The sequence below is a fragment of the Tepidisphaeraceae bacterium genome (assembly GCA_035998445.1).
GTDB lineage: Bacteria > Planctomycetota > Phycisphaerae > Tepidisphaerales > Tepidisphaeraceae > DASYHQ01.
In genome coordinates, this window is the sequence record DASYHQ010000059.1 from 1 (window position 1) to 57,437 (window position 57,437).

Sequence of the window (57,437 nt, forward strand, 5' to 3'; positions counted from 1 at the left end):
GTGAGCATGCTCAAGCGGAACCTGGGCCCATTCGTCGCCGCCCGAACCGACCGCACCCGCTCGGCCGACGTAATGCTCCGCGTGCTGACCCACAATCTGGCCTTGCTGATGCGCTTACTCAGAGAGCTTTTCTACGGAGCCAATCAAGTCTCTCATTCCAATCCAAAAGCATGGGCGAGACGCCCATGCCACGACAAGGCCCCACGTACGCTACCCTCCCGTTCCCATGCGTCGCGCCAGTTCGCGTTGGTACGCGTTGATCGTCGACCGGCGCGGCGTCAGGTACATGCACTGCCCTTCCTTGCGTCCCTCGATCAGCCCCGCGTTGGTCAGTTCCTTCAGGTGATGGGAAATTGTCGCAGCCGTCAGGTCGAAGTCCTGCCGCAGCGCCTTGCACGACAGCTCGTCCCGCTGCCGGGTGATCTGCTGGAGCATCGCGAAGCGTTGCGGGTCGGCCAGCGCTTTGGAAATCCTGGTGAACTCATCGGTATCCATTGCCATTGATTAGATAGGCATCGAACGGCCTGCAGTCAAATGGCTGAGGTTGATTGCGTCCGCCTTGGGGTCGAACGACTTAGCGGCGGTTCCTACGAACCGGCCGTCGCGCGATCGTCCACGCCCACCCAATCAACGGAAGTTGCAGCGCCACGCGGAGCCAGAGCAGCCAGGGCCAATCCATCCCGCCGAGCGGCACGCGGTGGATGGCCATGTGGATGTTCGCTGGCGAGACGGCGATGAAGAACGCCACCAGCCCCCACGCCGCAGGCCGGCGCAGGCGGCGCGTCATCAAACCGGCAGCGGCCAGCAGTTCGAGGACGCCGGTGACGTGGATGATCAACAGGTGATGCTGCGGCAACAGCCAGGGCGGCATGGCGGGCAGGTAGGCGCGCGGCCAGAGCAAATGGGCGACGCCGGCGATCAGCATCATCGCGGCCAGCACGACCGGGGAGAGCGCTTCCCACCGCGAACGTCTGGGTGGACGGTGGGCAATAGCGGTTGAGGACGACGTGTTCATAGCCCGCGGTACGACTCGCGGCGGTGGGCGACGATGGTCACCTCGACCCGCTCGGCCGCATCGTCCACGTCGTACACCACGCGGTAATCGCCCACGCGGATGCGCCACAGCGTCGCGTGACCGGCGAGCTTCGTGCAGCCGGGTGGGCGGGGGTCGTCGGCCAATGCCAATACGCGCGGTTTGATGCGTGCCAGGATCGAGCGATCGAGCTTACCGAGCGACCGCTCTGCCGTGTTCGAAAAAGCGACGTCGTACGGCATCAGCTATACCCCAAGTTTGCGAAACACCTCGGCTGCGCTCACGCGCCGCCCCGGCTCGGCCAATCGTCGGATCGACTCGGCGACGTCGCCTTCCTCCTGGCTGACGACGCGCTTCGTCGCCCGCGCAGGTTTGGCTGGCCGCTTTGCGGCGGGCTTGGGCTTTGCTGACTTCTTCAAAGCCTGGTACTCGCGGTACTCCTTCTCGGGGATGACGACGAACCGCTGGCCGTTGAGATTCAGCATTGCTGGGGGCATAAGACACCTCGTTGAAGTCAGTATATCGTCCTGCCACGTTCCTCACACGGTTTCCCGTGGGCCCGCACGGTCCAGGTGGATCGCAAGCACCGTTACGTCCGATGGCGTGATGCCGCTGATGCGCAACGCCTGGCCGAGGCTGCGCGGCGTGAAGGTCATCAGCTTCTGCCTCGCCTCGTTGCGCAGGCCGACGACGGCGGTGTAGTCGATCGACGGCGGGATGAGCTTCGTCTCCATCTTCGCGAAGCGTTCCAGCGCGCGATCCTGCCGGGCGATGTAGCCCTCGTATTTCGCCGCGATCTCGATCGCCCGGCCGGCGTCGGGCGTGATGGCGCGCAGCACGTCCGGCAAGCTACCGACGCGCTGCAGGCTGGCCCAGTCGTTCTCCGACCGCCGCAGCCATTCGAAGGCGAGCACGCCTTCAACGCGCGTCGTCTTCATCAGTTCTAACCCCACCTCGATCGCATCACGGCGGGCGGTGAAGCGGGTCCAGCGATCATCATCCACCAGCCCCGCGGCCCGGCCGATCGGCGTGAGGCGCGTATCAGCGTTGTCCGCCCGCAAGTGCAGGCGATGCTCGGCCCGGCTGGTGAACATGCGATACGGTTCGGTCGGCGGCTTGGTGACGAGATCGTCGACCAACACGCCGATGTACGCCTGATCGCGCTTCAGCACGAAATCCGCGACGCCCGTCGCGGCGTAGCGGGCGGCGTTCAAGCCTGCCACCAACCCCTGCGCCGCGGCCTCTTCGTAGCCGCTGGTGCCGTTGATCTGGCCCGCCAAGAACAGGCCGCTGACCTTCTTCGTCTCCAGCGTCGATCGGATCTGCGTCGGCCAGACCATGTCGTATTCGACGGCGTACCCGTGCCGCAGGATCTGGGCGTGGGCCAGCCCGGGAATCAGCCGGACGATCTGTTCCTGCACCTCGGCGGGCAAACTGGTGCTGATGCCGTTGCAGTAGATCTCGTCCGTCTCCAGCCCCTCGGGCTCTAGGAAGATGTGGTGCGACAGCTTATCGGCGAACCGGACCACCTTGTCCTCAATGCTCGGACAGTACCGCGGCCCCGTCGACTGAATCTGCCCGCTGTACATTGGCGCGCGGTGCAGGTTCGCGCGGATGATCTCGTGGACCTGCTCGTTCGTGTTCGTGATCCAACACGGCACCTGCGGCAGCGGCGGGCGCCAGGGCGCACTGCCAGGCTGTCCGTACTCGTTCAAATACGAGAACGGCATCGGCTCGTCGTCGCCGGGCTGCAATTCGAACAACGAGAAGTCGATCGTCTCCTTCTTCAGCCGTGGCGGCGTGCCGGTCTTCAGACGGCCCAGTTCCAGGCCGAGTTTGACCAGCGATGCGCTCAGCCCCTTCGCCGCCGCCTCACCCACGCGGCCGCCTTCGGTCTGGCGTTCGCCGGTGTGCATGAGGGCCCGCAGGAACGTGCCGGTGGTGACGATCGCGGCACGGCAAGGCAGCGCACGGCCGTCGGCGAGTTGCACGCCAGCGACGCGCGTACCCGTGGCATCGGCGAGAATCTCCGCCACTTCCCCTTGCACGATGTCCAGGTTCGGGCACGTAGCCAGCAGCCGTTGGACTTCGATCGCGTACTTGTACTTGTCCGCCTGCGCACGCGGTCCCCAGACGGCCGGGCCCTTGCTGCGGTTCAGCATGCGGAACTGGATGCCGGTGGCGTCGGTCGCCAGGCCCATCAGGCCGCCGAGCGCGTCGATCTCGCGGACCATCTGCCCCTTGGCCAGGCCGCCGATGGCGGGGTTGCAGCTCATCGCGCCGACGCGGTTCGGGTCGAACGTGACGAGCGCGACCGTTGCCCCCGTGCGCGACGCCGCCCACGCGGCCTCCGCGCCGGCGTGGCCGCCACCAATCACCACAATGTCGTACGAACGTGCCATCGATGTTACTGCCCTACTCGGCGTCCTCGCTCAACCGCCGGTGCCGCTCGCGTAATCCTGCCAAGCCCAGCCCTGCGCTCACAGCGGCCGCGACGGTCAGCAGACGCTGCTGCACGACCGGATGGTTGCCGCGGTAGGCCTCCCAGCCGCACGCGCCGGCGATGACGAGGAACGAAAAGGCCAGCCGGGCGATCCAGAAGCGCATGCGCGGCATTCTAGCACGTTCCCGGCGTTTCCGGCGTTCCGCGGGCTCGGCATTTTTGGGACGATGGGCAGCCATCATTGGAGTTGCATTATGCGTATCGCGTCCATCCTTATCGTGCTTTGCCTTACTGCGTCCCTGTCGGCCCAGACGATCTATCGGGATCGCGTGGATCAGCCGCGTGATCAGAGCGACCGGGCCGGTGCGGTCATGCGGGCCCAGCAGAACCAGGCGAAGTCGCAGATGGAGTCGGCCCGGTTGCGCGTGGTCAAAACCTTCGAAGCGTCGGAGGACTGGCAGAAGGCGCAGCAGGAACTGCAACAGGCCCAGGCCGCCTACGACGAGGCCAGCAAGCCCGTCTTGGACGCGCTGAAGGAGAAGCCCGAGTACAAGGAATCCAAGAAGGCCGAGGAAGAGGCCCGCGCCGCGGTGCAGGCGGCCCATAAGGAAGGCGATCCCTCGCCCGCCGAGGTCACCGCCCCCGCGACTGAAGCGCTGGAGGCCGGCAGCGAGGTGACGAAGATGGAGCAGGCCGCGCTCGATGCCGACCCGAAGGTGGCTGAGCTGAAGGCCAAGCGCGACGAGATCGCCGCCCGCCTGCAGGCCCTTCAACAGCAGCGCGACGCCGCCATCCTCGCCGACCCCGAATGGCAGGCCGCCAAGAAGCTTCACGACGAGGCGGCGGTGAACGCGGCGCAGAGCTATTGATGCGGGGACCTCAATCGTGGCATGGGCGTCTCGCCCATGCATGTGGTAAGGCCGAGGGATCTGATCTGCTGGTAACCGTTCTGTCGAAGCGGACCAGCCCCAATAAGATTACTCGTTCTCTCCAAGCGCATGGGCGGAACGCCCATGCCACGGTCAGAGCCCGTTAGGCGCCTCCCCTCGTCTGCGAACGTTCCTTCCGCTAGCATCCTGCTGCGATGGCGAATCCAAGTTTTGACATGACGGGTAGAGTGGCGCTTCTGACCGGCGCGGGGCGTGGCATTGGTCTGGCGATCGCCAAGGCGTTCGCCGCGGCCGGTTGCGCGGTGGCGATTCAGGACGTTGACGCTGCCGTCGCCGACGACGCCGCGGGCCAGATCGAGCGCGCCGGTGGCCGGGCGATCGGTTTGGCCGGTGACGCGACCGATCACGCCTACGCCGCGGTCTGCGTCGCCGAGGTCGAGCGGCAACTCGGCGGGTTGCACGTGCTGGTGAACAACGCCGCCATTCAGGACCGCGTGGACTGGCTCGAGCAACCGCCGACCGACCTTGTGAAGATTCTGTCGGCCAACGTCGTCGCGCCGATCATGTTCTGCCGGGCGGCCGTGCCGATCTTCCTGAAGCAGCACTGGGGCCGCATCGTCAACATCGGGTCCATCCAGGGACGCGGCGGCAACCTTGGCATGCTCCCCTACTCGCTCAGCAAGGCGACGATCCCGAAGCTCACCAAGGCCCTCGCCCGCGAGTACGGCCGCGAGGGCATCACCGTCAACTGCATTGCGCCCGGCTGGATCGCCAGCACCTTCCGCAACCGCAACGACTTCGCCAACGACGAGGAAAAGGGCCAACGCGGCAAGCGCATTACCGTTGGCCGCGTTGGCGAACCGCATGACCTCGGCGGCACCGCGCTGCTGCTCTGCACCGCTGCGGGGGAGTACATCACCGGGCAGACGATCTTCGTGGATGGCGGGATCAGCGCGTGAGAGCAACCGGCTGGAGCCGCGTTTACCGTGGCATGGGCGTCTCGCCCATGCCTGTGGACTGGAATAGGAAATGCAATTCTTTAGCTACTGCGCGGACCAGGCCGCAGCCATGAATTCGGTCTTCCGGCCTCACTACACGCATGGGCGAGACGCCCATGCCACGGTGAAGACAGCAGCCCTCATCACAAACGCATCATAGGCCCTCATGACCCCTCTCCCTCCCCAATCCGAACCGCGCAATCCGCACTCGGCGATCCCCCTCTTCCCCTTCGTGAAGCTGGCGGATCCCGCAACCTACGTCGCCTGCTCATGGGACCTGGTGGCGGACGCCGAGGCGCGGGTCTACTGGTGCGAGTTCTTCAAACGACACGTCCGCACGATCATGAAGCTCGGCATCGAAGCCGTCGAGTCGCGCGGCGGGCATCGGGACGACGCCGAGCGCCGGGCGGCGGCGCTGCTCACCGAGTTCGACGCCTTCTACGACCACGTCATCAGCCAGCCGACCGATTATGGCCGGGTGACGATCCTGCAGCTGGACCTCTGGCGCGACGCGATGCTGCGCAAGCACGGCTTCGTCGACGCGTTCATCGACCTGAAAAACCGCGAGAACGAGAAGATGCTTCCCCTGCTGCCCGCCGCCTGCGCGCAGCTGGATGCGCTAGGCGGGCTGGAACAGGTGAAGGCCATCATCGAAGGGGTGTTCGCGGGCAACATCTTCGACATGGGGGCCGAGGCCACGGCCAAGGCGTTCGTGAACGGCAGCCCCGACTTCTTCGCGATCCGCGCGACGCTCTCGCCCCGCCCCTGGCTGATCGACGATTTTGATGCGCTCGCCGACCGCCTGCTGAACGGCCCGCGGCACCGCAAGGCCGTCTTCTTCATCGACAACGCCGGCAGCGATTTTCTGCTTGGCGCGATCCCGATGATCCGCTGGCTGGCCATGCGCGGCACGCGCGTCGTCATCACCGCCAACGAGCGGCCCACGCTCAACGACATGACGATTCACGACGTGAACGCCTGGTGGCCGCGCATCCTCGCGACGGAACCCTCCTTGGCCGCACTGCCCATCGAACGCGTCACCAGCGGCACGGGTGAACCGCTGATCGATTTGCTCGGCGTGTCGGCCGAGCTGAACGCCGCCGCCGCCGATGCGGACCTGGTGATCCTGGAAGGCATGGGGCGTGGCGTCGAGAGCAACCTGGACGCCGCGTTCAACTGCGATGCGATCAACCTGGCGATGATCAAGGACCTCGCCGTCGCCAAACGCCACGCCGGCAAGGTGTACGACTGCGTCTGCCGGTTCCGATAAGCATGACCGCTCGGCCAACACGTCCGATTTCGCCGCGAACGCCGCAGCCCGATAATATTCCTGTTTGCGGGCCTGGGTCGGCGCGTCACGTCGCGCAGCGCACGCTCGCCAGATCGTAACCAATTGGTTGCGCCGCATAACCAATTGCTCGAGCCGCGCAACCAATTGGTTGCGTCGCGCAACCAATTGCTCGAGCCCCGTAACCAATTGGTTGCGCCGCGCAACCAATTGCTCGAGCCGCGCAACCAATTGCTCGAGCCCCGCAACCAATTGGTTGCGCCGCGCAACCAATTGCTCGAGCACCGTAACCAATTGGTTGCGCCGCGCAACCAATTGCTCGCGACCCGTAACCAATTGGTTGCGCCGCGTAATCAATTGCTCGCGACCCGCGGCCGGTTCGCTGAGCACCGCCGCCAAGCGGCGGCGGCATTCGGCGGGCTCGCCCGACGTCGCAACAAACTGCCATCGCGGCGTGGCCCATCTGCAAAGCGATGCGGACCACTGGGCGCGATTCGCTACGAAGTCGCTTCCACGCCAGTTCGATGCGCCGGAGCGATCGACCGCCGTACCCCGGGCGGCCCACCCATGTCCGCCGCGAAGGAAACGGGCGGGCCGCCCGTTGTACGGTCGCGCGATCGGCGTTCGCTCCAACCGTGGCATGGGCGTCTCGCCCATGCACTCGGGAAGCACGAGCGGTCCAATTAAAGCCAGTTCGCTTCGATAGAACGCTGCCCAACCAACATCATTTTCCGGCCTTCACACGCATGGGCGAGACGCCCATGCCACGGTGAAGACGCCGCTGGCCGTCGCCGCTGCGCCCCCTTCGGTGCAATTCCTTCGCGTCTTCGGGGCTTCGCGGTTAATTTTCTCTTCCGATGCCGCTCGCCGAGAAAATCATTCGCGACCCCGTTCATGATGTGATCGCGTTCCGCGTCGATCGCCCGCTGGATGCGCTGCTGTTTCGCCTGATCAACGCGATCGAGTTCCAACGCCTTCGCCGCATTCGCCAGTTGGGGCTGGCCAGCCTGGCCTATCCCGGGGCCGACCACTCGCGCTACAGCCATAGCCTGGGCGTGATGGAGACGGCGCGGAAGATCATCGACCAGCTTCGCCGATCGTTCACGATCGACGAGGAAGGCGAGGCCGTCTGCATCGTGTCGGCGCTGCTGCACGATCTTGGCCATGGGCCGTTCAGCCACGTCTTCGAGCGCGTGAGCGGCATCCATCACGAACTGCTGACGCAGCGGGTGATCAGCGACCCCGACAGCGAGGTGCACCGCATCCTGTTCGGGTTCGACCGCCTGATGCCCGAGAAGGTGATCGACTTCCTCAACTGCCGGCCCAAACGCACGTTCTTCTGCGACATCATCTCCAGCCAGCTGGACGCCGACCGCTTCGACTACCTGCTGCGCGACAACCTGATGACCGGCAGCCGCTACGGCGGGTTCGACCTCCGCTGGCTGCTGCACGCGCTGACGATCGACGAGGCCAGCGACCGGCTGGCGGTGACGTGGAAGGGCATCAGCGCCGTCGAGGCCTATTTGCAATCGCGCTTCCACATGTACCGCAACGTCTACTTCCATAAGGTCGTCCGCAGCGCCGAGGGCATGGTGAAGCTCGCGCTGCAACGCGCCCGCCTGCTGGCGGCGCAAGACCGCCTGCCGAATTTGCGCGAGACGAACGTCTACAAGGCCCTGCTGGGCCAGCGCATGACGATGCAGGAGTTCGCCGAACTGGACGACGTGTCGGTGCTGTCTGGCTTCAAGGAATGGGCCCGCTCGACCGACCCGCTGCTGGCGATGCTCTGCAAGGGCCTGCTGTATCGCCGGGTGTTCAAGACGATCGAGCTGTCGCACGTGGACGCACCCACCGCCGCCGATGCGTTCGCCCGCGCCAGCGACGCCGTCAAACGTGCCGGTGGCGAGCCGGCGTACGAACTCTTCTACGACGAGCCCGCCAGCACACCCTACGAAATGTTCGACCCCAAGGAGGCCGCCGCGGGGAAGGAGATTCTGGTGCAGGACATGAGCGGCAAGCTCACCCCCTTCGGCCAAGTCTCCCCCATGACGCAGGCCCTGAACCGCCAACTGATGTTCCGGCGGTTGCACGTCGCGCCGGCGCACAAGGCGATCGTGACCGACGCGCTGGCGGGAACCTGAGACGCTCTTCTGTAGGACAGGCATTCCTGCCTGTCTCTCCCCCCCCGTCTTCTCTCCCCCCGTATTCTGTCTCTCTCGCTCTTCTGTGGCACAGGCATTCTTGCCTGTGTCTCTTCGTCTTTGCATTGGTGGGACGGACATTCTCGTCTGCCTCTCTTGTGTTGCGCTTTCATGAAATCAAAAGAGACGCGAAGTCGCGAAGGCGCGAAGCAGGCGCGAAGGAAGACGCAGGAAATCCTGACCCCCGCGGCTCTCGACGGCGGTTTGGGTAAGGCGAAACGCGAATCCGTGCACCATTGTGCAACATCGGGTGAGGACGATGGAGGTTCATGCGCGAAGCGCGTCGGCTATTCAGTTGTCAAAGAACACGCTATCCATCTCTACGCCCGCGCTGCGCAGTAGAGGCGATTCTGGCGCAACGCCGATTCGTTTTCTTCGCGTCCTCCTTCGCGTTCTTCGCGCCTTCGCGTCTCTGCCTCTTCGCAATGGACAAGATGTCCGCCTCACCAAAGACAGAAGTCGAAAGACGAATGGCAGAAGAGACACAGGCAAGAATGCCTGTGCCACAGAAGAGAGGCAGAGAGAATACGGGGAGAGTAAGACGGGGGGGAGAGACAGGCAGGAATGCCTGTCCTACAGAAGAGGTGTTCCGGCCATGACGCCATCATGTAAGCCGACTAGCGTGCCGGCTGCGTCGCCGCCGGCGCAGTCGTCGCAGCGGTGGTGGGACGGATTGCGCGTGATGGGGCCGGCTTTGTGGCCGGGGCAGTGGTGGGCTTGGTCGCCGGAGCGGGCGCGGGTTTGGTCGACAGAACAGCCGCGGGCTTGGTTGCCGGGCTAAGCACTGGATTGGTGGCCGGGGCAACCGCGGGTTTTGCGGGCGGTGTGGCGGGCGGTGACTTCTTCACGGGCGCCGTCGCGGGTGGCGGGGGCGGCGCGACTGGCTTCCTCGTGATCTCGACCACCTGCCACATCTGCACGCGGTCGGCCACGCGGGGCCGGGCGCGCGGGGGGCTGACGCGGATCGGGCGGTTGTCGCTGAGGACGACCGAGGGCTCCGACCATGTCGCAATCACCTTGGTGTCGTAGATTTTTTCGGGTGCGAAGCGCCGACGGCCACTGGTGACTTCGCTCTTCGTCGCGATGAAAAAGACGCGTTGGCCGGCGTTCAGCGCCGCGTCCATCAGGTCGTTCTGGCGCTTCACCAACTGCGCGGTATTGTCGTCCTTCAGCAAATCGTAGAGCGCCTTGGCGCGGTGCGGCTGGAAGGGCTGGGCCTTGTCGAGGTCTTCGCTCAGGTCCGCCAGCCGTCGCACCGCCACTTCGTTGAAGAGGTCGGTCGGGTAGAACTGCCAGTCGCCCACCAGTTGCAGGTGGTGCATCAGGTTGTCCTTCGAGAAGACCACCGACCCCGCCGGCACGTTGGCGGCCACCACGTCGCCACCATCGCGCACGACGGTTTGGCCGCGCTGGTCCGATTCGACGTTGGCGATCGACGTGTTGAACGCCAGCGCGCAGCCGGCCAGCACGACCGTCGCGCCCGGCCGCAGGTAGAGCACGGGGCCGAGCACCAATCCCAGTATCGCGCCTGCCCCGGCGCTGGGCAGCGTGTTCCAGCCATCGTCGATGCGCGACAGCATCGCGCCGATCATCGCCCCGGCGACGGCGCAGAGCCCGGCGATCTCCAGGATGCGGCGCGGTGGCGCGTGGGAGACGTCCAGCAACCGCATCGCGACCATCGCCGCCGCCGCCATCGCCGGGAAGACCGTCAGAAAGAACCGCGAGTACCCGATCGCCAGGCTGTCGGGCGCCCAGTAGTAGACCGTGTAGATGAACACGCACGGCAGCGCCCACGCCGTCATCACCAGCGCCGGCCGCACGTCGTGCCGGAACCAGACCGCCAGGCCGATCATGGCGATCGGGAAGAGGAACATCAGCCCGGTCATGTAGAACTGTCGCAGCATCGTGTCCCAGTTCTCGGCGAAGTGCGCCCAGAGAAAGCCGGTGCTCTCGTTCGTGGGGTCGTACCCCGTGGGGCTGCCGAAGTAGGACATGTTGACCGCGAGCAGTGCGCCGACCGGAATCGCCCAGGCGATGAAGAGCGCGATCGCCTGCAGCAACGGCTCGCGCTTCCACGACCAACGTGCGGTCGCGGACGCGTCTGGCGGTGCGTCGGCATTGGCAGGATCGCCGGTCTGCTGATTACGCTTCCACCGTAGCCGCCCCGCGTGCGCGTCGTAGCATGCGAACAGCGCGACCGACGCGATCGGCAGCAACAGCAGCCCTTCGGTATAGCGGATGGTGACGGCCGTCCCCAGCAGCAGACCGGCGGCGATCACCCGGGCCCAGGGTGCCCAGCCGATCTTGGGCGATTGCCACCACGAAAGCAGCAGCGCCATGCCCCACGCCACGGTGCAGAGCGCGGTCGCGTGGCTGTTGGGGTTGTTGGTCAGCCCCATGGTGACGGGGCTGGTCGCCACCACCAGCAGGGCCAGCAGGCCATAGAACGCGCCGACCCATCGGCTGACGATGTGGTACGTCGCAAGTAGTGCCAGGCTCATGGCGATCGGGTTGACGAGGTAGACGAGCTTCACGCCCCCGATCGCCAGCGCCACGGCGTAGATCGCCGGCAGGCCGATGGGGTACTTGGGGTAATACACGCCCGGCTCGGCGCCCGTCACCCACATTCGCCCGACGAACGCGTACGGGTCGACTGGCTTCACCGCCATCGAGCCGGTCTCCAGCAGTCGTTTGGCGCCGTACAGGTAGCCGTTCTGGTCGACGCCGCCGTGGGCCGGCACCCAGTACTGCATCGCCACCCAGAAGTAAGCCGCCGCCAACGCCAGCGCCACCAGGTGATACAGCCAGCGGCGATAGCGGGGTTCAGCGCCTGACGCCGACAAGGGCAGCACCGCGCGCGACGCACCTCCGGTGTCGGTCAGATCGATCGGACGAAAGGAGGAGGACTGAAGGATGACGAACCTCAAAGAAGTACCAAACGAACCGAGCGCGGAACCAAAAACGTCGTAGTCGCATCGACGGCGTACCGTCGACGACGGTGAGACGCATCACAGGGCGCTGCGCACCAGAACGATCTACCTCTACTACCAACGGGTTAGGCACGCGTTTGGAGAACGCGGCGCAGCGGGAAAAATTGCCGCTCCGCCCTTCCGCTGGCGAATTGACTGGCATTTTATCGAGGGCTATAGTCCGCGCGGCGACCGTGCCCATGCGAGCGCAGCGGTGTTTCGGGCCTGTTTCGCCCCTCGTGGATCGCCCTGCCGGTTCAGGCGGTGGATCGACCCGGTGTATCGACCTATCTTTTGTCCGATGTCCCGACCTCGCGCGGGGCGCCCCCAACAGGTGACTACATGAGCGCAGCTGCCGCGACTTCTCCCAAGCCCGCCGGTGGACTCGAAGGCGTCGTCGCCGCCCAGAGCGCGATCTGCTTCATCGATGGCAACGCCGGCCGGTTGGTCTACCGCGGTTACGAGATCCAAGACCTCGTGGAGAACGCCAGCTTCGAGGAGGTCGCCTACCTGCTGTGGCACAAGAAGCTGCCGAACAAGACGGAATTGGCCGCGCTGAAGCAGGAGATCGCTGCCGTGCAGGTGCCGCAGAGCGTGTTCGCGGTGCTTGGGGCGTTACCTTCGAAGACCCAGCCGATGGACGCGCTGCGCACGGCCGTCAGCGCCGCCGCCGGTGAAGATGCGGATCTGGTGGACGACGCCGCCAGTAGCAACACGCCCGGCGCGAACCTGCGCAAGTCGGTCCGATTGACGGCGATGTTCCCGATCATCGTGACGGCGTACCATCGCATTCGCGAGGGCAAGCAGCCGATCCAGCCCGATCCGTCGCTGTCGATTGCCGGCAACTTCCTGTACACGCTGACGGGCAACAAGCCGCACGACACGCTGACGCGCGTGATGGACGCCGCCCTCGTCCTGCACGCCGAGCACGGCTTCAACGCAAGCACGTTCGCCGCCCGTGTCACTGCTGCAACATTGTCCGACGTGCACGCCGCCATCACCGCCGCCTTAGCGGCGCTGAAGGGCCCGCTGCATGGCGGGGCCAATCAGGACGTGATGGAGTTCCTGCTGAAGTGTTCCGACACGCAAAACGCCGTCGCCACGGCCAGGCAGATGCTGGCCAACAAGCAGAAGATGCCGGGCTTCGGCCATCGCGTGTACAAGACCTTCGACCCCCGCGCCCACTTCCTTCGCAAGATGAGCAAACAGCTCGGCGAGGCCGCGGGGAACACGAAGTGGTACGAGATGAGCGAGGCCCTCATCCCGATCATGAAGGACACGCCCAAGACCGACGGTTCGCCGATGAACCTGAACCCGAACGTCGACTTCTTCAGCGCCAGCACGTACTACACGATGAACATCCCGCTGGATTTGTTCACCCCGATCTTCGCGATCGCCCGCGTCACCGGGTGGACCGCCCACGTGATGGAACAGCACCAGAACAACCGCATCATCCGCCCCACCGACGACTACGTCGGCCCGTTCGGCCTGAAGGTGGTGCCGATCGATCAGCGGAGCTAGTCGAACCCTTAGTTTAGAGCACCGTAGGCGTTTGAAGGTGCCGGCCGGCGAGACGGTGTCGATCGGCCCGTCCCAACGACTGCGCCGACACCTGGAGCCGGCGATGATCCGCATCGGCTGATGACGTGAACTGCCCTGCGAGCCGCCCATGCCTCGGTTGGAGCGCAGTATCCGTCCTACCTCGCCTGCAACGGCAACTGCAGCGCCTCGGCAACCGCGGCGTTGGTTACGCGGCCGGCGGTCATGTTGATGCCTTCGCCAAGGCCGGTGTCTTCCTCCGCGGCTTGGGCGTAACCCTTACCGGCGATCCGCACCGCGTACGGCAGCGTGGCGTTGCACAGCGCCGCAGTGCTCGTGCGGCCGACGGCGCCGGGCATGTTGGTGACGCAGTAGTGGACGACGCCGTCGACGACGTACGTGGGGTTCTGGTGCGTGGTCGGCCGGCTGGTTTCGATGCAGCCGCCCTGGTCGATCGCAACGTCGACGATCACGCTGCCGTTCTTCATCGTGGCGAGATCGGCCTTCGTGATGAGCCGTGGCGCCTTGGCGCCGGGAATGAGTACCGCGCCCACGACGAGGTCCGCTTTGCGCAGCCCGTCGGCGATCGTGAACGGATCGGAAAAGATCACGTCGACGTTCGGCGGCATCACGTCGTCCAGGTAGCGCAGCCGATCGAGGTTGATGTCCATCAACTGAACGTGCGCCCCAAGGCCCGCAGCGATCTTGGCGGCGTTGGTGCCGACGATGCCGGCGCCCAGCACCAGCACCTCCGCCGGCGCCACACCGGGCACGCCACCCAGCAAAATGCCGCGGCCCATCATCGGCTTTTCGAGGTACTTGGCGCCTTCCTGAATCGACAGCTTGCCGGCGATCTCGCTCATGGGCGTCAGCAACGGCAGGCGGCCCTGGCGGTCCTTGATCGTCTCGTACGCGATGGCGGTGATCTTCGCGTTCAGGCACGCCTTGGCCAGTTCCGGCTCGGCGGCGAAGTGGAAGTAGGTGAAGAGGATCTGCCCCTCGTGGAACATGCCCACTTCCTGCTTCTGCGGCTCCTTCACCTTCACGATCATGTCGGCGGCGTACACGTCCCTGGCCGATGGCACGATGGTCGCGCCGGCGGCGGCGTAGTCGTCGTTGGCGAAGCCGCTGCCCGCGCCGGCGTCGGCCTCAATCAGCACCTCGTGCCCGGCCTTCACCAGCACGCTGGCCCCCACCGGCATCATGCCCACCCGGTACTCGTCGGGCTTCACTTCTTTCGGAACGCCGATTCGCATGGTTGTGTCCGTGGTCAGGGGTCCGTTGTCAGTTGTTGTTGCGGGATCGCAACACGACCGATAATACCCGCCTCACCATGACGCAGCGAATCGGTCTCCTGGAAATGTGGATGTCGCTTACCGTCATCACGCCGCATTGCCGATGAACGTTGAACGCCACGATGTTGTGGAAACGCCTCATTGCGCAGTAGCAACGGATTACGGACAACTGACGACGGACCAGACCCATGCTTCAAGCCAACACGCCGCACAAGTCGCGACTGCTCATCCTGGATGAGGACCGCATTATCCTCCAATCGCTCTCGCAGTTCCTGCGCCGCGAGGGGTACGAGGTGAAGACGTGCGACTCGCCCGAGGCGGCCATGGCGCAGATGGAAGGCGACGCGATCGATCTGCTGCTGGTCGACGTGAACATGCCGGGCATCAAGCCCGCCGAGTTTCTGCGGCAGATCCGCAGGCGGTTCCCGAACATGGTGGTGGTCGTCATCACATCGTACGGGTCGATCGAAGGGGCCGTCGAGGCGACCAAGATGGGCGCGTTCGATTACCTGACGAAGCCGATCGTGGACGACGAGATTCGCGTGGTGATCGAGAAGGCCGTACGGCAACAGTCGCTGCTGTTCGAAAATCACACGCTGCGCCAGCAACTCGATCTGCGGTTCGGGCTCGAGAACATCGTTGGGCACGACCACAAGATGCTGAAGGTGTTCGATTTGGTCGACGCCGTCGCCAACAGCCGTACGAACGTGCTCATCAGCGGCGAGAGCGGCACCGGCAAGTCGCTGTGCGCCCGCGCGATCCACCACCGTTCCCCGCGGCGGGATAAGCCGTTCGTTGAGGTCAGCTGCGGCGCGCTGCCGGACAACCTGTTGGAGAGCGAGTTGTTCGGTCACGTGCGCGGCGCGTTCACCGGCGCGATCGCCGACAAGCAGGGCCGGTTCCTGGCGGCCGACGGGGGCACGCTGTTTCTGGACGAGATCAACTCCGCCCCGCCGGCGATGCAGGTGAAGCTGCTGCGCGTGTTGCAGGAGCGCGCGTTCGAACCGGTGGGCAGCGATCAGACGCAGACGGTGGACGTGCGCGTCGTGCTGGCCAGCAACGCCGATCTGGCGACGCTGGTGGCCGAGGGAAAGTTTCGGCAGGACTTGTACTACCGCATTAACGTGGTCAACCTGCGCCTGCCGAGCCTGCGCGAGCGGCTCGGCGACATCGCGCTGCTCGCCAACCATTTCTTGCAGACGTACAAGAAAGAGACCGGCCGCGAGATCATCGGCTTCACCGAAGCAGCCATGAGCACCATGCAGCGGTACAACTGGCCGGGCAACGTGCGTGAGCTGGAGAACGCGGTCGAGCGGGCGGTCGTGTTGTCGCGATCGCCGCAGATTGACGCGGATGATTTGCCCGAGGCGCTGCTGGACCGCCCCGCCTATGTCACCTCGACACGCGATGGCGCCGGCGACGCCGCCCCAACGTTCGGTGATCTGCCGATGGCACTGGAGGTGGCGCTGGAGGTGCCGGAGCGCACGATTATCGAGAAGGCCCTCAAGCGCAACAACTGGAGCCGCCAGGCGACGGCCGCGGAACTGGATGTGAACCGGACGACGCTTTACAAGAAGATGCGCAAATATCGATTGGACGTGGGCGAGGTGAACTGAATCTCTGGTTCCTCCGGTTCCTCTCCCATGCACTCATGGGAGAGGCACCGAAGTGCATGCTTACGGATATCGCGAATTCACAACTAATTCTTCCCGCGCGTGCCCAGTTTTTCCGAGCCACCGAAATCGCGGTCACCGCGAAGGCCACCTTCGTTCTGGCCGGTCATGTCGTCCGTTTTCGGTTGCATCTCTCCGCCATGATGTTGGGGCAGATTCCGGCGGCCAATGTCGGTCACCGTGTCGTTGTAGCCCGTCGGACGTCCCTGATCGGGCAGCTGGCTGGCCTCTAAGCCGGACTGATCCACAAAGCGGCGCTTGTTCGCCTCATCCCGTGCCTCGGCCTCGGCGGACTGCTCGTTACCACTCTTTTGCTTACGTGCCATGATGAGCTCCTTTCACTTTTCCGTTGCAGATGCAGTGCCATCCGGCCGGATTTACCTCGGATTTCGCGGCCGATTTTGCATCGGACTCCTCTCGGCGTAAATCAAACCCCCTCCGCCGAAACGGCGCTCCGACTTGACGGCCGATTCAGATCAGTCCACCATCCACGTCCATGGCGCGAATTCTCATCGTCGACGATCACCTCGAGACCTGTCGCGTGATGAGCCTGCTCGTCAAACATCTCGGGCACGAGGCGTTCGCGATCAACTCCGGCAACGACGCGATCGCCTTTCTCAAACGCAGTTCGGTCGACCTGATCATCCTAGACATCATGATGCCGGTCCTGAGCGGGATGGACGTGCTGCGCACGCTGCGCCGCAGCCAGGACACCGCCATGACCCCCGTGATCATGATGACCGCCATCACGGATCCGCTAACGCGCCAGGAGGCGATGCAGGCGGGCGCCAACGACTATTGGGTGAAGGCGACGGTCGACGTGACCGAACTGGAAAAGCGGATCAACTACCACGTGAAGCGGCGAGCAACCGACGATAACGAGCGTGTCGGCAGAGTGGTCGGCACGATATCGCCGTCGCTTGAACTGATGCAATCCTTGATGAGCGTCAGCCCGATGAATCCCCCCACGGTCGTTCAAGCGCGCGAGGCTCAACCGAACGTCACCTGGCGCGCAATGCTAATGGCGATGTTGAGCGCATTCCGCCATGCAATGACCAGCGGCGCGTTTCGCGCCTACAGCCCCAGCACGTCGGCGACGGTGTAGCGGCCCGGCTTCTTGTCGGCCAGCCACTTGGCGGCCCGCAACGCGCCGTGCGCGAACGTGTCGCGGTTGGTGGCGACGTGCGTCAGTTCCAGCCGTTCACCAAGCGCCGCGAAGTACGCAGTGTGCCGCCCCACCTCATCCCCGATGCGCAGCGCGTGCATGCCGATCTCGCCGCGGTTGCGCACGGCTTCATCACCGTGGCGATCGTAGATCAACGCGTCCTTCGTCTTACCCGTCGAAGCGAGGATGGCCTCGGCCAACCCCATCGCGGTGCCGCTGGGGGCGTCCTTCTTGAAGCGGTGATGGCCTTCGACGATCTCGATGTCGTAGTCGTCGCCGAGCATCTTGGCGACCTGCGCCGCCACCTTGAACAGCAGGTTGACGCCAAGGCTCATGTTCGGCGCCTGCAGCACCGCGATATCGGCGGCCGCCTGATCGATGATCGCGTGGTCGCTCGCCTGCAGGCCCGTCGTGCCGATGACGAGCGCGATGCCGCGGTCCCGGCACGTCTTCAACCAGTGCCGCGTCGCCGCCGGCGCAGTGAAGTCGATCATCACTTGCGGCGTCGCCCGCAGGTCGCTGGTGATCGGCACGCCGATCTTCCCGACGCCCGCAATCTCACCGGCGTCCCGATCGATGCTCGGGCTGTCACCACGATCAATCGCCGCGACGACGTCGAAGTCGCCCGACTGTTTTCCGAGGGCAATCAACCGCTGGCCCATACGGCCCGCGGCTCCGGTGATGGCAATGGTGGTCATGTGTCGTGTCTCTCTATCGTGGTTCTGCATCCGTCGCGCGCCAAAGTCGCCAAGGGGCCAAGAGCGCCAAGAAGATCTAGTTTGGTTTGCGAGCGATCACGCGACGGATGCCTTCTTTTAAGAGGGGTACGTTGAAGTTGATCAGCAGAGCTAGGGGTTCCCCGATCATGTTCATGTAGGTGACGACCTGCATGCGATGGACGGGGAGCAATGCTTCCACGGACTTGATCTCGACGATCAAGCGGTCGCCGACGAGGAGATCAATACGACCCTTGGCGACAACAACGTCTTTGTAGACGATGTCTACCCATTTCTGCCGCACGAACGGCACGCGACGCAACGTCAACTCGACGGCCATCGCGCATTCGTACGCATCTTCAGTCAAACCGGGCCCGAGCCTTCGATGCACCTCGATCGCCGCCCCGATCACCGTCCGAGCCAGTTCGTCCAGTTCGGCAGGCGGTTCGACCAGATCGTTGTAAGGAGTCGGCTCATCGTCGAACGCCATCCGCAATCCTCCACTGTCTTCCTTGGCGTCCTTGGCTACTTGGCGATCTTGGCGCGAAACGAATGACGGAGGCCCCATTAGTACTCCGCCACCGGCAACCCCGACTTCACCGCCTTCAATTCTATTCCTTCAACCAGCTTCGCGTCCCCGCCCATCGCCACAACGATGCTCGCCAGATCATCCGCCACGGCGATCGGGCGGTTGCTTAGCCGGCCGTGCGGTTCGGTCTTGGGGGCCAGGTCCTGAACGCTCTTCATGTCCAGACCCGTGTGGTACTTCACGGTGGCGTTGGGGTCTTTCAGTTCGTGGCCGGTCAGGATGCAGACGACGCTTTCGTCTTTGCCGATCACGCCTTCATCCAGCAACTGCCGCAGGCCGGCGACGCTGGCGCCGCTGGCGGGCTCGCAGCCGAAGCCGTAGCGGGCGACGAGGGCGCGGTGTTCCAGAATCTGCTCGTCGTCGGCCTGGCGGACGACGCCGTTCATCGTCTCCAGCGCCCGCAGGGCCTTGGGCAGGTTCACCGGCCGGCTGATCTCGATCGCGCTGGCGACGGTGTCGGGGTGGTAGTTCGCTTCGTCCAGCGCCGCATAGTGCTTGCCGATCGTGTCGCGGTTCACGTGGCCGGCGTTCCACTTCAAGCCGTGCTCGTTCACCAGCACGTGGAACGTGTTGGCTCCCGCGGCGCTGATGACCGCCAGCCGGGGGATTTTCTTAATCAGGCCCAGTTCCTTCAGTTCCGCGAACGCTTTGCCGAACGCGCTGCAATTGCCCAGGTTGCCGCCGGGCACGATGATCCAATCCGGCGGGTTCCAGTCGCGGGCTTCCAGAATGCGATACATGATCGACTTCTGGCCCTCCAGGCGGAAGGGGTTGACGCTGTTCATCAGGTAAATGCCCATGGCAGGCACGTCGACCGCGATCTGCCGTACGCGCCGCAGGCAGGCATCGAAATCGCCTTGTATCTGTAGCGTGAGCGCGCCGTAATCGAGCGCCTGCGACAGCTTGCCGAAGCTGATCTTCCCGCTGCCGATGAAGACGATGCCGGTCATCTCGCTCAAGGATGCGAACATCGCCAGCGACGCGCTCGTGTTGCCCGTGGACGCGCACGCCACCTTCTTGGCCCCCACCATTTTGGCGTGGGTGAAGGCCGCCGTCATGCCGTTGTCCTTAAAGCTGCCGCTGGGGTTCAAACCCTCGTACTGCAGTAGCAGGTTGCCCGGTTTCATGCCCATTTCGCGGGCCAGCAGGCGGGCGTCCTGCAGTTGCGTGCGGCCCTCACCGATCGTCACGATTTCCGATTCGTCCCGATAGAACGGCAACAGCTCGCGGAACCGCCACACGCCCGAGAAGTCGGCCCGCCCGGCCGCGTCGGTCCCCTTGGTCGCCCAACGGCCCTCGAAGTGGCTCAGCGACTTCGGCACGGGCAGTTTGGACCAGTCGTACAGGATGTCGAGCAGGCTGCCGCACGCCGTGCAGGCCACCTTCGTCTCGCCCACGTCGTAGGTCGCTCCGCAGGCCGGGTTAATGCACTTCTGATGGGCGGCGTGGTTCATGCTGTTAAGAGGGTATGAATTCAGCCGTTAAAGGTCAAAGCGGCATGGGGAAGAAGTGGGTGGTGGCCAGTGGTTAGCGAGCAGTAAGAGATGGCTGTTATGGATTGAATGTTCATCAACCGTCCGCCACAGCCCAGATCCCCATTTTTGGCCTTCACTGCCCGTATCAGCTGACCACTGCCCACCGCTTCATTTCCCTAACGACGCGCTCATCAAAGTTCCGATAACAGTCGCATGAGTGGAGGCACGGAGCAAACGATGATGTTCAGCACCGCAGCGCGTTTACGGTTGGTTCGACAGGCGCACGAGCGATTTCTGGCCATGGCGGCCCTGGATTGCATTATGGACAAGTCCGTCCGGGTGGATTTCTCGGACGATGCAGAACGTTCCGCCGAACCGGACCGTGAGGGCGCCGATCATGTCGACGAATCGCCCGACTGGACGGCGCTATTGCGCGGTGGCGTTCTGGACGATTAATACGGGGTCGTGTGACGATCAACCGCAAGGTGACGTGATATGGGCAGGGTAACGAGCAGCGTCGGGCTGGTGAGCGGGATCGATTCCAAGGCGATCATCGATCAGCTCATTGCGCTCGAGTCGCAGTCGAAGAAGAAGCTCGAAACCCGCGTCAGCACCACCAACAACCAAAAAAAGGCCTACGACACGCTACTGACGGCCGTCAAGGGCATTCGCGACCAGTCGCTATCGCTCCAACGACCCAGCACGTTTAACGCGGCGTCGGCCACCAGCAGCAACGATAGCGTGCTATCGGCCACCGCCAGCAACGGCGCGACGCTGGGCTCGTACCAGTTCCGCGTCGCGCGGTTAGTGACGGCCCAGCAGTCGGTCTCCACCGGCTTCTCCGACTTCAAGACGCAGCGCGTGGGCGCCGGCAACCTGACCGTGGAAATGGGTGGCGGTGAGGTGAATACCCAGACCCTGCTGGCCGACCTGAACGGTGGGGCGGGCGTGAGCAGGGGCACCTTCCGTATTACCGACCGCAGCGGCGCCAGCACGGTGATCGACGCGTCGGCGGCCGTCACGCTCGACGACGTCGTGCGGAAGATCAACTCCTCGACCGACATCCGCGTGAAGGCCACCATCGACGGTGACCGCCTGAAGCTGACCGACGGCACCGGCTCTTCATCGCAAAACCTGATCGTGCAGGACCAGGGCAACACCACCACCGCCGCCGGCCTGGGCATCGCCACGACCGCCGCCGGCATCGCCAGTGGCACGTTGACTGGGACCGACATCAACTCGATCAGCACCACGACCGCGCTGGCGAAGCTGAACGACGGGCTGGGCATTCGCAAGGCATCTGCCAATGCCGATGACATCACCCTCACCACGCGCGACGGCAACACGTATTCCGTCAACCTCGCCAACGCCAAGACGGTGGGCGACATCGTCAACGAGTTTGACTCGGCGACCGGTGGCAAGGTCAAGCTGACGATTAACGCCGACGGTGACGGCTTAAAGGCCACCGACACCACCGCGGGCGGCGGCACGTTCTCCATCGCCGCCGCCAATGGCTCCAACGCCGCCGCCGATTTGGGGCTGGTGGGATCGGGCGGCAGCGCGATCGACGGCAAGCCGATTCTGGGTGGGCTGAACACCGTGCTGCTGAAGACGCTGAACGGCGGTACGGGGCTGGAGTTGGGGCAGTTGAAGATCACCGACCGTTCCGGCACCGCAGCCACGATCGACCTCGGTGGCATCAAGACGCTGCAGGGCGTGCTGGACAAGATCAACTCGACCACCGCGAGCGGGTTCGCTGTGAAGGCAACCGTGAAGGACTCCGGCAACGGCATCCAGATTACCGACGCCTCGGGTGGCACGGGCGACCTCATCATCGAAGACACGACCCTCAGCACCGCGACGGCGTTGGGCCTCAACGGCACGTTCAACAACACCACGCCGACGGCTGTGGGCAAGAACCTTCAGCGGCAATGGGTGAACGAGAACTCGCTGCTGGCCGGCCTGAACGGTGGCAAGGGCGTGACGCCGGGCATCATGAAGTTCACCAGTTCCAGCGGCAATGTGGCGGCGGTCGACCTGTCGATCGCTGGCTACACCACCCTGGGGCAGGTGATGAAGGCGATCAACGACAAGACGGCCGCCATCGGCATCACCGCCGGCCTGAACGCCAACGGCGACGGCCTGCTGCTGACGGACTCGGCCGGTGGCGCTAACAAACTGAAGGTCGAAGACCAAAGCGGCACCATGGCCGCCAACCTCAACATTCGCGGCCAGGCCAGTGCCACGACGATCGACGGCTCGTACGAGAAGACGATCGCCATCACCGCGACCGATACGCTGACGGAAGTGACCAAGAAGTTCACCGAACTCGCGTACGGTCTATCGGCCAACGTCATCAACGACGGTTCGGGTGCATCCCCCTACCGCCTGTCGCTGACCGCGTTCAACTCCGGCATGAACGGCCGCGTGGTCTTCGACGCCGGCACGACCAACCTCGGCACGCGGAAGATCGTGGACGCCCAGGATGCGGCCGTGTTCGTCGGTGGGTCGGCCAACACGGAGCCGCTGCTGGTGACCGGATCGAGCAACCAGTTGTCGGGTGTGCTGCCGGGCGTGAACATTGACTTGCACTCGGCCAGCGACAGCGTGGTCTCGCTGAACGTTACGCGGTCGGCCGACAGTTTGGTGGAGACGGTGCAGAAGTACGTCGACGGGTTCAACGAGATCGTGGCTGGGATCGACGTGCTGACGAAGTTCGACACCGAGACCAACACGCGCGGTCTGCTGATGGGCGATTCGAGCGTGCAGGGCGTGGAAACCGCAATCTATGCCTCTATGAACCAGGTCGTCACCGGCGCCGGCCAATTCCGCACGTTGGCGGACGTGGGCATCACCATCGGCGAAGGCGCGGCGCTGGAGTTCGACGAGGACAAGTTCCGGAAGGCGTACGCCGACGACGCGACAGGCGTCGAGAAGCTCTTCACGGCCGTCGATCGCACGACCGTCACCAAGACTACCACCGGTGGCATCCTGACCAACGGCGTGGGGGCCGACGGCACCGTCATCAACTACGTCGTCACCGGCGGAACGACCACGACCACCACTTCCATCAACGGTCCGGTCGTGCCCAACGGCACCACCTACGACGGTGGCACCCCCACCACCGTGGGCGGCGTGACCACGGTGACCGGCGCGACCATCTTCCAGAACACCACCACCACGGTCGGCCGGGGGTTCGGTTACCTGATCGAGGGCGCGCTCACGCGGCTGACCGACCCGGTGAGCGGCCTGATCACGCAGACGAACAAGAACCTGGATTCGAAGATCGAAGGGTTCAAGTCGCGCATCGAGTCGCTCGACAAGATGCTGGAACAGAAGCGCGCCCGCCTGCAGAAGCAGTTTGCCGACATGGAATCGGTGCTGTCGAAGATGCAGGGCCAGCAGCAGGCGATCAACAGCTATCAGCCCATCTCGTACGCGCCGGCCACGTCCTAGAACGTGCGCAGCGGCTTCGGGCTCAATCTGGCCGCAGCGCTTGGCCGATACTTCGGTTGAGACGGCAAGAACAGGTCACCCTGCATGAACCCACAAGCGGCCCAACAGCAATACCTTAAGACCCGCGTGATGACGGCCACCCCCGAGCAGCTGCAGCTGATGCTGTACGACGGCGCGGTGCGCTTCGCCGAGCAAGGTCGAGCCGCACTGATCGCCAAGCAGTTCGAGCAGAGCTACAACTCGATCGGCCGGGTGCAGCGCATCTTGACCGAGCTGACCTGCAGCCTGAAGCGCGACGTGTCCCCGGAACTGTGCGACCGCCTGCGCGGGCTGTACACGTACGCCTACAAGAAGCTGATCGAGGCCAACACGGAACACACCGTTGAGCCGTTGGATGAGGTGATCGAGCTGCTGAAGTACCAGCGCGAGACCTGGGCGATGCTGCTCGAACAGCTCGGCAAGCAGAAGGCCGGCGCCAAGGCCGCTGGAATGGACATCCCCGCGCCCAACGAGCGGATGGAACAATCGATCCGGATTAGCGCGTAACCTGTGGTTGGCTGATGATCCGCTCCGGTCCCTCTCCCGGTACTCCGGGAGAGGCTAGGTGAGGGTGATTTCCGGATAGGCTGACCACGCCGTTCGGACAAGCTGTCATCTCAAAGAGAGCGGAAGCGACCTGAGGATCTCGTTCGTTCCAGCGATTCTCGGCCAACCGAGATCCCTCCAGTCGCCTTAAAGCTAGCGGATAAAATCCTCTTGCGTGACTATTCACCGTTGTCATCCCGATGGGAGCCGAAGGCGACCTGAGGGATCTCGACTGACTGACGGTGCGGGCCTTGGGAGATCCCTCGGGTCGCTACCGCTCCCCTCGGGATGACAGGTAGCGCTTTGGGCTGAGTTTCGTCCACTAGCCTTTAGGCGCGGCTCGGGATGACACTTAGAGCTGCCTCGCCATCTGGGTCGTCGTTCCGCATTCGAAATCACCCTCACCCAGCCTCTCCCGGAGTACCGGGAGAGGGGTAAGAGCCCTACCGCCAGTCGTAAAACGTTTCCGCATTCCGCGTCACGGCCGCATCCAATTCCGCGTAATCCAGCCCCTTCAGCTCCGCCACGCGCCGCGCGGTGTGTACCACCAACGACGGCTCATTCACCTTCTGACCGCGGAACGGTTCCGGCGACAGGTACGGGGCATCGGTTTCCACCAGCAGCCGCTCGAGCGGCGTCGCCAGCACGGCCCGACGTTGCTCGTCGGACTTTTTGAACGTGATGACGCCGGTATAGCCCAGCCAATACCCGGCATCGGCGATCCGCTTCGCCTCAGCCTCGGTACCCGTGAAGCAGTGGAAGACTGCCCGCAGCAACTGGAAGTCGGCCATGATGGCGAGCGTGTCGTCGACGGCCTCGCGGCAATGGATGATGACCGGCCGTTGGGCTCGCTGGGCGATCCGCAGTTGTTCGATGAAAAACCACCGCTGGCGGTCGCGCGGCGAGCCGTGGAAGTAATCCATGCCCATCTCCCCTATCGCCACGACGGCGGGATCGCTCAGCAACGGCTCCAACGCCGCGACATCCGCTTCCTGAGACTCGGCGACGTAGTTGGGATGGATGCCGACCGAGCAACGGACGTTGTCGAGCTTCTGGCACAGCGCGATCGACGCGCGGGAGTCTTCGAGGTTCGTAGCGACAGAGACCATCTTACGTACGCCATTACGCTCGGCGCGAGACAGCACGTCGTCCAGTTGAGACGAAAGCCGCTCGTCGGTCAGATGACAATGGGTGTCGATCAAAGGAGATCTCCGTGCTCCGAACCGCGGCATGGGCGTCCCGCCCATGCATGCGGTGAGGCCGGACGATTCTGTTTATTGGGTACCGCTCGGCCGGCGCGGTTTGCCTGAAACTCTGCTTCTAATTTCAGTCCACAGGCATGGGCGGGACGCCCATGCCACCGTAAAGCAAAGCCACTCGCGTTCACCGCTGCCTAAAACGTCGGCCCGAACGCGTTTTCGATGTGGTTCACCTGCGGTTCGCGACCGGTAGGCCAGACGATCGCCACCACGTCGAACCGCGCCGGGGGTTGCGGCACGCCGTAGCGGGTCAGGTAGAACTTGGCGGCCTTGGTCACCTGGTTCTGCTTGTGGCCATTCACCTGGTCTTCGGGGGCGGCCTGGGAATCGTCGGTGCGCGTCTTCACCTCGACGAAGACGAGCGTCGTGCCGTCGCGCGCGATGATGTCAATCTCGCCCATCTCGCAGCGGAAGTTGCGCACGATGATCGTGTACCCCTTGTTGCGCAACACCCGCGCCGCAATGTTCTCCCCGCGATCGCCAAGCAGGTCCTTCGCGGGCGAGGGCTTCACGAGCTTTTGAAACCATTCAAACATCGCGCGACAGCGTAACTTCAGGGGGCTGTTAACGCTATGGGAAGAGACGACGTAGACCTTTCCGTCCCTACCGCTCCACGTAAAACGACTTAAAACTCACCATGTTCCGCACGTTCTGCGGGATCCCCTTCACGTTGTCGCGGTGCAGATAAGAATTGACGTAGTAGTACATTGGCAGGATCGGGGCCTCGTCCAGCAGCAGCCGTTCGGCCTTCTCGAAGTGACGCATGCGAATGGCAGGGTCCGTTTCGTTGGCGGCGGCGTCGCAGAGGGCGTCATAGGCGGGGTTGATCCAGGCCGCGTCGTTGTTCTCGGCGACGCTGCGGTACTTGTCGGTGAAGGTCGACGGGTCGTTGTAGTCGCCGAACCAGCTGGCCCGGGCGATCGAGTAGTCCTTGTTGTGCAGCCGCTGGCGGAAGACCTTGATCTCCACGCCTTCCAGCGAAATGCTGATGCCGAGGTTGGCCTTCCACTGGTTCACGACGCTTTGGGCGATGTCGCCGTGCTGCATGCCGGAGTTGAACAGGATCGACAGCGCCGGAAATCCTCGGCCATCAGGGTAGCCCGCCTCGGCCAGCAGCTTGCGGGCACCGGCGACGTCAAACGGCGGGCCGTCGGGGCTGTTGTAGTCGGCGAACGCGCCGCGCGGGATGTACGTGTCGGCCGGTTGCTCGCCCATGCGGGTGACGTTGTCGACGATGATGCGCTTGTCCACCGCCATGCTCAGCGCCCGGCGCACGCGCGGGTCGGCCAGCGGGTTGGGCTTGCCGTCGGCGAACTTCGCGTTGCAGTTGAACGAGTAGAAGTAGGTGCCGAAGCTCGGGAAGACGCGAAGGTCGTTGCGCTCGCCCTTCAACACCTTCTCGCGCAGCTCGGAGGCGATGTCACCGGTAACCTCCGCCACCCAATCAACGCCGCCCGTCTCGTACATCAGGAACGCCGGGTGCATAGAGGCGCTCACCTGCTCGATCACGTCGCTCTTCACGTTGGCGTGATCCCAGTAGTGGACGCTCTTCTCCATCCTCAGTCGCTTCTTGAACTCCCACTTCGTCAGCATGAACGGGCCGTTGGTCACCAGCGGCAGGTCGCGCGTGAACTTGGGGTCGTACCGTGTCACGCCCCCGCTGCCCGTATCGCGCCGGACGTGCCGCTTCATCGAGGCTTCGTGCAAGGGGAACATCGGTGGGAACGCGCACAGATCGGCAAAGTAAACGACGGGCCGTTCAAGCGTCACCCGCAGGGTACGGTCATCGATGACTTTGATCCCCACGTCGTCGAAGTCGGCCGTTTGTCCGCCAACGATTGCATCACTGTACGGGCCGGCGTTCTTGATCACGCGCAGCAGGTACGAGTAATCGCCGGGATCGTCCAGCATGCGCTTCCACGCAAACACGAAATCGCGCGGAGTCACCGGGTCGCCGTTGTTCCACTTCGCGTCCGGCCGGAAGTGAAAGGTCCACTGCTTCTTGTCGGGCGACACGTCGATGGTCTCGGCCACGCCCGGCACCGCCTTCAGCGTCACCGGATCAAGCTGGTACAACCCTTCCCACAGCGCGTAGCCCACGCGGATGTCCTGCATCCACGACATGCCCTTCGGATCGAGCGTGTTGATGTCATCGCGATTGACGAACGTGAAGTCCGCCGGCCGTTCCGTCGCCGACCCGGACCAGGTCATCGCGACGATCAACGGCACCAGCAACACCAGCGGCGCGAGCAGGAGTGAACGCATGATGCATCACGATACGCGCGCCCGCGATGGAATGCGACCGAATTGATGTGGGGGCGGGTCAACGGAACGCGCTCGGATACGCCCGGATACCCAAGATGTCATCCCGAACGGGAGCGGTAGCGACCTGAGGGATCGGCACAGCAGAGGATTACCGACACTTCGAGATCCCTCAGGTCGCTACCGCTCCCGTTCGGGATGACAGACTTTACGTACCTGCGCGACCCGAAAAACAGCGCTTAACGTGAAGCCCTAGAACGCCGTCATGTCGATCCCCATCGCGTCGGCCATCAGCTCGGCGAAGTGGCGCACGCGGGCGTTGCTGCCGGTGCGGTGGCACATGCCGGCGATGTTCATCGAGCAGCCGGCGTCGTTGCAGACGACGGTCGCGGCGCCGCTCTTGTTGATGCAGTCGATTTTGTCCTGCACGATCGCCCCACTGATGGCCGGGTACTTCACCGCGAACGTCCCACCGAAGCCGCAGCACTGGTCGGTGCGTTCCAGCGGGCGGAAGTCGACGTTCCCCATCTGCCGCAGCATGCGGACGCCCTCGTCCTTCACGCCAATGCCGCGCAAGTGGCACGTGTAGTGATACGTGACGGCCTCAGCCGTGGGCAGCTTCAGGTCCGACAGGTCGACCTTCAGCACCTTGTTCAGGAACTCGACGAACTCGTACGTCTTGCCCGCCACCTTGTGCATGGCGTGGCTGTAGGCGGGGTCGTCCGTCAGCAGTTGCTCGTACTGCTCGCGCACCATCGCGCAGCACGACCCGCTGGGCGAGACGATGTAGTCGTACTCTTCGAACGTGCTGACAAACTTCCGCGCGAGCTCGGCCGCCTCGGGGTGGAAACCGTTGTTGAAGAAGGGTTGGCCACAGCAGGTCTGCGATTTCGGAAAGACGACCTCGCAGTCGAACCGCTCGAGGATCTTCGTCACCGCGACGCCGACGTGAGGGTAGAACTGATCGGTCAGGCACGTGATAAAGAGCGCAACGCGACGCGGCATGCCTTCAGTGTAGCGCCGATCGACCGCGCGTCAATATGAGCGACTTCGATCATATAATTTGTACCTGCTATCGATTGCGGTTTCGGTCGGGGGCCGTCGGGTCTGCGATACCGCAAGCGGTAGCGACGCAAAAGCCATCACGATCGTTCGCAAATTTGCCATTGCAATCACGCCACCTTGCCCACGTGATTCTTTCGACGTGCCTGCCTACCATTTCGCATGATCATTCCCACATGATTTACCCCACCCCGTTCCCCAAGTCTGTGGATGGGCTCGCCGTAACCGTCTGCCACAGATGAACCTGCGGCCATCGTTGAAATCCCCTGTCGCCCGGCCGATCCGCTCTCGACAAATTTCTTTCGTGCGACCACAATATCGCTTAATCGCTGGCCCTGTCGCAACGATGGACAGGCGTAGGATCAGGTTCGATTTGTGGCGCGTATGTTTCGAATTCGAACTGGCAGATAAACACCCGTGAACCTCAGCATTACGTTAGAACAACCTGACAAGAAGCTCGCCCTCTTCGGCTCGGCCGACAAGTACCTGCGGTTGATCCGCGATACGTTCGGCGTGCAGGTGGTGAACCGCAACGACGAGCTGCGTCTTTCCGGTGACTCCGACCAGGTCTCCCGTGCCGCAGCGGTCCTCGACCAGATGCAGCGCAAGCTGCGCCGGCAGGACTGGCTGACCCCCGAGGACGTCGGCACCGCCATCAGCCGTGCCCACGACGCCGAGCGCGAACGCACCGCCGACGAGATCGACGTCTACGCCAAAGGCCGCGGCGTAAAGCCCAAGACCGAGGGCCAGCGCAAGTACATCGAGGCCGTCCTCAATCACGACCTGACGATCTGCACCGGCCCCGCGGGCACGGGCAAAACTTATCTCGCGGTCGCGGTGGCGGCGTCGTTCCTGAAGCAGGGCAAGTGCAAGCGCATCGTGCTGGTCCGCCCTGCCGTCGAGGCGGGTGAACGGCTCGGCTTCCTGCCGGGCGACTTGCAGGCCAAGGTCAACCCGTACCTGCGCCCCCTGTTCGACGCGCTGCACGACATGATGGACGCCGAGCAGGTCAAGCGTTTCATGATGAACGACGTGATCGAGGTCGTGCCGCTCGCGTTCATGCGTGGCCGTACGCTCAACGACAGCGTCATCATCCTGGACGAGGCCCAGAACACCACAGCCAGCCAAATGCTGATGTTCCTGACACGCCTGGGTCACGACAGCCGGATGATCGTCACCGGCGACGCCAGCCAGGTCGACTTACCCGACGGCACGCGCAGCGGCCTGGCCGACGCGCTCGACAAGCTACGCGGCATCAAGGGCATCGCCCGCGTGGAACTGGACAAGTCCGACATCGTCCGCCATCGTCTCGTGCAGAACATCGTCAATGCGTACGAAAGGCAGGAGAGCCATTAGCGCGGCGTAGAAACTATCCCCTCCCCCGGTACGGGAGAGGGTTAGGGTGAGGGTGATTTCGGACTGCTGACGGTTCTCGTCGTTACGAATCAACCTCACCCAGCCTCTCCCGGAGTACCGGGAGAGGGGCCGGAGCGTCTGATCGGTTCTTACATTTATGTTCTGGTCCTCCAGCAAAACCCCCTCCCGCCGGGCCGAGATCCGCAACAAGCGGCCGGACGCCGACCGCACGTTCATCACCGTGCTGCGCGAACAAGGCGCGCTGCCCACGGTAGCGGTGGCGATCGTCTTCCTGATTGTGGCGTCGGCGATCATGACGCTGCGGCGGGACGTGGTGCAGTGGCGCCCAGGGCAGGCGGTGCCTTACGACATCGTCAGCCGGGTCGACTTCACGTTTTCCGATCCTGACGTGCTTGCACAGAAACGCCGCGAGGCCCGCGAGGCCACGCCGAGCGTCTACCGGTCGAACGGCGACGTCTGGACGCCGCTGCAGGAAATGCTGATGTCGCTGCCCGATCGGGTGGATGGCGACTCCGTTGCCGCCCTGCCGCAACCGTTGCGCGAGGCGTTGGACCCCGGTTCGATCACGGCGCTCCGGCAGATCAACACGAAGGAGCGCCGCCGGCAGTACGAGAAGAGCGTCGAGGATTACACGCGCGAGCTGGCCAATCACCCCGACACGCACGTCGGACGCGTCATTCCATTGATCGTGCTCGACAGCGCCAGTCGCAAGCAGGACGCGCTGGCCAGCCGGAGAATTGCCCTTGAAACGATCGGCCTCGTTGAGCCCGGTTGGACGTATACGGTCGAGGACCCCGAGTTCATCAGCCTGGCCACCAAAAAGGCCAACATGTTCTTCCGGTTGGACCTTGAGTCGAAGATTGCGATTCTCACCGCTGCCCTGCTGAAGCCCACACACGTGCTGGACGAGGTGGCGACCAACGAGCGACGCAACGAGGCCGAGCGCAACGTCCCCAGCACCGCCGGCGACGTGCGGTACCCCGCCAACACCATCCTGGTCGCCCGCGACAAGGGCGTGATTGAACCGAAGGACTGGCAGTTGCTGCGGGATGAGAACCGCCACTTCATCGCCAGCCTCGGTGACCGGCGGGCGGTCTTCGCACAACTCGGGACGGTTGGGTTCGTCTTGCTGCTGACGGTGATGCTGTCGGCTTACGTGGCGATCTTCCAGCCTCGCGTCGTACGCAACTACGCACGGGCCTTGGGCATCGCCGGACTGCTGAGCGCGATGCTGCTACTCGCGCAGCTGGCGGGCATCGGCAGTGGGCAGGTTTACCTGTTCGGCACGGCGCCCGCGATCCTGGCGGCCATGATCCTCACGCTCGCCTACGACCGCCGTTTCGCGTTGGGCGTGGCGTCGATGCTGGGCATGCTGATTACGTTCGGCTTGGATCAGGGCATTGAGTTCTTCCTGATCCTGGAGACCGGCGTCGTCACCAGTTGCCTGATGCTCACCGACGTGCGTAACCGTGGGAAGCTGATCGAGGTTGGTGGCGCCACCGCCTGCGCCATGATCGCCGCCACCGCCGCCGCGGGCGCGCTGAACATGGACCCGCTGCGGTTCGTGGCCTACAACTGCCTGTACACGGGCGCAGCGGGTCTGGCGGTCGGGTTCATCGTGCTGGGCATCCTGCCGTTCATCGAACGGACGTTCCGCATTACCACGAGCATGACGCTGCTGGAACTGGCCGACGCCAGCCACCCCCTGCTGCGTCGCCTGGCAGTGGAAGCCCCCGGCACCTACAGCCACAGCCTGAACGTCGCCACGCTCGCCGAAGCCGCCGCCGAAGCAATCGGTGGCAACTCGCTGCTCTGCCGCGTCGCCGCGTACTACCACGACGTCGGTAAGATCAACAAGGCCGACTACTTTGTGGAGAACCAGTCGGGCGGTGAGAACCGCCACCTGAACCTGTCGCCATCGGTGAGCCTGCTGATCATCATCGGCCACGTGAAGGACGGCATCGAACTGGCCCGTGAATACAACCTGCCCGCCAGCGTGCTGCCGTTCATCCAGCAGCATCACGGCACGACGCTGGTCGAATACTTTTACCATCGCGCCTGCACGCAAAAGGACGGCGACCAGCCTGCCATCAGCGAGACGCAGTACCGCTACCCCGGTCCCAAGCCGCGCAGCAAGGAAGTCGCGATTGTGATGATCTCCGACGCCGTGGAAAGCGCCACCCGGGCAATGAGCGAGCCAAACCACAACCGCGTGGAAATGCTCGTGCACGAGTTAACGATGAAGCGCCTGCTGGACGGCCAATTGGACGAGTGCGACCTGACGATGCGTGACTTGGAGCGGATCGAACGCGCGCTGGTCAAGACGCTGCTGGGCATCTACCACGGCCGCATTGCCTACCCCAGCACCTCGAGCCTGCAAGCGACGGCGACGCCAACGGCTGGACCGAACATGCGGACGGCATAAGTGTGCGGTCCGAGCCGTAGCATGGGCGTCTCGCCCATGCGTGTGGTAGTGCCAAGAAAAGTTTCTTAGTGGCCGCCATTCCAGTCGAAGCGGTCCGCCACTAGAAGAACGCGATTCCAATCTACAAGCATGGGCGAGACGCCCATGCTACGGTAGGCCCGACGCTCCCTAATCTGATGCCTCTCACCATCACCGCCACCCTCGGCAAAGCCTTCGTCCCGCGGTTACGAAAGTACCTGAAGAAGGCCATCCCGCTCGTCCCCAACGCTCCAGAAGAAATTTCGCTGGCGCTGGTGAACGACAAGCTTATGTCCGAGCTGCACCAGCGGCACCTGAACATACCGGGCCCAACTGACGTGCTGACCTACGAACTGGATCATGACACCACCGGCTGGTGTATTGCGGGGGAAATCGTGGTCTGCGTGCCCGAGGCGAAGCGGCAGGCGAAGGAACGGGGCACGACAGTAGATAACGAATTACTGCTTTACGCTTTACATGGTGTGTTGCACCTGGCGGGGTTCGACGATAGAACCGAGCGGTTGTTTCGTGAGATTCACACCATGGAAGACGATATCCTGACCCGTATTGGGGTTGGGCCGGTGTTCAAGCCTGCCGCCAAGGCCACTGCGCGTGTTACGGGCCGTCGTCGCAACCGCACGAGGGCCAGAGCCGACTGATGTCACCACTGCTTAACTTTGCCGCCATCGCCGTCGCAGGCGTGGGTTCGCTGTACTTTACGTCGTTAACCTACGCCCTTCGTGAGCTGTCGCGCGCGCGCTTGAGCGACTACTTCGACAAGACCGGCGACGACCGCTGGCTTGAGCCAACGATGGAGAAGCAGGACGACCTGATCCTCGTCACCGCCATTGGTCGGATGTTCTGCAACCTGTTCATCCTGCTGACGATCCTGGTCGCGTTCAGCCACACCGGTTGGGCGATGTGGCAGCAGTACCTGTCGGCCGTCATCGTGGCGGCGATCTACACGGGCATCGTCTCGGTCGCGCTGCCGCACGCGCTGGCCCGGCACATCGGCCACGCGATCGTTGGGCAGTCGGTGCGATTCCTTCACTTGATGCGCGTGCTGCTGGCGCCGTTGACCGCCCTGCTGCTGTGGGTGGACAAGGTCGTCAGCCGCATGGCCGGCGGCGACGATCCGGAAGTGGAATCCGACCAATTCGAACAGGAGATCCTCTCGGCCGTCGAGGAGGGGCAGAAGGAAGGCATCGTCGGCGAGCAGGAACGGGAGATGATCGAATCGGTCATCAGCTTCCGCGACACCACCACCGGCCAGATCATGACCGCCCGCCCGGAGGTGGTCGGCATCGACATCGGCGCCACGCTCGACCAGGTGAAGCAGATGCTGGAAGAGTCGGGCCACAGCCGCCTGCCCGTCTTCCGCGGCACGCTCGACCAGATCGTCGGCATTCTGTACGCCCGCGACCTGCTGAAGCACCTCGGCCTGCCCGCTGATAAGTTCGACATCAAGTCCGCCATGCGGCCGGCGTTCTACGTGCCGGAAACCAAGCCCCTCAGCGATTTGCTGAACGACTTCCGCCTGCAGAAGGTCCACCTTGCCGTCGTCCTCGATGAGTACGGCGGCACCGCGGGACTGATCACCATCGAAGACATTTTGGAAGAACTCGTCGGCGACATCTCCGACGAACACGAGCCGGCCGAGCCCGCGATGATGAAGCGCCTCGACGACCAGACCTGGGAGGCGGACGCCCGCGTCTACATCGACGAGCTCAACCGCGTGACCGGCACCAGCCTCCCCGAGGACGCGGGCTACGACACGCTCGGCGGCTTCGTCTCCACCACCATGGGCCGCATCCCCGAAACCGGCGCGACGTTTGAAAGCGAGAACGTGAAGTTCACGGTCTTAGACGCCGAACCGCAGAAGGTGAACCGCGTGAAGATTGAGTTCGCCCTCCAACCCGCCGAGGGGCCCACGGGGTTGTAAGCTCCGCCTTATTCTTACCCATTACTGGCCGCGCGCGATCGCGCAGACCGCAGTTCGCCATGTTCATCCCAAAAGGGGGCACGCTTGTTCAAGACGATTCGGATCGCAGTGTTGTTGCTCGCCTTGTTCGCGGCCGCCGATGGTTGCCGGCGCAATCCGGGCTATCTCGATCCGCCTGCGCCGCTGACGGAACTGGCGGTGTTGCGTGGAGTCGACCAGACGTACATCCAGGTGATCGACAACGCGAAGGTGATCAGCGGCATGTCGATGCACGCCAGCGGTGGCAATGAAGTGAAGGTGACCGGCGGCACGCACCGGCTGCGCGTCTACACGATGGCCAAAGGCATGCAGCGGGCCGCGATGCAGCACGAGTTCACGTTCGACTTTAAGGCGGGACACCGCTACCAACTCTCGCCGGCGGAAGATTCCGTGTCGGCACTGGCCGTTCGCGACCTGACGGCCGGTGTCACCGTGAACGTCAACTGATCGTCCCGCGGCATTCCCGGTGTTCAACGGAACGTGACGGCGGACTTGGTCGATCGATCGAACAGGCGCACGCCGTAGGTCGACATCGACAAGTCGTACGTTCGCCCACCCCGCAGCGTGAGCGGTACGCGTCGCCAGCCATCGGTGAAGTAGACCGTTACCTGATGATCGCCCGCCGACAGCGTCAGCGGCTCCTGCTTTGCCAGGAAGCCGGGCGCGGGCAGTCGAGCGCCATCAATGTCGCCGATCACCAATCCAACGGGCACGAGCGTCGCCATCTTGTCGACGGCGAGCGCCGGCGCGGTGTACAGTGGCCGCGGATCGGCCGGGGCGGCACAGGCGGTCAGGCCCGACATTGCGATCGCGACCAGTAGCAGTCGGAAGGTGGCGGCCGTTGGGATCATCGGGGCGGCCTCTGGATCAGAACTTCACCGACGTGTTGGTCGTTTGGTCGGTGATCTGCAACCCGCCGATGAAGCTCGACTTGCCGAAGGTGTAGCGGTGGCCAGCCTGGAAGTTATACACGACGCCCCACGTCTGGCTGCTGTTGCTGCCGATAGCCTGGATCGTCACTCGCCGCTCGCCCGGTTGCAGGACGACCGAGTTGCCACTGAACGACGACTGGAAACTGTCGACCCGCGCCCCATCGACGTCCGTGACGGCGTACCCGCCGCTCTCACTCTTCAGTTCGACCAAGGCGTTCAACTGACCCAACGGACGCATGTACTTCGGCCGGCCATCGTTGCATGCCGACAAACCGAGGCTGGCAGTCACGAGCAGGATCGAGATCAGACGGAAAAACGTCACAGGTCCACTCCCTTTTCTAAATGCGGATGAGGTTGGTCGGAGGGAGAGTAGCGATTTGTGGTAGGCGTGCAAGAAAACGGCCTCTGTCACGCAGGTGACAGAGGCCGTTGCGTTTGAATTTGAAAAGGCCCTTAAGCCGCGTCTTCCACGTCCAACGGTGGCAGGTCGCCCGGCGTCGAGGCCGTCTTGCCGTCCTTGTTCGCCGTGCCGTTCAGGTCGAGAGCATCGACGAGCTTGGCCGGCACCTCACCCGTGTTCTTGCACTTCGGGTAGCCGCTGCAGCCCAGGAAGTAGCCCCGGCGGCCGCTGCGGATGATCATCGGCTTGCCGCACTCGTCGCAGTCGATGTCCGTCGTCGTGCCGTTGTGGCTCTTGGCGGCCGCGGCGGCGGGGTTGCTGGCGATCACCTTGGCAGCCAGTTCCTGCGCCTTGGCCGACTCTTCGTTCAGCAATGGCAGCAACGCCTCGATCTGCGCCAGGTCCGCACCTGTCAGCTTCTTGGCCATCTTGGTCGAACGGCATTTCGGGAACGAGCTGCACCCCAGGAACGGCCCGCGCTTGCTGTTGCGCAGCAGCATCGGGCTGCCGCACTTCTCGCAGGCCACGGTCGTCTTGATCGGCGCCGGCTTCGGGGGCAGAGGGTTGCCCTCCTTGTCCAGGTTGATGATCATCGAGCAGCTCGGCTCGCCCTTCTCGTTCTTCACCGAATAACCGCTGCAGCCCAGGAACTCGCCGAAGCGGCCCTTGCGCTTGATCATCTCGCGATCGCAGATCGGGCACTTGTGCTCGGAAACCTCGCGCAGCGTCGGCTTGCCCTGAATGTCCACCGGCTGCGTCGTGCCGCACTCGCGCTCCGAGCAAGCCAGGAAGAACCCGCTCTTGCTGATGCGGTACAGCATCTGGCTGGCGCACTTCGGACACTTGTACTTGCTGGGCGTGCCGCCGGCATGCTCGATCTTCCCAAGCGCGCCATCCACCACCGCGTGGAACGGGCCGTAGAAGTCCTGGAGCAGCTTGATCCAGTCGGCGTGTTCCTCTTCCACCTTGTCCAGCTTCAGTTCCATGCCAGCGGTGAAGCCGACATCGAGGATCTCCGGGAAGGCCTGAATCAGCTTGTCGGTGACAATGCTGCCCAGCATCGTCGCGTAAAACCGTCGGTCCTGCTGGGCCACGTATTGGCGGTCCTGAATCGTCTGGATAATGCTCGCGTACGTACTCGGCCGGCCGATGCCCAGCCGTTCCAGTTCCTTCACCAGGCTGGCTTCCGTAAAACGCGGCGGCGACTGCGTGAAGTGCTGCGTCGGATTCAAATCAATCGGGTAAACCGATTGACGCTCCTTCAAATCAGGCAGCAACTGATCTTCGCTCGCCACGCCCGCAACCCGCATGAACCCGTCGAAGACAAGCTTGCGACCCGTTGCGCGGAAGACCGCATCGCCCGTGCCGTTGCCGTTCGTCGCCAGCGTGATTACCGTCTGATCGAACTCTGCATTGCTCATCTGGCACGCGACGAAGCGGTTCCAGATCAGCTGATACAGCTTCGCTTCGCTCTGCGACAGGCGATTGCGCGCCTCGCTCGGCGTCAGGTCCAGGTTCGTCGGGCGGATGGCCTCGTGGGCTTCCTGGGCGCTCTTGTTGCTGCTGCTATAGAAGTTGGGCTTCTCCGGCAGATACTTATCGCCGAACTCGCTCTTGATGTACCCGCGGGCCATGTTGAGCGCGTCGCCCGACAGGTTGGTACTGTCGGTACGCATGTAGGTGATGTGGCCCGCCTCGTACAGCGTCTGGGCCGTGCGCATCGTCTGCTGTGCACCCATGCCGAGTCGGCTGCTGGCCGACTGCTGCAGCGTGCTGGTGATGAACGGCGCCGGTGGACGGCTGGTCGTACGCTTCTTCTCAATCGAGCGCACGGCAAAGTCCGGCGCCTTCTCCATCACGCCGTGAATCGTCGTCAGCTTCTGGGCCGGGCCCTTCGCCTCGGCGTCCTCGGTCGTGTCGACCTTGGTCACCTTCATGCCGAGGATCTCGACCGCCTTGCGGGCATCGTCGGCACTCTTCGGCTCAAACTTCTTCCCCGCCAGTTCAACCAGTTCCGCCGTGAATGAATCGTGCTCGCCGAGCCACTTCTCGCGCTCGACCTTCGACCGCTCGCCGTTGTTCTCTGCCAGGAACTTCGTCCAGTCGCTCGCGATCGTCTTGCTCACGTCGGCGGTCGCCGCTGCGAAGATGCCGGCGATCTTCCAGTATTCCTCGGGGATGAACGCCTCGATCTCCCTTTCGCGCTCCACCACCAGCCGCACCGCCACGCTCTGCACGCGGCCGGCACTCAAACCCTTGGCCACCTTCTTCCACAGCAACGGCGAGATCTCGTACCCCACGATGCGGTCCAGAATCCGCCGGGCCTGCTGTGCATTCACACGGTCGATATCGATCTTCTGCGGCTTGGCGAACGCCTTTTGAATCTCGGCCTTGGTGATGGCATTAAAGATCACCCGCTTGGCCTGATCATCGGGAATGCCCAGCGCCTGCTGCAGGTGCCAAGCGATGGCTTCGCCCTCGCGGTCCAAGTCGGTTGCCAGGTAGATGTCGGGGGCGTCCTTCGCCAGCTTCTTCAGCTCGGCGATCACCTTCCCACGGCTCTGCAAGATCTCGTAATCCGGCACGAACGTCTTCAAATCGACGCCCATCCCCTTGCTCGGCAGATCGCGGACGTGCCCCATGCTGGCCCGGACGACGTAATCGTCGCCCAGGTACTTGTTGATCGTCTTCGCCTTGGCGGGCGATTCCACGATCACGAGATGCTTGCCGGTCTTCTTTTTCGCCATGAAACAACATCCTCAGCAGCCTGATCGAACACCGACCCGACGGCTGTGCCCGCCACCCGCTCGCCCATAACAGGGGGAGGGCAACTAAAGCTATTATCTATACGTATGTCAAGCCGCTTGGTGCGGACCATCCCTCCTCGTCATTCGTAAACGCCGACGAGGATGGCAGTTACCGAAACCACAGCCCTTCCAATCGGCTATACTCCGGCGATTCACTTTCACTTTGTTGTCGTAGAGATGGACGAGGATGGGCAGGAATATACCTCACGCACCTCAGCGCAAGTGCGTTTTTTCGGGTCCCCTCTCCTGGTACCCCGGGGGAGGGTTAGGGTGGGGGCGCATGTGCTTCAATCTGGGCGGCCCCCTCCCTAACCCTCCCCCGCGAGTACGCGGGAGAGGGGACCGTATAACTGCGTCAGGCATGTGATTGCCCGAAGGTGCCCCCCGCCTCACCCCTCGTACGCCCCCACCCACCTTTTGCTCTGATGATCCCGAATCCGCAGCCGCCACCGGCCCGCCGGCATCAACTCCAGAATCGCCGAATGGCTGCCCGGCGACCTTAGCGATTCAATCGCCGACACGTTGAACTGCCGCAACGCCTGCCCGGTCACCTCGTGATCGCGCTCCCACGGGTCGGCCTTGTTCCACACAAGGTCGCCGATGTGCGCGTGCCCGTGCATCACCAGTTTCACGTTCGCCGGCAACGGCAGCATCTGATTCAACAACGGCGACGGTTTCTGCCCGCCCGCAAACGCATAGTGGGCCGCGATCACCACCGGCCCCGCGTACTGCGCGATCGCGTCGCGCAGCCGTTCGTACGTCGCCCGCGTATGCGGATACGCCCCCGCTACCGCTTCCTTCGGCCCGCCATGCGTCGTAAACCACGATCCATCGCTGTCCGCGTGATCACCCAGAAACACCACCAGGTAATCGCCCATCCTTCTCGCGAAGAACAGATCGTCCGTCCGCGGCTGCGTCGCCCACTGTCGCTCGGCGATCGCCCGTTCCCACAGCGGATACCGGTTCCTGCCCGTCTCCCGCCTTAAATCCATATCGTGATTGCCCAGCAGGTAACAGACCGGCACGTCCACCCGCCGCATCTGCTGGATGAAGACTGCCGCCACCCGCTCGAGCGCCGCCTCGTCCGCCCCGCGCTGCGCATCCCCCAGGCACCACGCCGCGTCCAACGGCCCCCCGACCTCCAGCACATCATCCACCGCCGCCGACATCATCGCCTGCGCGATGTCCGGATCGACTTGCTGAATATCCGAATACACCCACACCCGCGCCGCCGTCCCATCGCCCCCCACCGGCAACGCCGCCGCCTCCCGCAGATTCCACTGATCCATGATTGCAATAAACGCCGAGACCCGATCCAACGCAAGCACCCGCTGCGAAGCCCGCCCCCGCTCTCTTCCGTTCGCGTCCGCTCTCCCCCTCTTCTGTAGGACAGGCATTCCTGCCTGTCTGTCACCCCGTCTTCCTCTCCCCCCGTATTCAAAGAAGCATCAAGTGCGCACCTTCCCCACCAGCGTCGCCGTCGGCATCCAGCCGACCTGTTTCGATTGCAACTTCTGCAACCCATCGATAAACGCCACATCCTCCATCACCGCCGGGCGAATCGCGATGTTCCCCTTCGGCGCCGGCGGCGCCTGCCGCGCCGCGACGAGTTCGTTCGAACGAATGACGATGTCAGCCATCACATTTCCCTTGCTAACGCCCAACAAAAAAACGACCGACCGCGGTCTCCCGCGCCCGGCCGTGTACTGCACATCACGGCCACACGTCACGCCGCGATCTTCAGGCTCGCCGCGCCAACGCCACCACCCTGAATGTTGGTGCCGATCGGTACGCTCACGGGGCCCGTCTCGCCGCGGTGGTTGCACCACGCCGCACAGACGTACACCTTCGTGCCGCCCGCCACCGTCTCCGGAAAATCGATCCGGAACTGCGGGCGGGTCGCCGGGCCGGCGAACTGCCAGAGCGACGGGTCGGTCGGGTAGTCCTCGCCGACGAACGTGTACACGAACGCCGACGAGATGCCCTTGCGCTCCTCGACCGTCGTGCTACCGTGGTGGATCTTCACGATCACCGTACGGTTGGCAACCGACACGAAGTCGACGGCCGGCCGGGTCGTCGGCGGCCCGTGGCGCGTGGGCGACTTCCTGGGATAAATTCCCAGATCGCTCTTGAGCGCCAGGCTCACATTTTCGCGGCCGGCAATAGCCATGCCCAAGGCGTACGCGAAGGTTTTGGCCGCGGTGCGAGCCTCGTTCTTCGTGATCACCAGGGACTTGCTACGGTTCGCCGGATCGCAGGCGAGCAGCGCCGATTCAAAGCTGGCTACACGCGTAGCCAGTTCGGTCGCTTCTACCATCGTCACCTCGTAGGTGCCGGTGGACGCGTTTATTTTTCCGCTGTAGCTCTTCAAAGCCGCCAGCAGGTCCCCATCGCGTTGGGGGAAGATGAGCGTCATTTGCATGACATCTCCTAACTCTATATAGCGATTGCGGGCTCTCGCCTGCCGGCCCCACGCCAGCCCCACCGACCCGTGTTACCCCTATAGTCGGCCTGACCGCACCCCCACTTTATTGCACTGCGGCCAGAAATCGGTTTTCCCTCAATATTCGATGGATTGAGCACAGACCCCACCCCGCCGGCGTATGGCCCCTCTCCCGGTACTCCGGGGGAGGCTGGGAGGGGGTCTCCCCTCACCGCCTGCACGCCTCTCCCCGCCCCGACCCGCCCAAGTCCATCCCCCGTCCCCGCCTCAACTTACACTCGCGCCCGCCCCCCACCCCCGCCGCTTCGGCTAGCCGGCCGAACGTCCGCATAATGATTTCTCGTTTACTCTCACGCCCTCAGAGTAACCCTCACGCCCTCCCGTTTACTGCGCAACCCTCCCGTTTTCCCTGCGACCTTCCCATTTACTCTGACGCCCTCCCATTTACTCTCACGCCCGCTCGTTTACCCTGAGCCCGTCCCATTTACCCTGAGCCCTTCACAGTAAACGACACGCCCTCCCATTTACTGCGCGACCGTCAGAGTAAACAACACGCCCTCCCATTAAACGAGAAGCCTCACCGTTTTCTCCCAAGCCCGTCGGGTGGCACAGATTCGTACTCGTACCTGTGCTTCACGACGGCCAACACGCACAGGCAGGAGTACCAGCCCGTGCCACCCGCCGCAGTCGGTGACCCCGAACGCAAGGTGGCATGCCTTCGGGTGTGGATGCGGGTGCCATGGCCACGCGCTCGGGAGACCGTCCGGACGATCAACGCATCGTCCCGCGTGGCCATGATTTCAGCCCCGACCTCAACCATGGCCACGCTCGATCCCCCTCCGCTGATCGACGCGAACCGCCCGCGTGGCCATGCCACCCGCCTGTGGCACCCAGCAACAACAATTTGATTGCGGGTAGAGATTTGGCGACATATCCTGCTCGGGGCCGTGGATAATACGTCTACGGAGACGATTTAATTGTAGTTATGCAGCGGGGGCAATCATGACTCGCACATCGTTTCTCATTGTCGGACTCGTCACCGCTGCCGTCGGCTGTGGAGATCGTTCGTCTAGCCCACGAAGTCCCGCGGCGACAGCGCCCTCATCAGCCGAAGCCGCGTCCACGTTACCTTCGACGACGCAATCTCCCTCGGCGATTCGCTGGCGGTCGCTCCCGTCGCCTACACCCGAAGAATACGCGCGAATCGTCGATGCGTGCATGAACTACACCCCCGCTCCTGACATGATTGTCCTCACTCAAGACGGGTACGAGGGCGATCGATTGCGGTTGAAGCCGCCGAACGCGAACTACCGCATTCCTGATGGCGGCGGGACGACTGCGTTCGCGCCACCGGAATGCGAGGCGCTCAACCCTACGCATCCGATGAGCGGCATCCATCGTGCCGGTTGGTACGGCTCACTCATCTTCATGCATGCCCGCAAGACGCCCGACAAGCGCGAGCTGCTTGCGGTGGTAACTTGGCCACACTACAGCGGGTCGTACGGCCTTCGCGTGACGTTGGTCGAGTTGGACCGAAACGACCCTGGCAAGCGGCGCGCGGTTACGACGTTCGCCGTGCCTCGCGGGGCGCTGCTTGCGGCAGACGATCCGCAGCCGGGAATTGGCGTTGTTCAGCAGTTGCGGTTCTTCGCCGGGCAGCCTGACCCGAAAGACGAATCGGCGTGGACAATTCGCTACACCGTCGCTGCTGATCGAAATGCGAAGGCGCTGCCCGGGTTGATCCAAATGAAGCTGGCGGGTGAGCCGGAGTTGGCAAAGGACGATTGGCCAATGCGGCACCAGGGAAAGGTGCCGATGCAGATCTCGGTGCACCGTCCGGACGGCACAGTCTGGACGAACTGACGGCGGTCCGGCCCGCTGCATAACCCGGCAATGCAACGGACCGTGCCGGCGGTACAGTTACTGGTGGACTGGAGCCGCGCTTGCGCCGGCCCGGCCGTTGATCGCCACTACGTTATCCACCGCATGCAGTCGCTCTACGATCGAGTCGTCGCCTTCGTCGCAAAGGAGCGCGCGGTACGCGCCGATCGTCTGAAGCCGGAGACCACCCTGTTCGGTGACCTCGGCACGGACGGCGATGACGGTATCGAGTTGTTGGAGGATTTCGCTCGCGAGTTCCAGGTAGATATGAGCGGCTGCGACGCGAGCCGCTATTTCGGTCCCGAAGGGTTGCCGCTTTGGTTCCTGTTCGACTGGATCATCCTGGCCTTCCGTCGGGGCACGCCGGAAGAGCGAGCACGGTTGCAGCCGATTCGGATCGCCGAGCTTGTTCGCAGCGCAGAGTTGGGCCGCTGGGCGGTGGATAACCCGCCGCTGGAGCGGACCGCGGCGGCGGTATAGTCCTCTTGCGGTCGAGCGTCCGCGCGTGCGCCGCCGCGGCCGTTGATCGCCACTACGTTATGTTGCTCGGGAGGCGGAAAAGGGGTCACGTCTGATTTTCCTTGGCGTTGATCGGCGCCGTCGATAGCATCGCACGCATGGCGCGGGGACTACGGCCGGCGGCGGGCGGGGTCATCTACCACGTCCTCAATCGCGGCAACGCGGCGGGTGGCATGTCCTTCGAATGTGGGTGCCATGGCCACGCGGGGGGAGACCGTTGGATGATCGGATGGACGTCCCGCGTGGCCATGTCTTTCGTTCGGACTAAGACATGGCCACGCTTCGAACGCTTCGGCTGACGGGCGCGATCGGCAGGCGTGGCCATGGCACCCATCCCACCGGCACCCGCCGGGTGGCATGTCCTTCGGAAGTGGGTGCCATGGCCACGCGGTGGAAGTCCGTTGGATGATCGGATGGACGTCCCGCGTGGCCATGTCTTTCGTTCGGACTAAGACATGGCCACGCTTCGACCGCTTGGGGCTGACGGCGCGATCGGCCGGCGTGGCCATGGCACCCGCCGTCGGTCACGGCACTCCACGTCATGGTTTGGGTTTTCATCAGAGGGTCGGCAAACCCTCGCGGTCGATCGGCAGGGGGCCGGTTCGAACGCCGGCGTAGCCTCGTAGGGTCCGCTGGTACTCCTGCGGACCATTTCGCCGGGTGCCACAGGTCGCGGTACGCCGAGACCTGTGTCTTCTGTCACAGATAAGACACAGGTCTGCGAGTACGCCGACCTGTGGCACCCGGCTAACTCAAAACCAGAATACGGGAAGGGCAACAGAAACAGTTTGGCGTGCAATAGCGGGTGGGGTAACCTCTTAATGAACGAATCAGGGCAGGAGCCGGTTTCCTGCTATCTGGTTCGCGAACCAGATATTGAGATGTTATTCAGCGGGAGCACCACCATGCATGACGTGCTGCGACGTCTGCACGAATATGTGACGGAACACCCGCAGACCGCGGTCTTCGACCCACCTGCGAGCGACGCGCAGATCGCCGACGCGGAGCAGGCGCTGAAGCTGCCGATCCCCGACGAGTACAAGGCGCTCCTTCGCCACTTCGACGGCGGCTTTCTCATTCGAGGTCGGACGCGGAACGACTGGTTCGGCAAGGAGCCCGAAGCCTGGAACAGTAACCAGTTGATGGGTTGCACGGGGCTGAGCTGGGCGACCGACGCGCTGAAGGACATGTACTGGATTGATCTCGACGTGCCGTGGGAGCACGTTGGATTCTGCCACACCGAAGATCAGCAGTTCCTGGCTTTCGCGCCGCCGAGCCACCAGTCGCCCGGTGCCGTCTTACGAGTCATCGAGGGCGAGATGCCGCCGAACTGGACCGCGATCTACCCGACGTTCGCCGCGTTTCTCGATGCGTACCTGCTACTGGAGGGTCACCGCGACGTCGCTTGGCCAGACTTCCGCGGTGTCGGCGGCACGGCCGCTGAATAACCAGCCGCTGGAATGGACCGGCCCGGCGGAACGGTCCTTTTAGTTTGAAGTGTGGTCGGTGCCGGGCCGGCCATTCAACGTCGGTCCGGTATCCCACAGATGGCTTTCGATGACAGACATACCGAGCCACTGATACTGATCGCGTGCGTGGCATTCGTGCTCGCGGTCGGATTGCCGTTCGTTAACAACCGCGGGTGGTCGGGGTTCAACGTCCTGACGGGCGTCGCCATCGGCATCGTCACGTTGATTTTCCTGATCGGTTTGTGCTTTGGCGTGAACTGGATGCTGGAGCGGTGGACGTCTCGAAAGAAATAGGCGGGTGGCACAGGTTGGGTACGCCCAACCTGTGGCATTGATCTGCTGACGATGCAATTAAGGATCGGCGACGATGCCGGGCTCTACTCCGATAACACAGGTTGCGAGTACACAACCTGTGCCACCTGCCAGTGAACGGCAATCCGTTATGCGGCGGAACCTATTGAACATCGTGGCGGTCGTTTCGGCATTGCTGTGCGCGGCAAGTGTCGTTCTTTGGGTGCGGAGTCATTGGCGTTCCGACTCGATCGAGTATGGCTCCAGCTTGAACGCCGACCACGCGCAGACAACACGAACGGTCGTATCGGAACACGGTTCGATCCAATACGCGCGGGCACGCATGGAGTATCGATCACCACCCGCTCGGTTGGAGTGGAAATCAGGATGGCGAATCGCGTCCCTCGCTGTGGACGACATGTACGACACGCCGGAGGAATTTGCCCGTCGCTGGGGCGGCAGCGAGTTCCTCGGCTTCGCCTACGTGGGCCTTAGCCAGACTTCACCTAACACGGGCCCGTGGCAGCAACGGTACCGTTCCACGCAGGTGATCGTCCCGCATTGGGCGGTGGCACTTTTGCTGGGCATTGCCCCTGCGTGCGGGCTGTACGGTTGGTTTCGCCGTCGTCGCCGAGTTGCTGGAACGTGCTTCAATTGCGGCTACGATCTCCGGGCGACCCCTAAAGGCTGCCCCGAATGCGGCACCGTGCCGGAACGCTCACCCCCGACCGCCGCATAACCAAACGACTATGAATCCCGTTTGGGGTCAAGTGTGAAGTTGGCGCGCACCGCATTTGTGCTTCCTCTTTCACAGACGCATTTCTCTTCCGTGGTTGGCTTTGCGGGGCGCGTGCCTTGGCGGCCGGTGCGCTTCAGACGACTGTTCGATGGTCATCCCGTTGCGCGCTCTCGCGCTCGGGGAGCCTCATTCACCCGGTCCCGTAGGGGGTTCTTCAGCACACGGCTTCCCGGCGCGGACGACGTGTGCTGAAGCACGCCCTACCGAACTTCTGCACCCGTGGGCCATCTTCAGGCGCTGCCGGGGGATTCATTTGCATTGGTCAGGGATTAGGGGTTCCGCCGGGGCCGGGCGTGCGTTAGGATGATGTCGTTCGTTGTCCGCTCAGCCCGACCCTCATCATCGCCCACCGGTTGATCCTGGTTTGCCTGATTGCCTTTGTTTAAGGTGCAGGTAAACGCATGGCCAGCCGTAAGCATGTTCTGATTATCGAAGACCACGACGACAGCCGCGAGCTGCTGGCGGGGTTACTGCGCCGCGAGGGGTTCGAGTTGCACGCGTACGACCGGTGCGAGGGGGCCGAGCGGCACCTGGCGGCGGGCGACATCGACGTGGCGCTGCTCGACGTGCGGCTGCCGGGCCGCGGGGGGGACGACTTCGGCAAAGAGCTGCGGGCGCGAAGTCCGAGGACGATGATCGTGTTCATCACGGGCGAACCGGAGATCGCCCCCTTGAAGGCGGCCGTGCCCGATAGCTTCGTGATTCGCAAGCCGCTCGACGTCGCGGTGCTGCTGCAGTTGCTGGCCTGATTCCACACGGAAGAGCGGCACGGGGCGATCCGTCCGAACCTGCTGGACGATCACGCCCAACCTTGATCCCCTGACGCCGGCGCCGAGACGGCGGAACGGGACGTCAACAGTGCTTTTTGAGGAGGCTGACGATCTGCTCGATGTCGTAGGGCTTCGTCACGTGGCTGAGGAATCCCGCGGCTCTTGATCGAGCTTCATCTGCCGGGTAGGCGTGTCCCGTGACGGCGATTCCCTTGATGCGTTGGTCGACGGGCCTGCGGTCGTGGATCTGTTTGATGAGGTCGCAGCCGTCGCCGTCGGGCAATGCGAGGTCGCAGAGCAGCATGTCGAAGCGGGTGGCGTCGAGCTTTGCGATGGCCTCCTCGATGCTGCCCGCGGTCTGGACATGCCAACCAGGGGTGCGGGCAAGCAGCCGTTGCAGCATCTCCGCCGAGTCGGCGTGGTCCTCGACGACTAGGATGTTGCAACTATTCATGTTCAGCCCGCTTTCTGGCGAAAGTCTACCACGCCTTGGGCCAAGGTGGTAAGGGAAATGGCACACCGATCTTTTGGGAAATCCGACATTGTCGAAACCCACAAGCTGTGTCACAAGGGGATATCCCTGAGGATGTACCATGATAGTAATCGTCGACGACCACCCGGACATCTGCCGAGGCATCGAGCTAACGCTCAGGCTATCGGGCTTGCCCGCACGATGCTTTTGCGATCCCTTCAAAGCGCTCGTCTTTGTTCGGAAGGAACGCCCGACGCTGCTGCTGCTGGACATGATGATGCCCGGGATGAGCGGCATTGAACTGCTGACGGCGGTACGGGCCGAGCCGAATTTGCAGGGCCTACCGGTGGTGATGATGTCGGCCTGCCCCACCGAACGGGCCGTTGCCGACGCTGCCCGGCTCGGGGTCGGACTCGTGCTGAGCAAGTGCAATTTCGAGTGGAGCCAGTTGCCGAAGCTGATCAGCCGGTCCGTCTAGGCAAGACGGGTGGCACAGGGGGATATTCCAGACTTTGGGGGTCCATCAGTGCACGTCGCCGGCTCCGGTGGTGGGCGGACGGCCGCCGCGGCCTTCCTACGGCGGCCGTCTGGTCTTCACACGTGTAGCTTTTAGATCCGGGCCAAGGCGCGCCGTTCCCTCTCCCGGATGCGTTGGGAGCGGACTGGATTTATCCCATACCTATCGGGATGAGGGGCCGAACGTCTGGTGCATCGCTGGGCACACGAGTCCGTTTCGCTCGACCTACTTCCCTGCGAGTTTCGCGGCCAGCCCGGCGACGTGTTTGCCTTGGAAGCGGGCGATCTTCAGTTCGTTTTCGCTGGGCATGCGTTCGCCCTTCGGGCCGGTGATGGTCGATGCGCCGTACGGCGTGCCGCCGCTCATCTCGTCGAGCGTCAGCAGTTCCTGCGCCGCGTACGGTACGCCGCTGACGACCATGCCTTGGTGGTAGAAGAACGTGTGGAGGCTGATGAGCGTCGTCTCCTGCCCACCGTGCTGACTGGCGGTGCTGGTGAAGGCGCTGCCGACCTTGCCGATGAGCGCGCCGTTTTGCCAGAGGCTTCCGGTGGAGTCGAGGAACGCCTGCATCTGCGCCGTCGCGCTGCCGTAGCGCGTGCCGGTGCCGAGGATGATCGCGTCGGCTTCGGACAGGCGCTTCGCATCGGCCTGCGGCACCTGGGCGAACGCCTTCTTGGCCTCGGTCGCGCCCATCTTGGCCAGGATGTCGGCCGGTAGGGTCTCGGCGACCTGATAGACCTCGACGTCCGCGCCCGCCCCGCGCGCGCCCTCGGCGATCGCCTGTGCCATGTGATACGTGTGACCGTACAAGCTGTAGAAAATGACCTGAACCTTCGCCGGCATAAATGTTCCTTCCTGGTTATGCGCGCGACTCGACGCGCGCTCGGAGGGACTCTAGCACGGTCGGTCGCAGGAAACTCGCGAAAATGATAGAGATCGGGTGCGGGCGTGTCATCGGCGTTGCGGTAAGCCGTATCGGTGCTCCAAAATATGATTCTGGCGCGTTCGCAGTGCCATATGTGCTGCCAATCTACAGGTTCATCGTGCGCGTCGCGCTGCTGGCCACGCGTGGCGTGGAACGATACGCGAGGCGATAGCGTGAATCGTAAGCGCCGCCGCCATCGCGCACGCGAAGCAGCAAGTCGAACGTTGCGCCGTTCAGGTACGGCAGGCGCACGCCGACGCGCGGGCCGCGCAGGTTCGTGTTGGCGGGCAGTTCGGCGTAATCCCAGCCGAGCAGCAGCGTCTCGGTCCCTTCACTGGCGAGGAACGCCTCGACGCGACCGGCCGGCACCGACTGCGGCGCGTCGGACAGCATCCACAGTTCCGGGTCGAACCACTCCCCTTCGCGCCACAGGTACTTGCTGATGCGCGCGCTCGCCAGCACGGGCCGCAACGCTTCGGCGACCGCCGCCAGCGCCGGCTTGGGCTTGCACGGCCACGACAGCAAACTGTTGTTGGCGGCGGTGGGCCACGGTTCGTTAAAGCACCAGTTGAGCGCCATCGACGCTGCTGGCTTTTGCCGCCGCGCTTCCTCGAACAGGCCCTTGTACCCTTCGGCCTGCAGCAGTTGCCCCTTGGCGACGAGGTCGGCCAGCGAATCGCTTTCGCCGAAGTACATCTCGATGAGGCCCATGTTCAGCCACGCGTCGGCCTCCCACGCCTTAAACGCGTGGTGCGATTCCCAACTGGTTCCGGCGCGCGGCGGGAACAACTCGTCGGCCGGGATGATCGTCTTCAGCGTCTCCACATCGGCCGGGCCGGGCATCCCGAACTCGGTGTAGGCCGTGTGGTTGGCGTTCTGAAAGAGCGACCACGCCTCGCCATCCCGCGCGTCGCGGAACGTGTAGTGGCCGTGGCCCATGCCGAAGACGGGTGAGGTCGGCAGGAACGGCCGCTGCGGGTCGTAGTCGTAGCAGTTGCGGTTCAGCAATCGCAGCGCGAGCGATTGGTCCGTCATGCCCGACCACGCGTTGAACAGCTCGTTTCCGCCGCACCAGATCACGACGCTGGGATGCCCGTAGAGCGCGCGAAGGATCGACCGCGATTCCTGGTCCAGCACGCGCAGGTACGCCGCATCGTCCGGATAGTTATTGCAGGCGAGTGGGAACTCCTGCCAGACCATGATGCCCATCTCGTCGCACAAATCGAAGAACGCCCGTTTCTGTACCGCGGCCCCGCCCCACATGCGCAGCAGGTTCATGTTCGACTGCTTCACGAGCGTCAGTTGCTCGCGATAGGTGTCGTCGGTCACGGCGCCGTGGAAGATGTCGGGCCCGACCATGTTCGAGCCCTTTCCGAACACGGGCCGGCCGTTGATCTCCAACTGGATGGGTGCCGTGCTGCGCCCCTTGGGAAATCCCGATGGCTCGTCCCAGGCGCCCGCGTTCATCACGAGCCTTACCCGCCGAAAACCGATGCGCGACGAACGCGCGTCGACGACCTTGCCTGCGTCGTCCAGCAGTTCGACCACCGACGTGTACAGCACCGGCTCGCCCTGATCGTGCGGCCACCACAACTTCGGCGATTCGATCGTGGCGTTCAGCGAAAGCCAGTCGCCTTGCGAAGTGGCCTCGTGGCTAACCACGACAATGCCCGCCGCGTCGGTCACTCGCCATCGCACGCGCGCCGCGACCTGTGCGGCCAACTCGACACTCAATCGCACGGCAACGCTGTCCAGCGCATCGTTCAACGTATACGACAGACTCGGTTCGCGCAGATGCTGCCGCGGGCGCGTCTCGAGATACGCCTCCTTCCAAATGCCCAGCGGGATGATGCGCGGATGGAAGTCCCACCCATAACTGACCGCCGGCTTGCACGAGCGGTTGGCCTGATCGCGATTCTTCCGCTCGGCGTCCGGGTACGACTTAGGCGCCGGAAACACCCGCACGTACAGCGTCGCACCGGCGGGCGCATGATCGGTCAGGTCGATCTCGATCGGCGTAAACATCCCCTCCTGGTCCACGAGCACCCGATCGCCCAGCAACACCTGACAGCGATAATCCACCCCGCCGCAGATGAAGATCAGCCGCTGGCCGTCCTGCAAGGCCACCTGAGGCAGCACCGTTCGGTACGTCCAGAAGCGATCTTCCAGCCCATCGTACTGCCGCCAGTTCTCACCGAACACGTGCGTCGGCCACCCTTGCGCACGAGCCCAGTCCAACTGAACCGCGCCCGGCACGACGGCGTCGATCCAGTCGGTCGGTCGATCGTCCTGCGTCGCGTGCGCCGCCACCTGCCAAGTCAGTTGCGTTCTCGGTTGCTGCATCTGCCGTCCTGTTCCTGTGCCTGTGAGTGACCGATCTCCACCGCCATCTTGCGCGAAGCAGGAACAATGATCGAGTTTCAGGAAGGGAAGCGCCTCGCGTTGCGCGAGCTAAAGATCACCTGCCTGCGATGCGTTCAGTTGTCCGTAGCTTGAACGCAACGATCAAATCGTCAGCTCGTGCAAGAGCAGGTCGCTCGAAATGCTGACGACGCGCTAACCCGGGGCTATCCGCCGCCGCCGTGTACAAGCAGCGAGCGGGGGTTCTGGGCGCCTGGGGCACATTGGAGATTTGATTAGAGTGGGCTTGACCAGAGGACCGTGCTATAATCTGACAGGTGCGTTACGTCGTTTCATACCTCACGCTATTGGCAGTGATGCTGACGAGCATTCACGTAATGCAACAGTCGCAGAATCCGTCGCTAGCGTGCCAGCAACAGACATCGCAGCCACAGGAGGCGATGGAAGACTGTTGCGATGCAGCTGCTGCCCGCGACTCCGGGCCGCAGGATAGTTCGACCGCATGCGACGATGGTTGCCTCGCGTGCGTATGCTGTAAGTCGGCCTCTTCCAGCTTGGTTTTGGCCGTCACCCTCTTGACCATTCCGGATGCGTCAACTGACGAACGTGCTCATGTAAGGCGCCTCGACCAGCACGCGTGCCCATCGCTACTGCCTTCCGTGCCCCCGCCACGAGCTTAGGGAACTGATCACGTGGATAACTGCCGCCCGATGAATGGGTGACGGTTTGAGCGTTCATTGAAGTTCTTCAGAGCCCAGGCCCCCATCATGGTTCCCGATGACACTGCGACCGCCATGCGGTCGCTCAGCCACCCCAACGGTTCTGCGCCTGCCGCAGTCCCGATGCGGCCGTACCCGTGGAAGACGCGCATCGCCCTGCCTGCGATAATCGCGCTGGCCGTCCTGGCGGCCACCGGTTGGTCCGCGCGCGACGCGGTGTTGCCGGCGACCGACGTTCGGGTGATCCCCGTTGTCCTCAAGCCGGTCAGCGAAGCAAGCCTGCCACCGGCAGCAGGCACAGACGCAAAGGCGAACAGCGCGGGCAGTGGCGTCATTGCGCAGGCGGCGGGATGGGTCGAGCCCGACCCCTATGCGGTGGCGGTGCCCGCCTTAACTGACGGCATCGTGCGCGACGTGCTGGTGCTCGAAGGAGATCGCGTGGCGGCTGGCGATGTCATTGTCCAGCTGATCGACGACGACGCGAAGCTCGCGGCCCAGCGGGCGGAGGCGGAGCTGGCTTCGAAGCGGGCCGAGCTGCAAGCGGCGCAGGTGCAGTGGGATAACCCCGTCGAACGCGAGCGGGCGGTCGCCGCATCGAAGGCGGCATTGGAGGAGTCGCGGGCGGAGTTGTCCAAGATCGATGCCGACGTCGCAGCCGAACGTGCGCGGGCCGCGGAGATGGCCGACCTCGCCGCCCGGCTCGAGCAGCTCGTGCCGCTGCGTGCGTCGGCCGAGCAGGAACTGGTGTCGTTGCGCTTCAAGCTCGAGGCGCAGCAGGCCGTGGTGAAGGCGACCGAGGCCCGTCGCCCGGTGCTTGAAGCCTTGATCCGCCAGAAGGAAGCAGAGGTCGCGGCCGCCGAAGAGAACGCCAAATTGCGAATCGAGGAGGCGCGCTCGCTGCAGGCGGCCAAGGCCGACGTCGCGCAGGCAGAGGTGGGCCTTGCTGAGGCAACGCTCCGCCTGTCGCGCACCGCAGTACGTTCACCGTCGGCCGGCGTGATCATGAACCGGTTGGTGGAACCGGGCAGCAAGCTGATGGCCGCGATGGACTCGCCTCAATCGTCGTACGTCGCGCGCCTCTACGAGCCCGCGAAACTCCAGGTGAGAGTGGACGTCCCACTGGCCGACGCGCACAAGATCGGCGTCGGCACCCAGGCGGACGTAACGGCCGAGGCGCTGCCCGGCCGCACCTTGCGCGGTGAGGTGACGCGCGTGGTCAACGAGGCGGACCTGACGAAGAACACGCTCCAGTTCAAGGTGCGGATCGTCGACGTCACGGACGCCCTAAAGCCCGAAATGCTCGCCCGCGTGAAGTTCCTTGCAACCACGCGTCCGGCACCAACGACCGCAACAGCGATTGCCGGGGCGCCCGGTGCGACGGGTGGATCGCACCTGCCGTTCGTTCCAGACCATCTCATTAAGCGCGACGGCCAATCAGCGTCAGTGTTAATCGCCGACCGGGACCGCAACCTCGCGATCCGCCGCCCCGTGACGCTGGCATCCGCCACCGAAGCCGGATGGGTCGCGGTGAGCGCCGGAATTGCTGCCGGCGCGGATCTCATCGCCGAGCCGAACGCGGTCGCGGACGGCGCCCGCATCCGGATCGTCGGCGAGGCATCTGCTACGGCGGTCGACGATGGTCGTTCCCACGGAAAGGATGGGCACTAGCCATGGCCTTTATCGAATGCAGAGGACTGACGCGCGAGTACCGCCGTGGCGAGAACGTCATCCGTCCGCTGGACGGATTGGACCTCGACATCGAGTGCGGAACATTCCTGGCCCTGATGGGCCCGAGCGGCAGCGGCAAGACGACGCTGCTGAACCTGATCGCCGGCATCGACTCGCCCACCTCCGGCACGCTGGTGATCGGCGGGACCGAGATCGGACGGATGAGCCGTTCCAAGCTTGCCACCTGGCGGGCAACGAACGTTGGGTACGTCTTCCAGCTCTACAATCTGGTGCCGGTGCTGACGGCCTACGAGAACGTCGAGCTGCCGCTGTTGCTTCATCCGTTGTCGCGCAAGGCGCGACACGAACGGGTGACGACGGCGCTCGATCTGGTCAGCCTGACCGACCGACACGATCACTTCCCGCGCCAACTCTCAGGCGGGCAGGAACAGCGGGTCGCGATCGCCCGCGCGATCGTTGGCGATCCGACGATCATCGTCGCCGACGAACCGACGGGCGATCTCGATAAGGCATCGGCATCGCAGATCATGGACCTGCTCGTGCGGTTGAACCAGGACCTGGGCAAGACGCTGGTCATGGTCACGCACGACCCGAAGTCGGCGGCGTACGCGAGGCAGGTCCTCCATTTGGAGAAGGGTCGCCTGGTCGAGCAACCGGCGATGGCCCATTAAACCGAAAGTGTCGAGATGATCTCAGCCAGATTTCTACCGCTCGTGCTCAAACAGCTGACGCGCCGCCGCGTGCGCACCGCGCTGACGCTGCTGGGCGTGGCGACGTCGATGTTCCTGTTCTCGGCGGTTCAGGCGATGCAGAGCGGCGTCCGCGAGGCGACGACCGAGTCGTCGAAGGAGACGACGCTGGTCGTCTACCGGCAGAACCGCTACTGCCCGTTCACCAGCCGCCTGCCGCAACACTACGAACAGCGGATCGCGGCAATCTCGGGGGTGACGGGCGTGGTGCCGATCCAGATCCTCGTCAGCAATTGCCGCGCGAGCCTGGACGTCGTCACGTTCCGCGGCGTGCCGGCCGAGCAGGCGGAGGGCGTGTTCCGCAAGTCCCTGCGGATCGAGGAGGGCTCGCTGGACGCGTGGCTGGCGCGCAGTGATGCCGCCCTGCTTGGCAAGACGCTGGCCCAGCGCCGCGGCCTGAAGGTGGGCGACAACTTTCAGGCCGCCAGCGTGACCGTGACGGTCGCCGGCATCATCGACTCCGACCGCGAGCAGGACCACAACGTCGCCTACGTTCACTTGCCGTTCCTGCAGCAGTCGGCCGGTCTTCGGAAGCTCGGGCTCGTCACGCAGTTTAACGTAACCGTCGATGACCCCGCCCGGTTCGAGGAGGTCGCCAAGGCGATCGACGCCGAGTTCGCGTCCGATACGGACCCGACGAGCACGTCCAGCGAACAGGCGTTCGTGGCCCGGGCGGCGCAGGACATCATCCGCGTCGTGGAGTTCACGAACTACCTCGGCTGGGCCTGCCTGCTGGCGGTACTGGCGCTGGTCGCCAACGCGATCGTGCTGAGCGTGCAGGATCGGGTGAAGGAACACGCGGTGTTGCAGACGCTTGGTTACAAGCCCGCGATGATCGGCCAGCTCGTCGTGACCGAAGGCTTGTTGGTGGGCGTGCTCGGCGGCCTGCTCGGTACGGGTCTGGCCGCCGGCGCGCTGGCTTGGCGGACGATGAGCCTGACGACCGAGGGCCTCAGCATCAGCGTGCGATCCGACCCGTGGATCATCTTGACCGGGCTTGGCATCTCCGCCCTGCTCGGCATTGTCGCGGGGCTCGTCCCGGCGTGGCAGGCGTCGCGGCGGCAAATCGTCGATTGTTTTCGCGCGGTGTAGAAAGGACGCAGGACGATGGGCATCCCGCTCGACTACGCCATTCGCAACCTCGGCCGCTCACCGACGCGGCTGCTGCTGAGCCTTGTGGGCAGCACGCTCGTCGTGCTGCTCGTGCTTGCCGCCGGTGGCTTCGTGCGCGGGATGGACCGCAGCCTGACCCTCCGCGGTGGGCAGGGTAACGTCATGCTGTTCGGCGCCGGTAGTGAAGAAAGCGTGGAGCGCAGCGAGATCAGCCCGGCCGTCCCGAGCCTCGTCGCTGCGAACGTGCCGGGCATCCGAACACGGCTCGGCGTGCCGTACGTCTCGCCGGAGGTGCACATGCAGACGACGGTCCAGCGCACGCCGGACGATGAGACGAACCGCCAGGTCCTGGTTCGCGGGGTGACGCCAACCGCATGGCTCGTCCATTCCGGCTCGCGCGTCGCAGAGGGGCGGGCGCCCGAGGCAGGCCGCGACGAGATCGTCGTCGGCCGCTTAGCGTACCGCCGACTTGGCATGCGGCCGGACGAGCTGACGATCGGCAGCCAGCTTTGGTTTGACGACCGATTCTGGACCGTGGTCGGCATCTTCGAGTTTCCCGGCTCCGTCACCGAATCGGAGATCTGGTGCCCGCTGACCGACCTGCAGATCGCCGCCCGGCGCGACAACTTATCTTGCGTGGTGGCGACGATCGACGGCGAGGATGGCTTTGACGACGCCGATGCCTTCGCAAAACAACGGCTGGACCTCGAACTAGTGGCGCAGCGCGAGCAAACCTATTACGCGAAGCTGGCCGGGTTCTTCGCGCCCGTGCGCGCGATGGTCTGGGCGACTGCGGTGCTCATCGCCAGTGGTGGGCTGCTGGGCGGGCTGAACACGATGTACGCGGCCTTCGCGTCGCGGGTACGCGAGGTCGGCGCGCTGCAGGCGATGGGCTTCAGCCGGCGGACGATCGTCAAAAGCCTCGTTCAGGAATCGGTCCTGGCGGCGATGGCCGGCACGGTCCTGGCCCTGCTGATCGGGATCACGCTGCTTGACGGCGTTACCGTGCAGTTTTCCATGGGCGCGTTCGGCCTAGCGATCGACGGCAGCGTCGTGCTGCTCGGCGTCGCCGCCGGGCTCGCTGTGGGATTGCTGGGGGCCGTGCCGCCGGCGGTGCGGTGCCTACGGTTGCCGATCACGGACGCCTTGAAGTCCTGATCCCGTTTTACAGAGAAATTGACGAATCCGTTAGTATTTTAGGAGATGACCATGAAGAATCGTTCACTTGCCGCGACCCTCGTTCTCACCGCCGCTCTGTTCGCCGGGTGCGACGATGCCCCGTCCACCAATTCCAACACCGGTACGCCATTGCCATCGGCCGGGGCCACCGAAGCGGCAGCGTTGCCGTCGAACCTGCGATTGACCTCCGCGCCGGCCGGCGCGACGGACATCACGGCGGCCAAGGCGTCTGTGAAAGACGGTGACCGCGTCGTGATTCGCGGCGTCGTCGCTGGCCGTGTTGATCCGATCGCGGAGAATCGGGCGATCGTGACGCTGCTCGACGCGGGCATCGCGACGTGCGACAAGAACCCGTCGGACGGTTGCCGCACCCCGTGGGACGCCTGCTGCGAACCGGCCGACGTGCTGTCGAAGAACAGCGTGACGGTGCAGGTGGTCGACGCCGACGGTCGGCCGTTAAAAGCGTCACTGGCCGCCATCGACGGCGTCAAACCGCTGGCGAAGCTCGTGGTTTCCGGCGTCGCAGATGTGAGCAGCGACGGGGTCGTCCTCGTCAACGCCGACGGGCTATTCGTCGAGTAGTTTGCGGAACAACGTTCGAGTAAAGCAGCGGCTAGTGCTCGAACAGCAAGGCCGGGCACTGCGCGGGGGTCTAGGGAACCGCGGCCCATTCCCGGAGCGACGAACGCGAAGCCTTTACGGC

General features: G+C 64.0%; 53 protein-coding genes. 28 read left to right on the forward strand and 25 right to left on the reverse strand.

Translation table 11 applies throughout. The features are described from left to right. Positions 1-210 precede the first annotated feature (210 nt). The 6 genes from VGN72_21930 to VGN72_21955 all read right to left on the reverse strand — a co-directional run bounded on the left by VGN72_21930 (position 211) and on the right by VGN72_21955 (position 3,718). Positions 211-501, reverse strand: a complete 291-nt coding sequence (locus VGN72_21930) for a metalloregulator ArsR/SmtB family transcription factor (protein ID HEV7302011.1) — start codon at positions 499-501, stop codon at positions 211-213. A 73-nt stretch (positions 502-574) separates the two neighbouring features. Further along, complete coding sequence (locus VGN72_21935; GenBank protein HEV7302012.1) at positions 575-1,015, reverse strand: DoxX family protein; 441 nt, start codon at positions 1,013-1,015, stop codon at positions 575-577. Further along, on the reverse strand, positions 1,012-1,275 hold the full coding sequence (locus tag VGN72_21940) for a type II toxin-antitoxin system RelE/ParE family toxin (GenBank protein ID HEV7302013.1): 264 nt from the start codon (positions 1,273-1,275) through the stop codon (positions 1,012-1,014). Before VGN72_21940 ends, VGN72_21935 begins: the two co-directional genes overlap by 4 nt. Positions 1,276-1,278: 3 nt before the next feature. Further along, complete coding sequence (locus tag VGN72_21945; GenBank protein HEV7302014.1) at positions 1,279-1,530, reverse strand: hypothetical protein; 252 nt, start codon at positions 1,528-1,530, stop codon at positions 1,279-1,281. 42 nt (positions 1,531-1,572) lie between these two features. Further along, entirely contained in the window at positions 1,573-3,435 is a 1,863-nt protein-coding gene (gene mnmG / locus VGN72_21950; protein ID HEV7302015.1) for a tRNA uridine-5-carboxymethylaminomethyl(34) synthesis enzyme MnmG, read from the reverse strand. Between the two features lie 13 nt (positions 3,436-3,448). After that, a complete protein-coding gene (locus VGN72_21955) occupies positions 3,449-3,718 on the reverse strand; it encodes a hypothetical protein (GenBank protein HEV7302016.1) in 270 nt (89 codons plus the stop codon). Positions 3,719-3,730: 12 nt separating this feature from the next. Here VGN72_21955 and VGN72_21960 point away from each other — a divergent pair, with 12 nt between their 5' ends. The 5 genes from VGN72_21960 (at position 3,731) to VGN72_21980 (ending at position 8,793) form a co-directional block, all read left to right on the forward strand. Continuing rightward, a complete protein-coding gene (locus tag VGN72_21960) occupies positions 3,731-4,345 on the forward strand; it encodes a hypothetical protein (protein ID HEV7302017.1) in 615 nt (204 codons plus the stop codon). A 236-nt stretch (positions 4,346-4,581) separates the two neighbouring features. Beyond that, positions 4,582-5,325 (forward strand): SDR family oxidoreductase, encoded by a 744-nt coding sequence (locus tag VGN72_21965; GenBank protein ID HEV7302018.1) that lies wholly within the window; start codon positions 4,582-4,584, stop codon positions 5,323-5,325. A 205-nt stretch (positions 5,326-5,530) separates the two neighbouring features. Continuing rightward, positions 5,531-6,634, forward strand: a complete 1,104-nt coding sequence (locus VGN72_21970; protein ID HEV7302019.1) for an ARMT1-like domain-containing protein — start codon at positions 5,531-5,533, stop codon at positions 6,632-6,634. A 123-nt stretch (positions 6,635-6,757) separates the two neighbouring features. Then, positions 6,758-7,339: a hypothetical protein gene (locus tag VGN72_21975; GenBank protein HEV7302020.1), complete on the forward strand. Its 582-nt coding sequence runs from the start codon at positions 6,758-6,760 to the stop codon at positions 7,337-7,339. Between the two features lie 170 nt (positions 7,340-7,509). After that, positions 7,510-8,793 (forward strand): HD domain-containing protein, encoded by a 1,284-nt coding sequence (locus VGN72_21980; GenBank protein HEV7302021.1) that lies wholly within the window; start codon positions 7,510-7,512, stop codon positions 8,791-8,793. 677 nt (positions 8,794-9,470) lie between these two features. Here the strand turns inward: VGN72_21980 and VGN72_21985 are convergent. Next, positions 9,471-11,780: a glycosyltransferase family 39 protein gene (locus tag VGN72_21985; GenBank protein HEV7302022.1), complete on the reverse strand. Its 2,310-nt coding sequence runs from the start codon at positions 11,778-11,780 to the stop codon at positions 9,471-9,473. Positions 11,781-12,164: 384 nt separating this feature from the next. Here VGN72_21985 and VGN72_21990 point away from each other — a divergent pair, with 384 nt between their 5' ends. After that, on the forward strand, positions 12,165-13,343 hold the full coding sequence (locus VGN72_21990; protein HEV7302023.1) for a citrate/2-methylcitrate synthase: 1,179 nt from the start codon (positions 12,165-12,167) through the stop codon (positions 13,341-13,343). A 176-nt stretch (positions 13,344-13,519) separates the two neighbouring features. Here VGN72_21990 and ald read toward each other — a convergent pair whose 3' ends face one another. Then, positions 13,520-14,617, reverse strand: a complete 1,098-nt coding sequence (gene ald / locus VGN72_21995) for an alanine dehydrogenase (protein ID HEV7302024.1) — start codon at positions 14,615-14,617, stop codon at positions 13,520-13,522. Between the two features lie 227 nt (positions 14,618-14,844). On the opposite strand from ald, the gene VGN72_22000 reads away from it, so the two are divergent. Beyond that, positions 14,845-16,272, forward strand: coding sequence for a sigma-54 dependent transcriptional regulator (locus VGN72_22000; GenBank protein HEV7302025.1), 1,428 nt, complete (start codon positions 14,845-14,847; stop codon positions 16,270-16,272). Between the two features lie 83 nt (positions 16,273-16,355). Here the strand turns inward: VGN72_22000 and VGN72_22005 are convergent, their stop codons facing one another. After that, positions 16,356-16,655, reverse strand: a complete 300-nt coding sequence (locus VGN72_22005) for a hypothetical protein (GenBank protein ID HEV7302026.1) — start codon at positions 16,653-16,655, stop codon at positions 16,356-16,358. 170 nt (positions 16,656-16,825) lie between these two features. Here VGN72_22005 and VGN72_22010 point away from each other — a divergent pair, with 170 nt between their 5' ends. Further along, positions 16,826-17,434: a response regulator gene (locus VGN72_22010; protein ID HEV7302027.1), complete on the forward strand. Its 609-nt coding sequence runs from the start codon at positions 16,826-16,828 to the stop codon at positions 17,432-17,434. Here the strand turns inward: VGN72_22010 and dapB are convergent. The 3 genes from dapB to thrC form a co-directional block, all read right to left on the reverse strand. Further along, on the reverse strand, positions 17,404-18,192 hold the full coding sequence (dapB, locus tag VGN72_22015) for a 4-hydroxy-tetrahydrodipicolinate reductase (GenBank protein ID HEV7302028.1): 789 nt from the start codon (positions 18,190-18,192) through the stop codon (positions 17,404-17,406). The two genes, VGN72_22010 and dapB, sit on opposite strands and share 31 nt — an antisense overlap. A gap of 76 nt (positions 18,193-18,268) precedes the next feature. After that, positions 18,269-18,700 (reverse strand): GxxExxY protein, encoded by a 432-nt coding sequence (locus tag VGN72_22020; protein HEV7302029.1) that lies wholly within the window; start codon positions 18,698-18,700, stop codon positions 18,269-18,271. 77 nt (positions 18,701-18,777) lie between these two features. Continuing rightward, positions 18,778-20,253: a threonine synthase gene (gene thrC / locus VGN72_22025; protein HEV7302030.1), complete on the reverse strand. Its 1,476-nt coding sequence runs from the start codon at positions 20,251-20,253 to the stop codon at positions 18,778-18,780. A gap of 258 nt (positions 20,254-20,511) precedes the next feature. Between thrC and VGN72_22030 the strand changes: the two genes are divergently transcribed. The 3 genes from VGN72_22030 (at position 20,512) to fliS (ending at position 24,276) form a co-directional block, all read left to right on the forward strand. Then, on the forward strand, positions 20,512-20,730 hold the full coding sequence (locus VGN72_22030) for a hypothetical protein (protein ID HEV7302031.1): 219 nt from the start codon (positions 20,512-20,514) through the stop codon (positions 20,728-20,730). Between the two features lie 39 nt (positions 20,731-20,769). Next, positions 20,770-23,730, forward strand: a complete 2,961-nt coding sequence (gene fliD / locus VGN72_22035) for a flagellar filament capping protein FliD (protein HEV7302032.1) — start codon at positions 20,770-20,772, stop codon at positions 23,728-23,730. Between the two features lie 84 nt (positions 23,731-23,814). Then, positions 23,815-24,276 carry a flagellar export chaperone FliS gene (fliS, locus tag VGN72_22040; protein HEV7302033.1) on the forward strand — a complete coding sequence of 154 codons (462 nt, stop codon included), beginning with the start codon at positions 23,815-23,817 and terminating at the stop codon, positions 24,274-24,276. A 482-nt stretch (positions 24,277-24,758) separates the two neighbouring features. On the opposite strand, the gene VGN72_22045 is transcribed toward fliS, so the two are convergent. The 4 genes from VGN72_22045 to VGN72_22060 all read right to left on the reverse strand — a co-directional run bounded on the left by VGN72_22045 (position 24,759) and on the right by VGN72_22060 (position 28,841). Then, positions 24,759-25,517 carry a TatD family hydrolase gene (locus VGN72_22045; GenBank protein ID HEV7302034.1) on the reverse strand — a complete coding sequence of 253 codons (759 nt, stop codon included), beginning with the start codon at positions 25,515-25,517 and terminating at the stop codon, positions 24,759-24,761. 191 nt (positions 25,518-25,708) lie between these two features. Continuing rightward, a complete protein-coding gene (locus VGN72_22050; GenBank protein ID HEV7302035.1) occupies positions 25,709-26,110 on the reverse strand; it encodes a YraN family protein in 402 nt (133 codons plus the stop codon). 67 nt (positions 26,111-26,177) lie between these two features. Then, complete coding sequence (locus tag VGN72_22055) at positions 26,178-27,839, reverse strand: peptide ABC transporter substrate-binding protein (protein ID HEV7302036.1); 1,662 nt, start codon at positions 27,837-27,839, stop codon at positions 26,178-26,180. Between the two features lie 249 nt (positions 27,840-28,088). Continuing rightward, a complete protein-coding gene (locus tag VGN72_22060) occupies positions 28,089-28,841 on the reverse strand; it encodes a (Fe-S)-binding protein (GenBank protein ID HEV7302037.1) in 753 nt (250 codons plus the stop codon). A 474-nt stretch (positions 28,842-29,315) separates the two neighbouring features. On the opposite strand from VGN72_22060, the gene VGN72_22065 reads away from it, so the two are divergent. From VGN72_22065 to VGN72_22085, 5 genes are all read left to right on the forward strand, one after another. Then, entirely contained in the window at positions 29,316-30,254 is a 939-nt protein-coding gene (locus tag VGN72_22065; protein ID HEV7302038.1) for a PhoH family protein, read from the forward strand. Between the two features lie 157 nt (positions 30,255-30,411). Further along, the gene (locus VGN72_22070; protein HEV7302039.1) at positions 30,412-32,700 is read left to right on the forward strand and encodes an HDIG domain-containing protein; all 2,289 of its coding nucleotides are present in this window, start codon (positions 30,412-30,414) and stop codon (positions 32,698-32,700) included. Between the two features lie 176 nt (positions 32,701-32,876). Continuing rightward, positions 32,877-33,377, forward strand: coding sequence for an rRNA maturation RNase YbeY (ybeY, locus tag VGN72_22075; GenBank protein ID HEV7302040.1), 501 nt, complete (start codon positions 32,877-32,879; stop codon positions 33,375-33,377). Then, positions 33,377-34,660: a hemolysin family protein gene (locus tag VGN72_22080; GenBank protein HEV7302041.1), complete on the forward strand. Its 1,284-nt coding sequence runs from the start codon at positions 33,377-33,379 to the stop codon at positions 34,658-34,660. The genes ybeY and VGN72_22080 overlap by 1 nt, the downstream gene beginning before the upstream one ends. A gap of 84 nt (positions 34,661-34,744) precedes the next feature. After that, the gene (locus tag VGN72_22085) at positions 34,745-35,146 is read left to right on the forward strand and encodes a hypothetical protein (GenBank protein ID HEV7302042.1); all 402 of its coding nucleotides are present in this window, start codon (positions 34,745-34,747) and stop codon (positions 35,144-35,146) included. Positions 35,147-35,169: 23 nt separating this feature from the next. Here the strand turns inward: VGN72_22085 and VGN72_22090 are convergent, their stop codons facing one another. The 6 genes from VGN72_22090 to VGN72_22115 all read right to left on the reverse strand — a co-directional run bounded on the left by VGN72_22090 (position 35,170) and on the right by VGN72_22115 (position 41,260). Next, the gene (locus VGN72_22090) at positions 35,170-35,550 is read right to left on the reverse strand and encodes a hypothetical protein (protein HEV7302043.1); all 381 of its coding nucleotides are present in this window, start codon (positions 35,548-35,550) and stop codon (positions 35,170-35,172) included. 16 nt (positions 35,551-35,566) lie between these two features. Next, the gene (locus VGN72_22095; protein ID HEV7302044.1) at positions 35,567-35,953 is read right to left on the reverse strand and encodes a hypothetical protein; all 387 of its coding nucleotides are present in this window, start codon (positions 35,951-35,953) and stop codon (positions 35,567-35,569) included. A 131-nt stretch (positions 35,954-36,084) separates the two neighbouring features. Beyond that, positions 36,085-38,778 carry a type I DNA topoisomerase gene (topA, locus tag VGN72_22100; protein HEV7302045.1) on the reverse strand — a complete coding sequence of 898 codons (2,694 nt, stop codon included), beginning with the start codon at positions 38,776-38,778 and terminating at the stop codon, positions 36,085-36,087. Positions 38,779-39,227: 449 nt separating this feature from the next. Then, entirely contained in the window at positions 39,228-40,127 is a 900-nt protein-coding gene (locus VGN72_22105; protein HEV7302046.1) for a metallophosphoesterase, read from the reverse strand. 159 nt (positions 40,128-40,286) lie between these two features. Next, positions 40,287-40,478, reverse strand: coding sequence for a hypothetical protein (locus VGN72_22110; GenBank protein ID HEV7302047.1), 192 nt, complete (start codon positions 40,476-40,478; stop codon positions 40,287-40,289). A gap of 86 nt (positions 40,479-40,564) precedes the next feature. Next, entirely contained in the window at positions 40,565-41,260 is a 696-nt protein-coding gene (locus tag VGN72_22115; GenBank protein HEV7302048.1) for a hypothetical protein, read from the reverse strand. Positions 41,261-42,523: 1,263 nt separating this feature from the next. Between VGN72_22115 and VGN72_22120 the strand changes: the two genes are divergently transcribed. The 6 genes from VGN72_22120 to VGN72_22145 all read left to right on the forward strand — a co-directional run bounded on the left by VGN72_22120 (position 42,524) and on the right by VGN72_22145 (position 46,989). Beyond that, positions 42,524-43,144, forward strand: coding sequence for a hypothetical protein (locus tag VGN72_22120; protein ID HEV7302049.1), 621 nt, complete (start codon positions 42,524-42,526; stop codon positions 43,142-43,144). Between the two features lie 30 nt (positions 43,145-43,174). Beyond that, positions 43,175-43,642, forward strand: a complete 468-nt coding sequence (locus VGN72_22125) for a DUF1493 family protein (GenBank protein HEV7302050.1) — start codon at positions 43,175-43,177, stop codon at positions 43,640-43,642. A gap of 944 nt (positions 43,643-44,586) precedes the next feature. Then, positions 44,587-45,129, forward strand: coding sequence for an SMI1/KNR4 family protein (locus VGN72_22130; protein HEV7302051.1), 543 nt, complete (start codon positions 44,587-44,589; stop codon positions 45,127-45,129). Positions 45,130-45,276: 147 nt separating this feature from the next. Beyond that, complete coding sequence (locus tag VGN72_22135; GenBank protein ID HEV7302052.1) at positions 45,277-45,444, forward strand: hypothetical protein; 168 nt, start codon at positions 45,277-45,279, stop codon at positions 45,442-45,444. 415 nt (positions 45,445-45,859) lie between these two features. Then, on the forward strand, positions 45,860-46,180 hold the full coding sequence (locus tag VGN72_22140; GenBank protein HEV7302053.1) for a hypothetical protein: 321 nt from the start codon (positions 45,860-45,862) through the stop codon (positions 46,178-46,180). A 461-nt stretch (positions 46,181-46,641) separates the two neighbouring features. Further along, positions 46,642-46,989, forward strand: coding sequence for a response regulator (locus tag VGN72_22145; protein ID HEV7302054.1), 348 nt, complete (start codon positions 46,642-46,644; stop codon positions 46,987-46,989). A gap of 103 nt (positions 46,990-47,092) precedes the next feature. Here the strand turns inward: VGN72_22145 and VGN72_22150 are convergent, their stop codons facing one another. Then, a complete protein-coding gene (locus tag VGN72_22150; GenBank protein HEV7302055.1) occupies positions 47,093-47,464 on the reverse strand; it encodes a response regulator in 372 nt (123 codons plus the stop codon). Between the two features lie 139 nt (positions 47,465-47,603). Here VGN72_22150 and VGN72_22155 point away from each other — a divergent pair, with 139 nt between their 5' ends. After that, the gene (locus VGN72_22155) at positions 47,604-47,960 is read left to right on the forward strand and encodes a response regulator (GenBank protein ID HEV7302056.1); all 357 of its coding nucleotides are present in this window, start codon (positions 47,604-47,606) and stop codon (positions 47,958-47,960) included. A gap of 264 nt (positions 47,961-48,224) precedes the next feature. Here the strand turns inward: VGN72_22155 and wrbA are convergent, their stop codons facing one another. Together wrbA and VGN72_22165 are read right to left on the reverse strand one after the other, a co-directional pair. Then, the gene (gene wrbA, locus VGN72_22160; GenBank protein ID HEV7302057.1) at positions 48,225-48,842 is read right to left on the reverse strand and encodes an NAD(P)H:quinone oxidoreductase; all 618 of its coding nucleotides are present in this window, start codon (positions 48,840-48,842) and stop codon (positions 48,225-48,227) included. 187 nt (positions 48,843-49,029) lie between these two features. After that, positions 49,030-51,267: a glycoside hydrolase family 2 TIM barrel-domain containing protein gene (locus VGN72_22165; GenBank protein ID HEV7302058.1), complete on the reverse strand. Its 2,238-nt coding sequence runs from the start codon at positions 51,265-51,267 to the stop codon at positions 49,030-49,032. 785 nt (positions 51,268-52,052) lie between these two features. On the opposite strand from VGN72_22165, the gene VGN72_22170 reads away from it, so the two are divergent. From VGN72_22170 to VGN72_22190, 5 genes are read left to right on the forward strand one after another with little or no spacing between them, the layout of a single operon-like run. Continuing rightward, positions 52,053-53,672 (forward strand): HlyD family efflux transporter periplasmic adaptor subunit, encoded by a 1,620-nt coding sequence (locus tag VGN72_22170; GenBank protein ID HEV7302059.1) that lies wholly within the window; start codon positions 52,053-52,055, stop codon positions 53,670-53,672. Positions 53,673-53,674: 2 nt separating this feature from the next. Next, on the forward strand, positions 53,675-54,364 hold the full coding sequence (locus VGN72_22175) for an ABC transporter ATP-binding protein (protein HEV7302060.1): 690 nt from the start codon (positions 53,675-53,677) through the stop codon (positions 54,362-54,364). Between the two features lie 15 nt (positions 54,365-54,379). Continuing rightward, positions 54,380-55,534, forward strand: a complete 1,155-nt coding sequence (locus tag VGN72_22180) for an ABC transporter permease (protein HEV7302061.1) — start codon at positions 54,380-54,382, stop codon at positions 55,532-55,534. A 15-nt stretch (positions 55,535-55,549) separates the two neighbouring features. After that, entirely contained in the window at positions 55,550-56,713 is a 1,164-nt protein-coding gene (locus VGN72_22185; protein ID HEV7302062.1) for an ABC transporter permease, read from the forward strand. Between the two features lie 51 nt (positions 56,714-56,764). Next, positions 56,765-57,316 (forward strand): hypothetical protein, encoded by a 552-nt coding sequence (locus tag VGN72_22190; protein ID HEV7302063.1) that lies wholly within the window; start codon positions 56,765-56,767, stop codon positions 57,314-57,316. Positions 57,317-57,437 lie beyond the last annotated feature (121 nt).

Bases quoted from the DNA above. Each gene is read 5' to 3' on its own strand.
- fliD (HEV7302032.1), top strand. From the start codon at position 20,770: ATGGGCAGGGTAACGAGCAGCGTCGGGCTGGTGAGCGGGATCGATTCC.
- ybeY (HEV7302040.1), top strand. From the start codon at position 32,877: ATGCCTCTCACCATCACCGCCACCCTCGGCAAAGCCTTCGTCCCGCGG.
- VGN72_22090 (HEV7302043.1), bottom strand. From the start codon at position 35,550: ATGATCCCAACGGCCGCCACCTTCCGACTGCTACTGGTCGCGATCGCA.
- fliS (HEV7302033.1), top strand. From the start codon at position 23,815: ATGAACCCACAAGCGGCCCAACAGCAATACCTTAAGACCCGCGTGATG.
- VGN72_22120 (HEV7302049.1), top strand. From the start codon at position 42,524: ATGATTGTCCTCACTCAAGACGGGTACGAGGGCGATCGATTGCGGTTG.
- VGN72_21970 (HEV7302019.1), top strand. From the start codon at position 5,531: ATGACCCCTCTCCCTCCCCAATCCGAACCGCGCAATCCGCACTCGGCG.
- VGN72_21960 (HEV7302017.1), top strand. From the start codon at position 3,731: ATGCGTATCGCGTCCATCCTTATCGTGCTTTGCCTTACTGCGTCCCTG.
- VGN72_22070 (HEV7302039.1), top strand. From the start codon at position 30,412: ATGTTCTGGTCCTCCAGCAAAACCCCCTCCCGCCGGGCCGAGATCCGC.
- VGN72_21945 (HEV7302014.1), bottom strand. From the start codon at position 1,530: ATGCCCCCAGCAATGCTGAATCTCAACGGCCAGCGGTTCGTCGTCATC.
- thrC (HEV7302030.1), bottom strand. From the start codon at position 20,253: ATGAACCACGCCGCCCATCAGAAGTGCATTAACCCGGCCTGCGGAGCG.
- VGN72_22000 (HEV7302025.1), top strand. From the start codon at position 14,845: ATGCTTCAAGCCAACACGCCGCACAAGTCGCGACTGCTCATCCTGGAT.
- VGN72_22170 (HEV7302059.1), top strand. From the start codon at position 52,053: ATGGTTCCCGATGACACTGCGACCGCCATGCGGTCGCTCAGCCACCCC.
- VGN72_22010 (HEV7302027.1), top strand. From the start codon at position 16,826: ATGGCGCGAATTCTCATCGTCGACGATCACCTCGAGACCTGTCGCGTG.
- VGN72_22145 (HEV7302054.1), top strand. From the start codon at position 46,642: ATGGCCAGCCGTAAGCATGTTCTGATTATCGAAGACCACGACGACAGC.
- VGN72_21955 (HEV7302016.1), bottom strand. From the start codon at position 3,718: ATGATGGCTGCCCATCGTCCCAAAAATGCCGAGCCCGCGGAACGCCGG.
- VGN72_22150 (HEV7302055.1), bottom strand. From the start codon at position 47,464: ATGAATAGTTGCAACATCCTAGTCGTCGAGGACCACGCCGACTCGGCG.
- VGN72_22180 (HEV7302061.1), top strand. From the start codon at position 54,380: ATGATCTCAGCCAGATTTCTACCGCTCGTGCTCAAACAGCTGACGCGC.
- VGN72_21965 (HEV7302018.1), top strand. From the start codon at position 4,582: ATGACGGGTAGAGTGGCGCTTCTGACCGGCGCGGGGCGTGGCATTGGT.
- VGN72_22030 (HEV7302031.1), top strand. From the start codon at position 20,512: ATGATGTTCAGCACCGCAGCGCGTTTACGGTTGGTTCGACAGGCGCAC.
- VGN72_22105 (HEV7302046.1), bottom strand. From the start codon at position 40,127: ATGGATCAGTGGAATCTGCGGGAGGCGGCGGCGTTGCCGGTGGGGGGC.
- VGN72_22055 (HEV7302036.1), bottom strand. From the start codon at position 27,839: ATGCGTTCACTCCTGCTCGCGCCGCTGGTGTTGCTGGTGCCGTTGATC.
- VGN72_21990 (HEV7302023.1), top strand. From the start codon at position 12,165: ATGAGCGCAGCTGCCGCGACTTCTCCCAAGCCCGCCGGTGGACTCGAA.
- VGN72_22110 (HEV7302047.1), bottom strand. From the start codon at position 40,478: ATGGCTGACATCGTCATTCGTTCGAACGAACTCGTCGCGGCGCGGCAG.
- VGN72_22080 (HEV7302041.1), top strand. From the start codon at position 33,377: ATGTCACCACTGCTTAACTTTGCCGCCATCGCCGTCGCAGGCGTGGGT.
- VGN72_21940 (HEV7302013.1), bottom strand. From the start codon at position 1,275: ATGCCGTACGACGTCGCTTTTTCGAACACGGCAGAGCGGTCGCTCGGT.
- VGN72_22050 (HEV7302035.1), bottom strand. From the start codon at position 26,110: ATGTTTGAATGGTTTCAAAAGCTCGTGAAGCCCTCGCCCGCGAAGGAC.
- VGN72_22115 (HEV7302048.1), bottom strand. From the start codon at position 41,260: ATGCAAATGACGCTCATCTTCCCCCAACGCGATGGGGACCTGCTGGCG.
- VGN72_21980 (HEV7302021.1), top strand. From the start codon at position 7,510: ATGCCGCTCGCCGAGAAAATCATTCGCGACCCCGTTCATGATGTGATC.
- ald (HEV7302024.1), bottom strand. From the start codon at position 14,617: ATGCGAATCGGCGTTCCGAAAGAAGTGAAGCCCGACGAGTACCGGGTG.
- VGN72_21930 (HEV7302011.1), bottom strand. From the start codon at position 501: ATGGCAATGGATACCGATGAGTTCACCAGGATTTCCAAAGCGCTGGCC.
- VGN72_22155 (HEV7302056.1), top strand. From the start codon at position 47,604: ATGATAGTAATCGTCGACGACCACCCGGACATCTGCCGAGGCATCGAG.
- VGN72_22165 (HEV7302058.1), bottom strand. From the start codon at position 51,267: ATGCAGCAACCGAGAACGCAACTGACTTGGCAGGTGGCGGCGCACGCG.
- VGN72_22175 (HEV7302060.1), top strand. From the start codon at position 53,675: ATGGCCTTTATCGAATGCAGAGGACTGACGCGCGAGTACCGCCGTGGC.
- VGN72_22190 (HEV7302063.1), top strand. From the start codon at position 56,765: ATGAAGAATCGTTCACTTGCCGCGACCCTCGTTCTCACCGCCGCTCTG.
- VGN72_22125 (HEV7302050.1), top strand. From the start codon at position 43,175: ATGCAACGGACCGTGCCGGCGGTACAGTTACTGGTGGACTGGAGCCGC.
- VGN72_22005 (HEV7302026.1), bottom strand. From the start codon at position 16,655: ATGGCACGTAAGCAAAAGAGTGGTAACGAGCAGTCCGCCGAGGCCGAG.
- VGN72_22020 (HEV7302029.1), bottom strand. From the start codon at position 18,700: ATGGCGTTCGACGATGAGCCGACTCCTTACAACGATCTGGTCGAACCG.
- VGN72_22185 (HEV7302062.1), top strand. From the start codon at position 55,550: ATGGGCATCCCGCTCGACTACGCCATTCGCAACCTCGGCCGCTCACCG.
- VGN72_22140 (HEV7302053.1), top strand. From the start codon at position 45,860: ATGTACGACACGCCGGAGGAATTTGCCCGTCGCTGGGGCGGCAGCGAG.
- dapB (HEV7302028.1), bottom strand. From the start codon at position 18,192: ATGACCACCATTGCCATCACCGGAGCCGCGGGCCGTATGGGCCAGCGG.
- VGN72_22130 (HEV7302051.1), top strand. From the start codon at position 44,587: ATGCATGACGTGCTGCGACGTCTGCACGAATATGTGACGGAACACCCG.
- VGN72_21935 (HEV7302012.1), bottom strand. From the start codon at position 1,015: ATGAACACGTCGTCCTCAACCGCTATTGCCCACCGTCCACCCAGACGT.
- VGN72_22060 (HEV7302037.1), bottom strand. From the start codon at position 28,841: ATGCCGCGTCGCGTTGCGCTCTTTATCACGTGCCTGACCGATCAGTTC.
- wrbA (HEV7302057.1), bottom strand. From the start codon at position 48,842: ATGCCGGCGAAGGTTCAGGTCATTTTCTACAGCTTGTACGGTCACACG.
- topA (HEV7302045.1), bottom strand. From the start codon at position 38,778: ATGGCGAAAAAGAAGACCGGCAAGCATCTCGTGATCGTGGAATCGCCC.
- mnmG (HEV7302015.1), bottom strand. From the start codon at position 3,435: ATGGCACGTTCGTACGACATTGTGGTGATTGGTGGCGGCCACGCCGGC.